We start from the raw sequence: 57,671 nt of genomic DNA on the forward strand, positions 1-57,671 counted from the left end.
CGCCTACATGGCCGCTAATAAGGTGGCAACCATGATGTCAGGCAAACCGCCCTTGCTGTTCGCTAACGTTGAGGCCGAACTTTACGGCGCTGACCTAGCACTCAATTGGCTACTGACCGAGAGCCTGCAATGGTCTTCAACACTGAGTTATGTTCGCGGCAAACGGCGCGATATCAACGACAATCTTTATCGGGTTGCACCACCAAACTGGCGCCAGCAGCTCAGTTATCAGTGGCAACAATGGCAACTGAGCGCCGATTGGCTGCTGGTTGCCGAGCAAGACAAGGTGTCGACGACCAATAGCGAGCAACAAACCGGTGGCTATGGTTTGCTGGGCTTGACCCTCAATCGGCAACTGGAGTTTGATGGCGACCGCTCGGGCTCGTTGCATCTGGGCGTCGATAACTTATTGGACAAGCACTACGCCGATCATCTTGGCGGCTACAACCGAGTGATGGCAGCAGAACAAGCCAGCGGCGAACGACTCGATGCGCCGGGCCGGTCAATCTGGGCCAAGCTTGAGCTTACACTTTAACCCCTTTGAATCTCACTCTGGCCCCACGTTTAGGGTAAGCGCCCTGTTATTGTTTAACAGGGCGTTTTTGTAACTTACGTTGCAACGTCCGACGATGCATATTCATCGCCCGAGCCGCAGCTGAGACATTACCGTCGTGCAACGCCAGAACCCGTTGAATGTGTTCCCATTCTGCTCGCTCCGGCGACATCGTTTCATCAACCACCGCTGGCTCAACAGCATTTTGACCTGTTAAAGCCGCTAGTAACGCCGCGGAATCAACCGGCTTTGACAGATAATCGTCGGCACCCAGCTTCATTGCCTGAACGGCAGTAGTCACGCTGGCATAGCCAGTGAGTAGTACGACTCTGGCATGCGGCACCAGTTGCCGTAAGTTGGGTAGCAGCTGCAAACCACTATCGTCGCCGAGCTTCATATCCAGCAATATATGCGACGGCTTTAACTGCTGTGCTTTGCCCAGTGCAGTAGCAGCATCGAACGCCACATCGGTAACAAAACCATGGCGCCTCAGCCGACGTTGCAAGAGCTCAGCAAAAGTCTGGTCATCATCGATGATTAACAGTGAATCAGTTGCCGGTGCTGTCATTGATGCTCCTCATTGAGCGGTAACCAGATAATCACCGTGATCTGTTGCTTATCATCGGTCTGATGCAGCTGTAAGCGAGCGCCGAAACGCTCGACCACACTGCGGCTGAGCAACATCGCCATACCAAACCCCGACTCGGAGAACACCAACTGCTCGCCGGTCAGTTGGGCGACATCAAAATCGTCAGGACAAGGGTTGGTTATCGCCAGCCGACAACAGCGAGCGTGTTGTTCCGCTCGCTCCACTTCAAGCCGCACGGTGACTTCAGCAAGCCCGCTTGATTCGCTCGCTTGGGCGGCATTCTGCATCAGGTTAGTGAGCGCCGGTAATAGACTCGAATCGGCAACGATCACGCCATGCTCATCGCTAGCGCTTTGGTCGATATGCAATTGCCAACTGATTTGCGGCCACAACAGCCGGCTGCGCTCAACAACAACAGTCGCCAACTGCGCCGGTTGCCAGTGTTGCGAGCGCTGCTCGCGGATATCAACGGCCAGCTGGCGCAGCTCCGACAAACTTTGCTGGCAGCGCATTAACGGCGCTTGCAGCGCTTCGATATCAGCGTTGCTGGGATATTGTTCGGCGAGTTCTTCATGCAATAAGCTTAACGTTGCGATGGGCGTGGCCATGTCGTGAGCGGTTTGGGCCGCCGCCGTGCCCATCGCTAACAATTGCTGTTGTCGCATCGCGGTCATTTGCTGCTGTGCTAACAATGCATCTCGCTGGCGCAACCCTCGGGCGATTGCTGCGACAACAAAGGCGACCACCAAAGCAGACAACAAGAAGTTAATCCACATGCCAACAAAATGCCCTTGCATGTCATGTATATGATGCATTTGTTGTGGCAGCCAAAACACCATACTGGAATATGAAGCAATCGCCGCAGATAGCACCAACACCGCGCCCCACATCGGCAACATCACCCCAGCAAGCGCCACCGGCAATAACAAACCCGACACATAGGCATTGGTGGCACCGCCAGTGGCATATAACAAACAACTGAGCCATAACACATCGAGCAACAACTGGCCGCACAGCGCTATGGGCTTAATCGGGCGGCGAGCACGATACATCAGTAGTGCACTGGCTTGCTGGCCGAGTTGGCCCGCCAACGCCAACCAGATCAAGCTACTCCAAGCCTTCAACACAGCACCAGACCAAACCAACAGCAGCACCACTTCCACCAACAGTAATAGCCAGCGCAGCTGAGTCAGCCGCGACCAATGATTGGTTGCTGGATTGTGTTGCTCGATCATCCTTTATCTGCCTTTTTGTTCGATTTGCTTTAGCAGCAAACTAGCCAATTTCTGGTTTGTTCCGCCGATCACCAATAACGCTCGCCGGTTGGCCGCCAACAATGCCATAGTCGGGCACATCTCGGGTTACCACGCTGCCCATCCCGATCACGGCATGATCACCAATGGTGACACCATCCACAATGCCAACACCGGCACCTATCCAAACATCTTTGCCGATGATGACGCCATTGGAACTGACCGGTTGTTGCCAGACTTCGCGATCTGGCGCCATGCCATGGTTAAACGCAAAGATTTTTACCGCGTTGGCAATTCGCGTGTCATCGCCAATAGTGATCCCCGCGCGACCACCATCGAGGCTGCAGCCATGATTAATACTGATTCGGTTTCCAGCTTGAATTGGGCCATGTATGAAGCTATCTGCTGCGATCATGCAGCGATCACCAAAAATAACATCGCGCCCTGGTTCAGCAAAGATACGCGCGCTTTCGGCAATAAAGCAATCCGTGCCGAGCGACACCGTTTCTAATTTTTGTAGGCGCTGCTGAATGCTTGTTTGCCAAGGTTTGGCCCACTGCAACTGTTTTGGTTTGAGCGAGTAATACAGCCACGGCATCCAGTTCAGTCGCTGTTTGTGCTGGTCAATGTAATCGTGGCTGGTCGGCTGAAATTCAGCGGGCTGATCATGCATGGCGGAGAATTTGGTTGTGGTGTCGCTGCGCTGATGATATCAGCTTGGGTTTAGAAATCATTGTTCCTCGCGACTCTTGCTGTCGTGCATCATCAGCAGCAAAGTGATCACCAATTTGGATGGGATCAGCAACAACAAGCCTGCGCCAATGGTTAGTGCGATTACTCGTACGCCACCGACGCCGTCAGTGCGCAAGTCGGTGAATGCGATGAGACCAACACCAACGACAATCAAGGCGATACCAAACCACATCGCCACCATCAGTAGTCGTTTCCATTGGTTAAAGCTCATTGCGCTTTCCTGTCATAGGACGATCAAATTTCTAGCCGCGCTGCTAAGCCAATTCTCGGTTATTTTTCGAAACGCCGCATTCGTTGCCACCAGAGGTAGGAGGATAGCTAGTTGTTCGAGCATCTGCTGCATGGATGCAGCAGCTGAGCCATCAGGGATGATTTTACGGCGTCTCGCGCAAATAGCTATCGTCCTACCTTCGTGCAGAGATTCATCTTACTCGGTTCTAAGCCAATACCTCTGACATGTATCAAAAACAAAAAAGGGCGCCTGTAACAGACGCCCAAAGGAATACACAACTAAGGTCAACAGACCATTTAGGGGGGTGGATCAGTTAATCGTTTAGCAAAGCCTTTGGCAGCACTAAATCGATTTGCTTGATGGCGTTATCGCGAGAGAACAGATGTTCACTGATCTCAGCGTTAAGCACCAAGCCTGCAATTGTTTCAGTGCGTCCGTCAGCCCACTCAATGGTGATTGCTGCATCTTCACTGTCAATTGCTTGGAAGCGCACCGGAACCTGACAGAAAGTGAAGGCCAAAGCAGCAGCAGGAACTGCCAACTCTTGCCAATCTCCGGCCAAATCCAGATAGCGCAAACTAGTGGCTTCGCTGGTAAATTCTTGCGCACGCAGCAGGCTTGGTTCGAAACGAATTTCGCCGTCCCAAATGCGCAAGCCCAACTCACCCCAACGGGTCAGCACTTCTTCTTTCACCTGGCCGGTCATACCGGGTTGCTGAGCACCCAAGTGTGACGGCGTATGCGAATACGGGTCATAAGGGAATGAACCATATTCTTCAGGTGTTTTATTGAAGCCAATGCCTTCACGTACGCGATAGTAGTAGTCTGCCAGTGCCGCAATCGTTGCCTTGTCGGCACCTTGAGCAACCGCACTGAAGTAGTTTTCTTGCACCGCCAACAACAACTTAGACACCATGTGCCAATAGATGCTGCCGAGGCCTTCAAAGCCAAACATGGTGCCCGAACGACCAGTGAACGCTTTGTGGTTAAAGATAGACTCGTATAAATCCAATACCGCTTGCTTGTCCTGCTCAACCGCAGTGCCAAATTGGCCGTTCAGCTTTTCCAACGCCACGATCAAATCGCCAGCATTGTGGAAGTTGGCGTTAAAGCGATATGCACCCGCAACGTCCTGCTCGATGATACGGTGGTCGTTCTCTGCCAGCATCATGCTCAGTACCGGAATCGCGTTGACTTGCTCAGCGGACACTTGGTTTTTGGTCAGGAAGCTCGGTAAATCGCGGTCTGGATAGAGCATAAAGGTGCTTTGATCAGCACGCCACATATCGCTGGCAAACAATGCATCCAGTACTTTGACTGTGTTGTCTGGCGAGATGACACCAGCGCTTAGGGCGGCCACTTGGCCTTCCAGCATTGGGTACAAGTAATCAACACTGGCTTGCTCTGGCGCCACTTCCAACAAGTTGTATGCTTCGTACAAACCGTCTTGACGGACATTGTGAGCGATCGAGTGGTCAACAAAGACCAATGCATCATCGAGCATCGCTACGACGGCATCAACTGATTGCTGCTGCGCACCGCTAAAGCCGCTGGTGTAAACCTGTTGACGGTACTTGCCTGCCGCTTCGCCAAGATCACGCAGAACCTGCCAGCGGAACTCGTCCGTAACTTTGTCATCGCCAAGCTGCGGTGCATATTGCGCCAATACTTTCGCAGTATCGGCCAGCCATTCGACAACCTCTGCCGACATGCTGTAAGCAGTTTCACCTTGCTCGGTCAGCAAGCGCTGCATAAAGGTGATGTAACGGCGCACATAGTACATAGTGACCATCGACAAGCCCTGACCAACCAAAGCATTGTTCGCATCGTTCCACTCAGGGCGTTGGGTGTTCAACCAAATACCACCATCAACCACCAAGTTGCTCAATTTGCTCAGCAGTGGCACCAATAGCTTTTCAAACAGGTTAACCTGATAGACTTCATCCGCACCAGTAAGTACCAACTTACCGTCAGAACCAATCTTTTCAACGCGCTGATCAATAAGCTTCGCTTTGTCATGATCAAAGTCGACGGTGTTTTTGAAGTCGGCAACCAAGGCATCAAACGGCTTAATCACGTATGGTACGTTGGCATAACAGAACAACGGCTGTTGCAACAATGACTGCAATTGCTGAGGGTGGAACTGCTTCGACGCCTCAAGCAACTTCAGCAAATAGATAATCTGGTGGTCACCCCAGTAGCCAATGTTGCTCCACGGATCATCCGGCTCATCCAATTCCCAATCGATACCGTCTTTGGTAATGCGGTATGGGTTGTAGCCATCAATGGTTGACGCATTGACGAACTTGGCAATCACATTCTCAATGAAGTCTGGGTAACTAACAGCCAGTGCTTCCCAGTTTTGGAAGATATCGCGCCAGTTACCTTGATAAGACAACAGGCGGTTACCGGCATCATCACGCAATTTGATAACAAAGTGGTTCCAAGGGCGGCTTGGGTCGCCATGGCGACGACCAAAAGTGATCGGCAGGTATTCGTAGCACAAACGCTCTAGTTGCGGATCGTTTTGCGCGATGACTGCTTTGTGCAGTTCTTGATACGACAGTACTTCTGGCAGATCACGAATAAATTTCTGATGACGTTGCCATACCGCTTTGTTCAATACCGACAGGGTGGCGTTGAAGTCTTCACGCGGCACTTGGTATTGATCGTTAAAAATACCACCGCGCATCACGTTGAACAGTACATTGGCATAGTGGTGGGTACTAACGTGCTCTTCGGCAGTCGCTTGGAAGCCGTCAGCGGCAGCCATCAAACGAGCCAGTTCATCGGAATTGGCTTCGATCGAAGCGGCGATTTCATCGGCTAATTGAGGGTTTTCAGCAATTTGTTTACGCGTCGCGACAACGTCTGATTGTGACTGGCTAACATCAGCAATCAGCTGCCAACTTTGCTCTGTGTTGCCTGCCAATTTCAGCTTAGTCACCAACAGGTAAGCACCAGGCTCAGCGCGCATCAATTGTTCACTATGGACTTCACGGCCCATACGGAACGCTTCGAGCTGACGAGTCGACAACAATACATTGGCTTGTGGCAAACCTAGGCTAAACACACCAGAGGCTTTGAGCGACTCACTTGGCTCAGCGCGATCAGAAATAGCGGCATAAAGCGCAAATACAGCATGATTCGTGGAGGCATCAAGCTCATTCCACTTATAAGCATCAACCAAACAACTCGCTTCAGTTTGCGTTTTGCGCGGTACAGCCCAAGGCAACAAGTTAGTCACGCCATCTAGCAATTGAACATCAACGGTATCGCTGTTGAGGTTTTCTAAATAGCTTTGGCGAACAAAGCCAAACTCATCACTGGAGCTCCAGCTGTAGCTGAACTTCAAGCCCAGTTCATGGTTGGTCTCAGTGAACACCAACTTGCTGCCAAGCAGGTTCTTATATAGTGTGCGAGTGACTTTCGGGCTGGTTGGGCCTTGCTCAACAAATGGCTGCCACAACACAGGGCCGTTTTCAGTGGCCACCCAGAATAGCGATTTGGAGCCAGTCTTATGCGCATTACTGTGAATCTTATCGACCGACTCATAAGGGAATAGGGCATTTTCTGGCTGGGTACGACCAGCGGTTAACGCTCCTGTTGAAGAGATAAACAACCAATGATCACTACTTGATACCAAGCTGATGAAGAATGGCGGCATTTGGTCATAGTCTTTGATCGCGTAAAAGCGTTCTCCGTTGAGCGTTACGAATCCGCTCGAGCCGACATCGGCCGCAAAGTGAGTATTTGTCATTTTTTTATCCCAAGAAGCGTAAATACATTTGCTTGTTGAACACCATCGCCAGAGAATGATGAATGTTCATGTAAGCGCTTACAGGGAATTTTCATTACATTTCGTCAACAATGCAAGGGGCATTTGAATGCGGATCGACAAAAATGAGAACTTAGATCAAAAAATCAGCTTGAATAACGCCAACAGCCATGAAACCAAATGAATATAACTGCTTGGTTTAGATGGAGTTTAAATGAAAACACAATGTTACCGATAACAAAAATATCCAAAAACAGGTTAATTGGCGATTTTGTGAACTGGCTGGAATAAATGACGACAGCGCTGTCATTTCAAAATTACTGCATCATATAATCGCGAAAAGAAAACGCTTACATAAAAATTGAACGAATACGTTGTTTTGAGGTTTAGAGCAATGAGACTCAACAAACTAATTGCTTTGCTGTTATTCCCCATTTTACTGGTTTCACTGACAAGTAAAGCTGCGATCCAAGTGAGCTACTATAAGCCAAGCAACGAGAATGATCGTTACCCGGTAGATTTAGTGGCCTTTCTACTCGACAAGTCTGGTCAAGATTACCAATTAACCCCGATCCCTTCTGAAAACTTAACCGAACAACGTTTGATCAGTGATGTTCAAAGTGGCCAAGTATCTTTTATTTCCATGGCCACCAATGAAAATCTCAACAAAGAACTACATGCTATTCAATACCCAATGTACCGAGGCTTGCTTGGGCATCGAGTATTTATCATTCGGCAGGGCGACCAGCACAAGTTCGATGGCGTCAAATCATTATCAGACCTAAATCGGCTAACCGGTGGCCAGGGTCGATTCTGGGCCGATACCGCGGTACTGAAAAGCGCAGGCTTAGACGTTGAAACCCCGGTCAAGTATCACAGCCTGTTTTACATGCTCGAAGGTGATCGTTTCGACTACTTCCCTCGAGCCATTCATGAGCCACTCAATGAGATAGCAGCTCGTCCAGAGCTTAACCTAGCGATCGAAGAAAACTTATTATTGGTTTATCCAATGCCGATGTTGCTCTACACCTCCAAGACCAACGAGCAACTCTACAATGCGCTGGAGACCGGCTTTGAAACCGCCATTCAAGATGGCAGTTTTGCCGATTGGTTTGTATCACACCCAGCCATTGAACAAGTGCTATCAAAGATCCAATTACATCACCGTACGGTGTTGCGCCTCGAAAACCCGCATTTGCCAGCAGGCACACCGGTGCACCGCAAAGAGCTTTGGCTCGACATTGATCAGCTTAAAAAGCGCTCCTAACTCTATGGGTTGAGCACGGACGCTTGCCCACCCCTGGCTCCCTTCTCTCTATCGTTCAAGCTGCCATCAATTCATCTATTTGTGATCAGTAAACCTACTGACGCGACAATGAAAACGTTATCATCAGCATTATCTTTAATTATAAAATGGATGCGGCATAGGCAGTTAGAGCGCGAATAAAAAAAGTGTGACATCAGAATCTGGGATCGAAAGGAAAAATCAAGTAACCTAAAAGTCAAATTGACAATAAGATAAAAAACGCCACCAATTTACTCGATGAGAAGTAAAACAACATGAAAAATATAATAACAACGCTAATTATGCTGAGCACAGTGCTGCTGTGGCCGATGTTGGCACATGCCGAGCTGAACGTGCGCTACTATGAACCTCGAAACAAGAAAGACAAATACCCCATTGATTTGGTCGAGTTCCTGCTAACCAAAGCTGGCGCTCGCTATACCCTAGACCCGGTCACGGCATCAGATTCGACAGAAATGCGTCAGATTGCGGACCTCAATGCCGGCTACATCAGCATTTCAACGCTAGCAGCTAATGACAACCTCAACAAAGAACTTCATGCCATCCAGTACCCGATTTTTCGTGGTTTACTGGGCCATCGAGTATTTATCATTCGCAAAGGCGATCAAACTCGTTTCAACGACATCGAAAATATCCAGCAGTTGAGCAAACTCATTGGGGGCCAAGGCCGTTTCTGGGCCGACACTGCGGTGTTAAAGAGTGCCGGTTTGCAACTTGAAACCCCAGTCAAATACGACAGCCTGTTCTACATGCTCGACGGCAACCGATTCGATTATTTTCCACGGGCCATTCACGAGCCACTTACTGAAATCGCCGCCCGCCCCCATTTAGATCTAACAATCGAAAACAATATTTTGTTGGTCTACCCACAACCTATGCTGTTTTACACCGCCAAATCCAATACCGAGTTATCTAGAGCCCTCGAACAAGGCTTTGAGTTGGCCGTTAAAGATGGCAGCTTTGCCAGCTGGTTTATCAATCACCCAATGATTGAAGAGGTGATGTCGAAGATAGATCTCGACAGCCGTACCGTGATTCGCATTCCAAATCCACATTTGCCAGCAGAAACACCGGTCGATCGCGCCGAGCTGTGGCTCGATGTGACACAACTAAAACAAGCCAGCTAAATAGTCGTTCCCTGTTCTCCCCCTCTCAAAGCATCGGCAAGGACGCTGTGCTTTGATTCATTTTTGTGAATCCAAATCAAGTTTTAAGCTACCAGCACCGGTCAATCCTTGATCTTGTCTTTACATCTGCATAACCTTTCCATGTAAGCGCTTTCTTGTGGTGTTCATCATCAACTTAGTAGCGTGAAATCGCACGGAATAGGGCACTTCCAGCAACCTGAGCGGCAAGTGCACTGAAGCTGATTGGATAACCGACACTGCCTCTTCCAACCAGATAGGAGCAGTCGTGCAAACCATACATAATTCATAAACGGGGCAAGCTTAATGCTGAAAACCAAAGAAAAAGTTGCCTATGGGCTAGGTGACACGGCCAGTAACTTTATTTTCGCCATCGTGATGTCATTCATCACCTACTTCTATACCGATGTCTTTGGCATTTCAGCTGCTGTAGTCGGCACCATGTTCTTGGTGGTACGCATCATTGATGCGGTTACCGATCCGCTAATGGGCGCCTTCGCCGACAAAACCGAAACCCGTTGGGGCCGCTATCGCCCTTACTTGGTGTGGCTGGCGGTACCATTTGCCTTAATTAGTGTACTGGCCTTCACCACTCCAGATTTATCGCCTACCAACAAAGTGCTGTACGCCTACGTCACCTACATCTTGTTGATGCTGGCCTACACGGCGATCAATATTCCTTATTCAGCACTCGGTGGCGTTCTTACTGAAGATCCGAAAGAGCGAGTATCGGTGCAAAGCTACCGCTTTGTCTTTGGCATGATCGGTGGCTTTATTGTCACCTCACTGACCCTGCCACTAGTGGAATTTTTCGGTAACGGCGACGAAGCCAAAGGTTTCCAATACACCATGGCCGTCATGAGTGCCGTTGGTATTGTTTTGTTCTTGCTGTGCTTTGCTGGCACCAAAGAGCGAGTGTCACCCCCTAAAGATCAACAAATCAACTTCCACACCGCAATGCGCTCGCTATGGCAAAACGACCAATGGCGAATTCTTTGCGTTGCCGCCATTCTGTTACTAACAGGTATGGTGATCCGCGGCACCCTAGCGATTTACTACGTCAAAAACTATCTAGATGTCAGCTCAGTGATGCACTATCTCGACTATGGCTTTATCAAGTTGTTTGTTGGCGATAGCTATGTTGGCTTATCAGAAGCAGAAGCGTTGGAAAAAATGGTGCCGATGCTCATTACTGTGTTCCTGACTATCGGCATGGTTGGCAATATCATCGGTAGTTTCATCGCGCAGCATGTCACCAAACGAATTGATAAGGTAAAAGCCTATGTTGGCTTGCAGTTCATTGCTGCCATTATTTGTGGCGTCAGCTTCTTTGTTGCTCCAGAGCAAGTAGAAACAGCGATCTTCATGAACTTCATCTACTGCTTCTTCTTACAAATGGCAACGCCAATGCTTTGGGCCAAGATGGCTGACACCATTGACTACGGCCACCTGAAAACCGGTATGCGGGTGACCGGCTTGGTTTACTCAACCGTCGTATTCTTCATCAAACTCGGGGTTGCCTTAGGCGGCGCGATAGCGGCTTGGTTACTGGCTTACTATGGCTACAACGCCGACCTAACCACGCAGGCAACTGAAACGGTTGATGGCATCTTGTTCACCTTCACTGTATGGCCGGCAATTTCTTGTTTGATTGTTGCCTTCGTCATGCGCTGGTACAAATTGAATGACAAGAAAGTTGAAGAAGTCCATCAGCAACTACAAGCAGGTACGTGTTAATTCTCTGCCGCTCATCGTGTAAGATGAGCGGCGTTTTCAAGAATTTAACCAAACCAACGGATTGATCATGGCTACGATATACGAAGTATCTAAACTCGCTGGCGTATCACTGGCAACAGTGTCCCGAGTGATGAACCAGAATGCTTACGTAACGGATGCAACCAAGCAAAAAGTATTGGACGCGATGAAGGAGCTCGATTATCGCCCCAATTCAGCAGCGCAATCCTTGGCACTAAATCGCAGCGACAGCGTCGGTGTTTTGGTTGCCGAGCTTGACGGTCCGTTCTACGGCCCGGTGATGGCCGGCGTTGAATCAGAACTGCGCAAAGCCGGTAAGCACGTAATTATCGCTGCCGGTCACGATGATGAAGATACCGAAAAAGATGGGGTTGAATTTCTCATCGGTCGTGGCTGCGATGCACTCATTCTGTTGGCCGAAACGCTTACCGATGAATACTTGGTTGAGCTCTCCAAGCGAGACACCCCGTTTGTCATGCTCAACCGCTCGACCAAAACCCTAGAGTCACAATGTATCACCCTTGATAACCAACTCGGTGGTTACCTCGCCACCAAGTTGTTAATCGATCAAGGTCACCGCGATATCGCATATATTTCTGGGCCGTTGTGGAAACACGACGCCGAAGATCGCTTCGCCGGCCACAAACAAGCGCTCGAAGAAGCGGGTATTGACCTCGATCCTGGGCTGATATTTGAATCCGATTACCGCGAAGCGGGTGGTAGCAGTGGCCTATTGCAACTACTCAATAGCGGCCGCAAGTTCACTGCGTTGGCATGCGCCAATGATGAAATGGCTTCTGGTGCCATGATTAGTGCCATGCAAAAGGGCATTCGCATTCCAGATGAGCTATCGATTGTCGGTTTCGATAACGTTCACTATGCCCGGCTGCTGAGTCCATCGCTCACAACTGTCGAATTCCCAATTAACGAAATGGGTAAAATGGCAGCACGCTGGGTGTTGAAAAATGCCTATGGCAAAACCAAGTTGACCTATAACAACTACTTTTCGCCCAAGTTGATTCAACGTCACTCTAGTAAGCCCCCAGCAACCCAATAACTGATTTGAAAAGGCAGCTCAGGCTGCCTTTTTCATGCGCCACATGAAACCCATGTAAGCGCTTACGTGAGCTAGATCTCAATTCTGTAACTTCCACTGCGATCCAGATCGAACAAACCGTGAACGGCCCGTGATCAAAGGCGGGGTAGCAGAATATGCTCTACGTAAGCGCTTACATAAATGCAGCATAACAGCAAATAGTCGATTACATGACAGCAGCGCGAAACACACCCAATTTCGAGCAACGATTGAAAAGAATCACACGGAGATACGGATGAAAACCATTCATTTATTACCGCTAGCAGTAGCGGTATCCGTCGGTTTATCAGGCTGTGGTGGCAGTGATAATGTCACCAAAAAAGTTGACGAACCCCCAATGATAGAGCCGGGCGGATGGACACTAGCTTGGGCAGACGAATTTGATGGCAATGCCATCGACATGAATAACTGGGAGCACGAAGTCAACTGTAGCGGTGGCGGCAACCAAGAGCGTCAGTGCTACACCGATGACGCAGCAAACTCCTACATCGAGAACGGCGTACTGAAAATCGTTGCGCTACCAGCAGAAGGCTTAGACGGCGGCAAAGAATATACCTCCGCTCGTTTACGCACCATCAACAAAGTTGACTTCACTTACGGTCGCGTTGAAATTCGCGCCAAAGTACCGACTGGTCAAGGCTCTTGGCCTGCGGCGTGGATGCTACCAACCGACTATGTCTACGGTGGCTGGCCAACGTCTGGCGAAATCGACATTATGGAAACCGTCAACATTGGCGTGCCATTAGCTGACGGCGGTGTTGAATCAACCATTCACGGCACCTTGCACTACGGTAAGCCATGGCCAGGTAACGAAAACAGCGGTAAATCTTACCTATTGCCTGATGGCAGCACCCCTGCTGATGACTTCCACACCTACGCAATTGAGTGGGAAGAAGGCGAAATTCGTTGGTACGTTGATGGCGTTCACTATGTCACTCAGCGCCAATCAGAAGTGGAGTACAACACCTCTGGCGACGCAGTTGGCCTTATCCACAAAGGCTGGTTCACTGAAATCGATGGCGAAATCGTTTGGGATTCACGTCCATTCGATCAGGACTTCCACATCCTGTTGAACTTTGCCGTTGGCGGCAGCTGGCCTGAAAATGTCAACCAAGGCGGTGTCGACCCAACAGCATTCCATGCTGATAACGCCTATGAAATTGACTATGTTCGTGTCTACAAGTGTGAAACCGCTTCCTTAGACGGTACCGGCTGTGGCACCTTGGACTTTGGCTACCACTTCCCTGTTGAAGAGGGCGGCACCCTAATTGAAGGCGCAGCGCCTGCTCCAGTGCCACCATCATCTGGTATTCCTGAAGACCTAACTATCTTCGACGAAGAAGCAAATCCAAACTGGCCAGCGTGGGCTGATGCTCAGTCTGATCCAGCGATCGTGGATGATGAAGATGGCGACTACGGTAAAGCGGTTGAATTCAACATTGTCGGCAACCAAGTGGCAGGCTTCAACACCCGCATTGCTGATGAAAGCAAACCATTTGATGCCTCGCCAATCAAAGATGTTGGTGCCCTTGAGTTTGACCTCAAGATTGTTCGCCAACCACTAGCAGGCCCAACCAACTGGTACGTTAAAGTTGAACAAAACGGCGGTAGCCAAGGCGGCGGTACCGATGGCGAAGTTACCATCACGCCACCGGCAGAGCTGGATACCTGGGTCCACTACAGCATTCCATTGAACAGCTTGAGTGGTCTCGACCACAACGGTATTGATGTGGTGATGTTGTTCCCAACTTGGGGCCAAGGTCAAGGCGCAATCTATCGCATGGATAACGTTGAATTCACCGGTGCTGACAAAGTAGGCGACGGTAACGATCCAGGTGGTGAGTTCGTCATGCTAGACGCCAATGGTCCAGCTGAAGGTCTGACTCTCAACGGCTATGACGGTGCTGACAACCCAGACAACAACGCGATTGTTGATGGCGTACTGCAAGTTCGTATCAATGGTGCCGGTAATGCTTACCTAGAATCGGCTGATGCGCTGGACTACACCGAGTACCTGACTTGGGATCTGGTCTTCGACCTGAAAGTGAACAGCTTAGGCACCAACGAAGATGTTTATGTTAAGTTCGACAGTGGCTGGCCTGCAGTAAGTGATATCAAACTGGCGGAAACGTCAACTGGCCTGCAAGACGATGGCGAGTGGCACACATACACTATCAGCGTCAGCGAGTTGCTCGACGGCACCAACCGAGTCAACGGCAGCGGCCAAGCAATCCCGACATCAATCCTCAACCCAATCGTGTTTGAAGGTGTTGGCGGTGCTGATTTGTCAATCGATGTTCGTGACATCCGCTTGTTCAAAGAAGGTTCAAACGGCGGTGACAACGGTGGCTCAGGCGGCGAACCTATGGTTTGGCTGGGCGCAACGCTGGCCGATGGCTTCGACCTAAATGGCTTTAATGCCGACGCTGAAGACTCTTGGGTGATCACTGCAGAAGGCATTCTGGACGTTGACTTCGCAGGTGGCGGTAACGTCTACTTCGTCGCTCCAGAAGCTTTGGATCTGTCAGCTCAAACCAGCTGGTACCTGACCTTTGATGTCAAGATCAACAACCTTGGTGGCGCATCAGACCTGCTGGTTAAAATCGACAGCGGCTGGCCAAACGTGAGTGATATGCCGCTATCTGAAACATCAACTGGCTTGATCGACGATGGCGAATGGCACAGCTATTCAATCTTGCTGAGCGACTTGCTTGAGCGCCGCAACAGCATCGACCCATCAGGTATTGGTAATGCAGCAAGTGTCATCAACCCATTCGTGATGGAAGGTGTTGGTGAAGATGCTTCATTCGATGTTCGCAACGTGGTTCTGACGCCGACGCCATAGTCGTCCGCAGCAAAATAGTTAGTCAACACGTTCGTTGAAACGGCTCCCTCGGGAGCCGTTTTTTGTTGGCTGATTGCCAGCGTAATTAACCCATTAGCAACAAGGTGATCAAACACCAACTTATGTAAGGCCTTTCTTGAAAGCTGACATAAGCATGAAAAAATAGCGACAACGAGCACCTGTTGGAGCCCTCATGCTAAACACATCACCAGTCGCCTTGCTCAGCCTTGGCGCACTTGCGCTGAGCTATATCATTCCTTCTCCCGTGCTAGCGCAACCCGAGCACCAGCAGAAGCTAGCCGTTGCCGAATATCAGGACAAAGTCTACGCCGCTTGGCTCGGCCAGATCATTGGCAATATCTACGGTCTCTCTTATGAGTTTCGTTTTATTGACCAACCCGGCCCTAACCAGTTTCCATATGGTTTTGGACCGTCGCTTGAGCGAGTGGAGCAAGTCAATGGCGCATTTTCTGATGACGACACCGACATCGAATACATGTACCTACTGCAAATGGAACAACATGGAATTGAGCCGAGTTACGCGCAGCTCGCCGAAGCTTGGAAGCATCACGTGCGCGACAAGGTTTGGGTAGCCAACCGCAACGCACTAACACTAATGCATGCCGGTTATAGTCCGCCGCTAACAGGCAACAAGCGCTACAACCCCAACTGGTTTCAAATCGACCCGCAGTTGGTCAACGAGATATGGGCAGTGACAGCGCCCGGTATGCTGGACTACGCCACTGCCAAGTCAGCGTGGGCGGCACGCATTACCAATGACGACTTTGGTATTGAGCCAACAGTGCACTATGCCGCCATGTATGCCGCGGCGTTTTTTGAAAGTGACATCAACAAACTGATTGATATTGGCACTGCTGCGCTGCCCCCAAATGGCCGCTTTGCCGCCATCGTCGAACACATGAAGCAGCTATATCAGCAGCACCCGAACGACTGGCAAGCCGCACGCCAACAAATGGCCAGCCATTACTTCAAAGAGTTCGATTACAACCGTGGCGCTTGGACCGTAGTTGATGCCAATCTCAATGGCGCCTGTGCCATTCTGGCGCTGTTGTATGGCCAAGGCGATTTCCAACTGACCCTAGATATTGCCAGCGGCTTGGGCTTTGATGCCGACAACCAAGCCGCCACCATGAGTGGCTTGCTGGGAATAATTGGCGGCACTAAAGCCTTGCCAAAGGATCTGCTATTCCCACTCGAAGACGCCGACTGGCAATTACCGTTCAATGACCGTTATATCAATGTCAGCCGTTATGATTTGCCCGATGCTTCCTTGCGCGATATCGCCAACCGCACCGCTACTCAAGGCGAGAAAATTATTCTGGCAACAGGGGGCGAGCGCAAATCAGACGCCAATGGCGATTATTACCTGATCAACACCAAGGGCGCCTTTAATGCGCCACTTGAGTTGCCAACCGCACCGACGCTCAACGCCGAGCTGGGCCAACCCTTTGAGTTCGATATTCAGCCACAGCTGGGCCATGACGCTCAGCTATCACTGATCTTTGGCCAGCTACCCAACGGACTGTCACTGAACGGCACTAAGGTCGTCGGTAAAGCCAAAGTCACTGGTAACTATCAATTTACTGTCGCCCTTCGCCGAGCAGGGCAACAGGTCAAGCAGAACTACCAACTTACCATCATGCCTGCGGACTTAGCGCTGCAAGCCGATGAGGTGATCGTCAGCGGCTCGGTCAGTGCCGAACAAGCTGAGCTGCTGCGTCAACCAGATCACCGACAGACCATTTACAATAAAAGCACTGATTCCACGCCCAAAGTCGATTACTACGGTTATCGTTGGTCACAACCACAGCGGATTAACACCCTACTGGTTAACCCTGGCAACCCAAACGAGTTCGGCGGTTGGTTGTTGTCGCTTGATGTGCAATACCTTAACTCGCAAGGCCAGTGGCAAACGGTACCGAACATAGCAATATCGCCAGCAATGAACTTTGCCAACAGTCAGTGGTTGAAAGGTAGTTTTATCGACCATACGATCACCTTCGCCACGGTAGAAACCAACGCCATTCGGATTATTGGCTACGCTGGCGGAATTGAGCCTGACGCCTTTAACGATACCCCGAAGCAGTATTTCAGCGCCCTCAACAGGCTCAAGGTCTACCACCAATCAGAGCCACAATAAGTTTTAAAAAGGAGTCACTTAATATCACACCGAGTTAGCTCTATACTCCAGCTAACTCCCAGGGATAAGGTGATCGAAGTGACTCCAAAACAAACCTTTAGTGTGCTCCACAATTCACTCGCAACAGTGGTCATTGCAGCGCTTTTGCTAATGCTCATGGCGGCAATCAATACGGCTGTTGCTGAAGAAGCGGAAGCACAACCAGCCAGCGATAAAGTCTACCGAATTGCCACCCGCCACGCGCCGCCATTTAGTATTCAAACGGAGCAAGGCTGGCAGGGCATCACCATCGAATTGGTCAAACGAGTAGCGGATGCCAAGCAGCACCGTATTGAATTCGTTGATATGAGCATTGATGAAATGCTCGACGCCACTGAAACCAACAGTGTCGATGCCGCTGCCGCAGCGCTGACCATCACCGCCGATCGCGAAAGACGGCTCGATTTTACCCATCCCTACCTGACGTCAGGCCTAGGTATTGCGGTAGCTCAAAGTGAGCAAGTCAGCATCATGGCGGCAGTTAAGCGTTTTGTCTCTGGCGACTTTTTACAAGCTGTTGGCGCCTTGTTATTGGTCCTTTCGGTGATTGGTATTTTGGTCTGGCTAGCAGAGCGCCGCCACAACAGTCAGTTTTCAGATAATCCAATGCGCGGCATCGGCGCTGGCCTTTGGTGGTCGGCGGTCACCATGACCACGGTGGGCTACGGCGACAAAGCGCCACAAACCACCAGCGGCCGCATTATTGCGTTGATTTGGATGTTCGCCAGTATCATCATTATTTCTGGTTTCACCGCCGCAATTGCCACATCGCTCACCGTCACCCAGTTGGGCCAGTCGATTACCAGCCTCGATGATCTGTACAACAAGCGCGTGATTACCGTCGCCGAAAGTACCAGTGACCAGTTGCTAAAAGAAAAGCTCATTCGCCACCAAACAGTCGCGACTATCGAAGATGCGTTAGCGGCCTTGGCCGATGGCAAAGCCGCTGCGGTGGTCTATGATTTGCCAATCTTGCAATACATGGTGACCAATGAGTTCAACGAAGAGCTGCGTGTATTACCGAACATTCTGGTACGCCAAGACTACGGTATTGCCCTACCACCGGGAGCGCCGGAGCGCGAAACCATTAATCAAGAGATTCTGACCGTGATCACCGCTTCGGAATGGAACAACGTGTTAGAAGGCTACTTAGGTCGTAATTGATGAAAATTGAGCACATTGCTATTTGGACCGAACCGGCGATGGCTACTACGAGAGTTGTGTCCTCGACCCTGATGGCAATCGCTTGGAGATCACCGAGTAATGGCTAAACGTCGGGTGCTCAGTGCCGAGCAATACCATCAAACCGATGCGCCCACTTATGCAGGTACAACCGATGGTAGCTTTAAGCAAAGCGCCAACATGGCCACGGTTCGCTATCAGCCTGCGCACCACAATCCGCAAGCGCCATTGGCACAGCAAGGGCAGGGCGAAACCCTTGGCACTTGGGTGTTTAATGAAGAAAAAGGCAAAGCCGAAGGGCTACTTGCCAGCAGCATCGAATTGATGATGGACAGCAAGCTCGCTCCCCACGCCACCATCGGCTTGCATCAGCACCAACAAACAGAAGAAATCTATTATTTGCTGGAAGGTCAGCTCAACATTGAATTGCATCGCGCCGATGAGCAACTGCAGCTGCAGCTTAACCCAGGCGATGCCCATTTGATTCGTCCCGGCGAATCGCACTTTGTTCAAGCTGGGCCTGACGGCGCTCGCATCATAGTGATCGCAGCCCGTACCTTATGAGCAGCATTGAAACTGCAGCCATCATCGGCACCCATTGGGGCTTGGTTCATCTCCCCACCTTGCAATCCCAAGGGATTACTATCACCGCCTTGGTCAGCAAAGATTTGCCACGAGCCAAGCAAGTCGCAACCGATCATCAAATTGCGATGGTCACCGATCAGCTAGAGCAAATCGGCCAGCCCGATTTGGTCATCGTGGCAACGCCCGCAGTAACCCATGCAGCGGTCATCCAAGCGTTCCCCAACAGCCATATCTTTTGCGAGAAACCCGTCGTTGGTCCCTATGGCAACCCAGCAGATTTGCCTGCTTGGGCCGATCGCGTGTTGATTAACTACGCCTTTAACCAGCTTGATTCGGCACGCTGTGTCATGGCGCAACATCTGATCCCAACACATATCCAATTGCAATCCAGCGTCAATCTCTCAGGCTTCAACTTTGATGCCGTGCAATGGTTTTTTGAGGTCACCAGTCACCCCCTGTCTTGGCTGATTCACTGGCTCGGACCACCGACACTCGAACAGCGACGCATCGACCGCGATCAGATTGAACTACGACTGCGTTGTGGCGACACCAGCATCGATATCGATTTTAAAGTCGGCGGTAAACCCGGCATTCATCACCAGTTTGATATGGCAACGGCAAGCGGCTCCTTAACGCTCAATGGTTATTACCAGCCAGGCCACCCGTGGCGTTTTGAGCCTGTGGTGTTGGCTCAGAAACCACTAAACCAAGGCGAATTCATCGATAACGATTGCTGGCTCAGAGCCAACCAACGTTCGTTGTTGCTGGCGCTCGATTGCTTTAACGGCCGTTTAAGCCGAGCAGAAGCAATCTGTCAAGGGGCTTTTTCTTTAAGCAAAGCGCTCACCATTGAATCATTGTTCGAAAAAAAGCCCGGCGCTTAGGCCGGGCAAAAGATTGAACGATAAGGGGGGAGAGTGTGCGTTACAGCTGCACTCTTACCGTTTGTACAGCGTTGGCATCAATGGTGATATTGGCGGTTTGCTCACCAATTTTTAGTGCGTAATCAATCGGCTTCTTGGTGGTATTCAACAACTGCACACTCAACAAGTTGTCGGCCGACAAGGTGGCGCTGGTATGCAAGTCATCATCACCCAACTGGCCACGGTCAATGCTGGTTTGAACCGCTACGTCACCTGGGCGAATGGTACGGCTGAATTGGCTCAACACATGGAACACTGGGGTGTAGTAAATCTCACCTGTATTGGTGTCGATCATAATCGGCGCACCGCAGAAGTTACCGACATGGTTCGGGCCACCGTTGTGGTCAAGCACAATGTTCCAGTCAACCCAGCCTTCCATCCAATGATCAAGGCTGACAATGATGTTGCGGGCATAGCGGTGAACCGGGGTATAAATCGGATGATCTTCGGCATTGGGAGCCCACTCAGCAGAGTAAGCCCAGTCCGTTGCCGTGTCGTTCCACCAGAACGAGTCATTGGCAAACCAATCGCTTTCCTGGAAGTTTTCCGGGTCGGTCACGCCACCCGGTGCAGGCTTGCCTAAGTCATCGATGGTCGCTTCGGTGTTGATGATGCCGTAGCCCGGGAATTTGGTGGCAACGCGTTCAAGGGCTTCTTCATACACTTTGTAAGTGCTGCTGTACCAATGCACGGCAGTACCATAAACATATTGCGCGGTGTCTGGATCCCCCAAAATGGTATCGGTCCAATCTTCGAGGTGATCGCGGTTTTGATCGTAAATCAGCACATTGACGTCTTTGTGGCTACTTGCCGCCAATGTCGGGCCCAAGTGGTCTTTAATAAAGTCGCGCTGGGTTTCTGGGGTAAAGTGCATGCTTTCCCACTGACCACTATTGCCCGCAGGCTCATTGACCGGTGTGATGGCCCAAATATCAATCCCTTCGGCTTGGTATGCATCGAGGTATTTCAGCAGGTAATCGGTGTAGGTGCTCACGTACTCAGGCTTCAACTCGCCACCAGTGCCTTCATAACCGTTTTCTGGCGTTGGCCGAATGTACCAAGTATCGATGTCTTTCATCCATGATGGCGCGGTCCAAGCCGATGAAATAATGCGCAGATCCGAATCATCCTGCTTGGCTTTAATGGCCAAGGCTTCCTGAATCATTGGCAACACATCAAAGCTCTCATCTTTGATGTTTGGATACTTCGCTTTGCTAAAGCCGTTTTTGTCTTCCTCAATCGAGAAGTGTTTGAGGCTGACATCCCCTTCAACATCGGCATAAGACCACTGGCCCTCAACCGAGAAGTCGGTGGCGCCAATGGGTGAGCGAGTCAAACTGAAGTTGGCACCCTCTTCGCCGTAAACATTTTGCATCACCTCGGCGCGCTGTTGCGGCTCTAAATGCGCGAGTACAAATGCTGACGATTCAGTAAATGAAGAGCCAATACCAACAATGGTTTGCTTCTTAATCTCAGGGCTAATGGTGATCACCGCTTGCGCTGATTGCGCCTGATCAGCAAACACCACATTGGGTTTCAATGCCTGCACGTCACCCGCTTCACTGGTAACAATGATTTCACTGGTTTTTGATAGTTCATAGTGATTGCTGGTGGTTTGGCTACAAGCGCTCAATACACCAACGGCCAGAGCGGCAGAAATGGCTGCGACAAGCTTTTTGGGGGCAACTGTTTTCACAATTCGTCCTCTGCATTCGAGTATGTCATTGGGTTAGTTGCAGCTGATGCTGCCAGTGACTCTAGAAACTGTAGTCTGACTCCAAGTCGGGCAGCCAAATTTACCGTTCGATTGCTTGTCGCTCAGTCGAACAACCCTTATCTAGCAAGGGTTTGATGGCTATTTAGCAATGTTCGAGTTCGTGATCTTGATCGCTAGCAGCGCACCACAAAATGACGCAAGGCAGGTGAGGTTGAAGTCAAAAAAGGCGCCAGAATCAACTTCCAGCGCCTTGAGGTAAGGTCTAAATGAAATGGTATTGGCTAGTTTTTCGGTTTCAGCGGCTCAATTTTCGGACACAGTAACCAAATCGCTAACAGCGCGGTGATCGCCAAGCCAGCTCCAAAGACAAAAGCTGGGGCAAAGTTACCGCCAGCGGTAATGGCCGGAATAATGAAGGTCACGCCAGCTGCAGCAAACTTAGCTGCCATGCCAGCAAAGCCAGCTAAGGTACCGACTGTCTTGCCGCCAAACATATCGGCAGGCAAGGTTTGCACGCTGCTAATAGCAATCTGAAAACCAAACAGTACGCCTGCCATGATCAGCACAGCAATGAGCGGTGATGCTGGTTTCGCTAGTGCCAGCAAACAAACCAGCATGATCACGCCACCAAAGGTGATCACCAACTTACGCACGGCATTGACGCTCCATTCGCGCTTCATCAAGCTTTGCGACACAAAGCCTCCGAACAGGGCACCAACCATAGCCCCCACAAATGGCACCCAGCCAAAGCGAGCAATTTCACCAACGTCCATACCAAAACTGGTGCTGAGGTAAATCGGAATCCAAACCACAAACAGCCACCAAATCGGATCAATCGCCGCGGAGGCAATAATCACCCCCCAGCTTTGCTTGCGACTGAGCAGCTCCGCGGTGGACGGGTTGTAGGCATCCACTGGTTTATCGGCAGACTCGCTGCTCGATAACTGCCCTGAGAGAATAAACTCTCGCTCTTCTTTGGTGATCCACGGGTGCTTTTCCGGCGGCGCTTTGACCAAAACCAGCCATGGCACCAACCACAAGAAGCCAATCAAGCCGACCACAATAAAGATCATTTGCCAGCTCATGACCAAGGCCAAATAGCCGATAATGGGAATAGACACTAAGCCACCAAACGAGGCACCAGCGTTAAATATGCCCTGTGCCAACGCCCGCTGCTTGGCAGGAAACCACTCCGCATTGCCCTTGGCAGCTCCGGGCCAGTTACCAGCCTCAGCCACGCCGAGTACAACTCGGAGAATACTGAATGATGTAACACCCTTGGCAAAGGCATGCAGAACGGTCGCAAACGACCAAAAGCCAATGGATAAAGCAAATCCGATGCGAGTTCCGACCCAATCGAGGATTTTGCCGAAAATCGCCTGACCAAAGGCATAGGCTAGGATGAAGATAGTACTGATCAGACCATAGATTTCATTACGCTCATCAATGGTTTTATCAGGATACAGATCGGCAGCAATGGTTGGCCACAGTACTGCCAACGTTTGTCTGTCGATATAGTTGATGACAGCGGCAACGGCAATAAGACCGACCACCCACCAACGTAATCCTCTCATTTTCATTTGTTTTCTCGCTTTTATGTTTTATGTCACACCAGCCCAACAGCACATGGGTCTGGCACTCTCCAGTTTTATAATTTGCGAGTGATTTGGTTGTGGGGGGACTTGGCATGTTCTCCGCCATACTCAAGCCCTCAGCCATAAAATATACAAACAGAGCCGTTTACAACAGTTTTTTCTGCGGCGGATCGCGATTGCTTTTGAATTCTTGGATTCGCCAACAAACATCAAGTACCATCTCCAGCCGATGGATAAAGTCCTTTTCAACCTGCACGATCTGACCCTAGCAATGACGGCATTACTATGTGCCGTACTGGCGGGTTTGTTTTATCTAGCGCAACGCCAAAAGCATCCCAGCACACCTTTTTTGGTGGGCTTTTTGTTGGCACACACGCTGATCGCATGGCACGAGTTAAGCTACTACGGGCTGCAATTCCGCTACACCATTCTTGACGCCTCAAGCAATCTGTTTTTTATCGGCAGTTTTGGCTATTTAGTCGACGGCGTGTTGCTGTTCTTATTTGCCAAAACCTTGCTCTATCGCGATTTCAAAGTTGGCAGGGCGCAGCTCATTCACGCCTTACCGGTGATCGGTTATCTCATCTACATGGTGACGGTTTACTACAGCCACAGCAGCGCTACCAAGCACAGCATGATTAACGACTTTAGCCTGACCATTTCGTGGCATTACGTAACCACCGATTTGCTGATTAAGCTTGGTCGTGTCGCTTACGCCGTTGGCTGTTTGCTGCTGATTGCCCGCTACCGCGAGCAACAAAAAGAAACCAAGGCCGACTTAACTGCGGTCAACCTCACTTGGCTTCATACTCTGGTGGTTGGCTTTGTGGTGGTGTTTGCCGGCGATTCACTGTTAGCGGCGGTGAAGATTATCAACTTGTTTGAGCCTATCGAAATCAGTGTTCTTAGCGACATTGGCGTGTCGATTTACCACCTGACGTTTATTCTGCTGTTGGCGCTACTGACCTATACCATTGCCCGCGGCCCTTGGGTCGAGCAAATCCAGCTGCCTGAGGCTGGGGAAGCCAGCAGCAATCAGGCCGACTTCAGCAGTGACAAGGGCGGCGAGGTTGAGCGTATCGAACACTACATGCGCTCCGAACAACCCTACCTTGATTCAGAGATCACCATCGACAGCCTTGCCACGGCATTGGCCATTAGCCCGAAAGTGCTATCAGTGACCCTTAACCATCACTTCCAAATGAACTTCTATGAGTTCATCAATCACTATCGAATAGAAGATGCTAAGCGCACTTTGGTAGAACAACCCAACAAGGCCATCACCGACATCTTTTATGACGTTGGCTTTAACAGCAAATCAGTGTTCTACAGTTTCTTTCGTAAAAGCGAGGGCATGACTCCGTCGGCTTACCGGAAAAAGCAACTATCGGCCGATCGTTAAAATCGGCCAGATCAGCAGACCTAGCTCACAGTTTTCCTCAAGTTCGGCTTAAAAACCTGTAAACAGACGCCGAGAAACCGGCGAAAACCTAGTATTTGCGCAACTTTTCCCGGTAACAACGAAATCAACATCCTGGAGTTTGTATGAAGCAACTACTTTCTTTGGCGCTCATTCCCACCGCCATGTTTGCCGCCAATGTGTTGGCTGCTGAGGCTAATCCAGCCACAGCCGATGACCAGCAAGTCGAATGGAAAGTGGATTTTTTTGATGACTTTGACACCTTTGATCCCGCCAATTGGCAGGACCAAATCCTGTGGGTTAACAATGAAGATCAGTGCTATGTCAGAGACGGCGCCCACAACACTCGCGAAGTTAGCAACGGTACCTTGAAGCTGCGAGTCGTCGATTTAGGCGTCAAAAAGCCATGTGACAACATAGCCAAAGATGGCAAACAACACCCAGACACTCAGTATGTTGCTGGCCGAATCGCCTCTAAAAACCTGAAGGAATTTGTTGGCGGCAAGTGGACGGCGCGTTTGCGGGTGCCAAACAGCGGCCAGAACGGTATGTTCCCAGCTTGGTGGTTACTTGGCGCGCAAAACAATGAGCCGCCGGTACAAGAAGCAGATGAAACAGTGTGCTGGCCAATGGTTGGCTCAGGTGAACTGGACATTTTTGAGCACCACAGCGACGGTGGCCCAAACCATTACGCTGCGCGCACAATTAAGAGCCTAGGCCATTGCGATGGCGGCGACTGGCAAGCGCAAATGCTGGTACAAGAGGCCAACTTGGATGAGTTCCACGATTATTCAGTGGAGTGGCTTGGTGGCGATATTATCTTCCGCCTTGATGATGTTGAAGTTTACCGCCTCAAAGGTGAAGCCAGCGCCTTGCCAGAACCTTTCTTCGCGATTCTCAACTTTGCCAAAATCAACGACGGCAAGATGCACGTACCGTACTGGGAAATGGAAGTCGACTGGGTCAAGCACGAATACTTGCCATAAGCTCAGACGATGAACTCGATCTAGATTGGTGAAGTACTCAGTTTGAACGAAGACCTTCGTAACTTCACCAATCAACACTTCTTCGTTGCAACTTGCTGCCGATGGCCGCCAGCGCATAGAACGTAGGGATACAAGAGGAACAATAATTCCTTTCACAAGATGCCGTAAAATCTTTGCTGCCGGGCTCCTGCCCTCGGCAAAGTCCCGCTTCGGCTTCCTGCCTTCGCGACAAATTAGTTAATTTGTCCCATGATGGCTCTACTGCCGCATCCCTGCGGCAGAAGCTTGCTGCAGGAACAATCGCTCCTCTTCAATAAGTTCTGCGGATGCTCCATACCTAGATTGGTGAAGATCTCGGTTTGAACGAAGACCTTCCGCAGCAGGGAAGCTGCGGTAGAGTCTACATGGAAGTATTCACGACGTGTCTGAGTTTGAACTGAGTACTTTGCCAATCGGCATTACACCGCATTGGCGTACGGCTAATGCATTGAACGGCGGAACCAAGTTTCACCTCAAACCGTTGTTTCATGTGAAACATCAGTCTTGGTGCAGCCAGTCCATCGCCTCTTGGGGATTGCTGAAGTAGCGTCGCTGAACCTGAGGGACGTGCTACAACTACTTCTGCCCACTATTGATTTCCGCCAATTTAAATACCTTCTGGTATTATGAACGCCCTTTATCCGACAACCGGTAACGAGTCCGTCTGAATGTTCCGTTTTTTTGAGCGCCTGATTGAGCCATTTCCCGATCAGCTCGACACCCCGCCACCAACTGGATTGTGGCAATTCTGCCGCTACTACACCCGAGGTGCAGGGCGCTTTTTACTGTTGATGTCGCTGTTCACCGCCATTATTGCCATCATCGAAGCGAGCTTGTTTGGCCTGGTTGGTGTGCTGGTCGACTGGCTCACCACTGTTGAGCCAAGCGCCATCATTGACCAGCATGGCTGGAAACTGATTGTCATTGGCGTGCTGGTCGCCATCGGCATCCCGCTACTGGAATTACTCGGCTCCACCATCAAGCACCAAACCCTGCTGGGTAACTACCCCATGCGGATCCGTTGGCTGGCACACAACTTTTTGCTCCAGCAAAGTATGGAGTTCTACCAGAATGACTTAGCAGGCCGGCTATCGACCAAAGTCATGCAAACCGCACTGGCGGTGCGCGAAACCGTGATGAAAGTGCTCGACGTCATGCTTTACGTCAGCGTGTACTTTTTCTCTATGGTGGGCTTGGTGGCTGCTGCTGACTTACGCCTTGCGGCGCCCTTATTGCTGTGGTTGCTGGCCTACGTTTTGGTGCTGCGGCACTTTTTGCCCAAGCTCAAACGAGTATCAGAGCAACAAGCCGATGCCCGCGCCACCATGACCGGCGCGGTGGTCGACAGTTACACCAACATCAACACCGTTAAGCTGTTTTCCCATGCTCGGCGTGAATCCGATTACGCCAAAGGCACCATGAAAACCTTCCTTGGCACTGTTTACCCGCAAATGCGTTTGGTCACCAAGTTGGATTTTGCCGTTGCTCTGATCAACTACAGCTTGTTGGTCATTATTGCCGCGGTGGCGATTTACCTGTGGTCCATGGGCGACATTACCACCGGCGCCATTGCCGTAGCGCTGGCACTGTCGCTGCGTTTGCAAGGCATGTCGGTATGGATCATGTGGGAGGTGGCGTCACTGTTCGAGAATATCGGCACCGTCCAAGACGGCATGAATACCTTATCGCAGCCGGTAACGATTAAAGACAGCGCCGACGCCAAACCACTGGCGGTGCCGCAAGGTAAAATTGAGTTTCGCGATATCAACTTTAGCTATGGCGACAAAACCATTTTCAACGACTTGAACCTGACCATTCAACCGGGTGAGAAAATTGGTTTAGTCGGCCGTTCTGGCGCTGGTAAGTCAACCTTGGTGAACTTGCTGCTGCGCTTTTACGATCCAAACTCAGGCCAAATTCTGATAGACGATCAGGCCATTCAGCGGGTGGAGCAAGATAGCCTGCGCGGCCATATTGGCATGGTGACGCAAGATACCTCGTTGCTGCACCGCTCAGTTCGGGAAAACATCTTGTTCGGCCGCCCTGATGCCAGCGACGCGCAACTCAAAGAGGCGGCTTGTCGCGCTGAAGCTGAAGAATTCATTCTGACTCTGGAAGATAACAAAGGTCGCCATGGCTACGATGCCATGGTGGGTGAGCGTGGGGTGAAGTTATCTGGCGGTCAGCGTCAACGCATCGCCATTGCCCGAGTGCTGCTCAAAGACGCGCCAATTCTGGTGCTCGATGAGGCCACGTCGGCATTGGACTCGGAAGTGGAAATGGCAATTCAGCGGAGTCTCAATGAATTGATGGCAGGTAAGACGGTAATAGCTATTGCTCACCGATTATCAACCATCGCCGCGCTTGATCGCTTAATTGTGCTTGATGAAGGGCGCATCATAGAGCAGGGCAGCCACCAGCAACTGCTGGCCCAAAATGGCACCTACGCCCGCCTATGGCAGCACCAATCCGGCGGCTTCTTGGGATTGGAGTAACCGAGCAGCCCACAGTACTTCAAAGAGGTAGCGAGTTGCTGCCGATTACACACCGAGTAAAGAAAGCTAGGAATCAACTTCCAACTCAGACACGTCGTAAATACTTCCCTGTAGACTCTGCCGCAGCTTCCCTGCTGCGGAAGGTCTTCGTCAGAAGTTCATACCTAACTTTGCCAACGATGCAACTCAGACGAACTGTTTGTACTGCCAGCCCAGCCACAGTAGGATATTTGGCAGCCAAACGCCGAGTAGCAGGACAAGGAAGCAACACCATGGCCCAGCCAAAAACCATCAAACTGCCGATCACCAATGTGTATGCCTTTGGTGACTACACCGCCACGTTGCACATTGGCAGCGAGCAAAGCCCAGTCAACTTGATTCTTGATAGCGGCAGCTCAACCTTAGTCATGAACCAAGCTTGCTACCATGCCACCGGCGATACCCTGCTAGAGCCAACCACCTTAGCACAGGAAATCACCTACGGTATCGGCGGCTGGGACGGCCCGGTCATCAATACTCAAGTCACGGTTGAACATGCCCATGACGCCATTACCATGGACAATTGCCCCGTCGCGCTCATCTCCAATGAAAACCAAAACAAAACCTTTGGCAAAGCCAACGGCATTTTGGGTTTGGCTTATCGCCACCTCAATAAGAGCTATGATCTAGCCCACTATCTCGATCATCATAATGTTGAGCCGCCACATACCTATCCATGGCCATTTGGCACACCCAACTGTGTTGAAATGGGCAATGCGCATTTTAATAGTGACGATCTCAAGCAGTTCAAAAAATTCCTTTGGCAGCAGCCAGAAAAAGACTTGTTGCCTTATTTCACCCAAATGGAAGAACTAGGGCTAACTGCCAACAAGTGGTCGTTTTACAGCAAACGATCCAGCGTTCATGTCACCGACGCCAAAGCCGATGACGAATCATTAAAATCCGACCCGCTCAACCAAGGCTATTTAATCCTTGGCGGCGGCGAAGAGCATACCGAGCTGTATCAGGGTGAGTTTCAAACCATTGATGTGAAACACGATTGTTACTACAACGTGGTACTCAATAAATTTCAGGTGGGTAGCGGCGCGCCGGTGGCAGCAGCGCCAATCGATCAAGCCCATGAACACAATTACTTTACCAATGCCATTGTCGACACTGGTTGCTCAGTGCTCGCCCTGACCCATGATTTGTTTGAGCACATGAAACAAGGCTTCGCTGCGGTATCAGAAGAATTCAACGCCTTAATTGAGCCATTTAAAGACACCAACTATATGGCAACCGGTATTGATGCCAACAAAATTAATCTTAGCGACTGGCCTGATTTACACTTCCATTTTGACAGTGACGGCGGCGAACAAGTATTGACCTGCAAGCCCAGTGATTACTGGCAATTGAATAGCCCAGAGCCGGGTAAAGCAGTGTTTAAGATTATGAGTCAGTTACCCAATTGGCCCAACCAAAGTCTAATAGGTCTGCCGCTACTCAATGACTACTATGTAGTTTTCGACCGAGCAGAACATGAGCTGGGTGTGATTCGATTTGCTCCCGCCAGTTAGCACTTACTTTGAGTCAACGCAATAAAAAGTGCCGATTTAGGCTTGATCATTTTTTGTTAACGACTATCATGGGCCGCTCATTTTTTGACCACCACTAACACGATTTAGTAAGTAGTAAGGGAAGTATTATGTCTAGTTGGGTAGCCACTCTTGAACAACTCGGTGCTAACGCATCAAACCAAAACGCAGATACGCTGGCAGCAATGAAAGAACAATTCATGGCCACTTGTCAGAACCTTGTGAAGCCAATGAATATGATTGTGCTCACTCCAGATGAAGATGGCACCGGCGAGGGTGGCTGGGCAGTATAAGCCCTAACAAATGATCGCAAGTGCTCTGCTCGAAACATCCTGTCTCAGCACTCATCGTTTAACGCTGCGTAGATTATCCAAGGTAGATCAACGTCTTTACGTTGGTCTCCATACAAACCCTAACGTAATGCGCTACAACGACAAAGTCTGGGCAGCTGATAAAGCACTGCGATCATTTCATTTTGCCCTCAACCAACAACAACAGAGCCCCCCAAAAACGCTTATGTGGGGCGTTCACCACAATCAATCAAATACAGCCATTGGGCTTTTAGCCTTTTATCAATTGGACTGGCCAAACAAACGAACGTGTTTGGGAGTATTGCTAAAGCCTGATGCTTGGGGCTGCGGCTACGCAACAGAAGCATTGACTGCAGCGTCGGTTGTTACTTCCAAAACCTTGGGATTAGAACACCTAGTGGGCTTTTGCCACCCCGATAATCGCGCAATGCAACATTGCTTCGGTAAAGCCGGGTACCAATTGCAAAGTGCAAATGACAACGCGCAACGATGGGAAATTGAAACACAAGGTCAATAAAGCAACAAATACCCCATCTTTCGTAACGAAACAGTTTTAACATTGCTCAAAAATTGTTAGTTTTGTGTCTTTGCTACAGGGAGTGGAAAAAATGTCAGGGAGTCTTGTTTGCGTTGGCACAGGCATGATGCTGGGCGCGCATATTTGCCCGCTTAGCCGCAGCTATATTGAGCAAGCTGACAAAGTCTTTGTCTTGGTGTCAAACAGCCTTGTCGAAGCTTGGATTGGTGAAATGAATGCCAATTGCCAAAGTCTCCAGTCCTTCTATTCTGAAGGTAAGAACCGAAATAAAACCTACAATGAAATGGCCGAGGCCATGTTGGCAGAAGTTCGTGCTGGCAAAAAAGTAGTCGGCGCCTTTTATGGCCACCCCGGCGTTTTTGCTTTGGTACCCCATAAAGCCATTGAATGGGTTAGAAAAGAAGGTTTTGACGCCCGTATGCTACCGGGCATTTCTGCCGAAGATTGTTTAGTCGCTGATTTAGGCTTAGACCCAGGCAAAACCGGCTGCATTCAATATGAAACCAGCCAGTTTATGTTTTACCAGCGCCAGCTAGACCCCGCCGCCTTGCTGATTTTATGGCAGGTAGGCATAACTGGTGATCGCAGCCTAAGTAAGTTTTCCACCGATAGCGCCAAACTTCAGATTCTGGTCGATATGCTTGCCGAGTATTACCCACTCGATCATAAAGTCATTCTTTATGAAGCGCCCGTACTGCCCATTGATGATACCCGCATTGACCGTATTCCATTGCGCGAATTGCCGCAGGCAGAGTTGTCACAACATACCACTATGGTGGTACCGGCTTGCCAGCCAATGCAGCGCAACGAACCGATTTTGGCCAAACTGGCCAAATTAGAAGAAGAAACTCAATTAAACCCAGCATAAGAAGGATTGAATTTATGTCGACCATTATCGATATGTTAGAAAAATTGGGCCAAGACGCTAATTTACAAACTCCAGAAGCTCTAAAAGCAGCGAAAGCTGACTTAGCAGAGCAAATTCGTACTCATAATCAGCCTATGAACTTTATTGTCGTTGTGGCCGATGAAGATACCGACACTCAGCAAACAGGTGTTGCTAATGAACTAACCCAAGAGGTTCTCGAAGAAACTTTAAATCTCGATAGTTCAAAGTGTATTTTGGTATTACCTGCTGATGATGATGATGAGTCTGAAGGCGATAATACAGAAGAAAAGAACCTTAAAGCAGCCTAGCATCATTGTGACTAGTCTCTACTTCTTAGCAAAGTTAGTTCTAATACAATTAGCACTAACTTTGTTTTTTCCCTTACCAACTTTTGCTTCAAATGCAATTAATGCACAAGAAGTAATTGAGGAGCTTTATACTTTAAAAAGTGCCGACACAAACAAGTTTAATAAAAAGCTAGGCTATTTAAAAACAATAGAAAATCAATTAACTAAAGAGCAACGGTTGGAGCTGTTATATTTCCACGCTTATAGCGTTTTCTTTAATGGGAATATAGAGAAAACAATTGAAATAGGCAGAAATATAATTTCAAAAAGTAAAAATATAGACCTACTTATTAGTACGCATTTGCTGTTAGGTACCGCATCTCTTTATGCCAGATCGTGGGAAACTGGCTTAGAAAGCCTGCTATTTATCTCTACTAATATCGACAACATTGACAAGAAAGATCTACATGATACTGCAAATTTGTTTATTCCTTTTTTCTACGTGCAGTCAGGTAAATACGAGGCAGCTCTTGAACATCTTAAAACTGTAGATACAAAAACTCTAAACGGCAGAAACAAGTGCAGCTGGCATCAGCTGGCACTTGAAAGCAATCTAAGATTAGGAATTAGTGCACCACAACTTTTCGAAGCTGGTGTTGAAATATGCCATCGTTCAGGCGAACAGTATATTGCAAATCTCATAAAGTCGAATTACTACCATTCTGAGTCGAAGAAAAAGCCGCAATATGTAATTTCAGAAGCACACTTTTTACTCGACAACCTTGACAGCTTTGGTGCAGATTTACTCGAGCCAGATTTATACGCAACAATTGCCGAAGCATACATTGCAACTGGCGATTTTGATAGTGCTGAAGTGTACGCAAAAAAATCTATTGAGTATAAATTAGAGCGCACGACATTATTACCAATGATATCTGCCTACTATAGCCTTTATGAGATAAACACCCACAGATTAAACTTTAGAGAAGCTCTCGAATACTATAAAAAGTACACCGACATAAACAATAAATACCTCAACGAAATAGAAGTCAGAAACTATTCTCTGCGCTTAGCAGAACACAAAGTTAACGAAATAGCTAGAGAAAATAAGTCACTTGCAGACCAAAACAGTCTACTAAAATTAGAGCAACAACTAACAGAGTCAGAAAAAGAAAATCAGCAATTATTTATCATGTTGCTGGGCACCTGCTTAATTCTTTTAATAGCTTATTTATACAAAGCGCGGCAAAACCAATTACGTTTGAAACAATTGGCCGAATTTGATTCGTTAACTGGTGTTTATAACCGTGGTCATTTTACTCAATTAGCTAAAAGTGCTTTAGGCTTTGCCAAAGACAGCAAGCAATCCGCCAGTATTGTGCTGTTTGACTTGGATTTGTTTAAGAAGATTAATGACACTTATGGCCATGCCTGTGGTGACTGGGTGTTAAAACAAGTAGCCACCGTTTGTCAGGAGCTAACACGTAAAAATGACGTGTTTGCTCGCGTTGGTGGTGAAGAGTTTTGTTTCTTACTGCTCGGCTGTGACAGCCATACCGCACTGGATGTTGCCGAAAAGTGTCGCCGAGCGATCAATGCCATTGTCACCAAAGAGTCCGGCTTTGATTTTAAAGTGAGTGGCAGCTTTGGTGTTAGTGACAATGTGTTATCTGGCTATGAACTCGACCGCATCCTAGCTGATGCTGATGAAGCCCTGTACTGCTCTAAATCGAGTGGCCGCAACACTGTGTCGCTTTACAATCCTGCCGCTGAGCAAACTTCCCTGCTAAAACCTGACGGTTCTCCAGCCACCTTAGGCTAACTTCTAGCCTGTTCAGTCAACTCGATACGACTTTGATCATAAGTTGTATACAATCTATTTCATTCGTCGTTTTTTGTTGCTAGTTTGATCCGCCGACAAAGAATCGCTCAAAGTAAGCGATTACGATGGGCTAGGCCCGTCAAAAAGGCATGCATTTGATTAGTAAATTTGCAAAAAGCTGGTACTTGTTAGTGCTGTTACTCAGCAGTTCGGCTATCGCAAAGGCAGAGCAACAAGACTTCAGTACCATTTCGACTCCTGAGCTGATTGATTCAGCGGTCGCTTTGCGCTCGTCAAACATAGAGCACTTGGCAGCCATGATTGCTGAGTTGGAATCTCGGCCATTGGTCGGCGCTCAAGCCAGCTACCTTGCATATTTACAAGGCTATTACCTCACACTCCATGGTCGCTTTGCCGAGGCTGAACCAAGTTTGGCATCTCTTGCAACCCAAACTCGCTCAATTGACGTTGCAATCTTAGTTAATATTTCCTTGGTCAACGTCTACACCGCAACAGCAGACTGGCCCAATGGGCTTGCCGCTGCGAATAGATTAACTAAACTGGTCAGCCGGGTATCAGAATCCAACAACCTGAACCACTATGCACTTGCTGTTATCGCTCAATTTTTCAACCACATTGAACAATACGAACTGGGCTATCAATACGCTAAGAAGCTTGTTGAACTAAATCTCAGCGGCCGCCTCGGTTGTGCTGCCGGTATGTTTTTGATCAACGCATCAAACCACCTCGACTTGCCAAGGGGCGATAGCGCTCTTTTAGAGACTACTTTAAAAGTTTGCTCTGAGATGGCGCTATTATCTCTTCCAGCCAAACTTATTGCTTCAGAGCGATACTTGCTCGATCAACAACCTAAAGCAATTGTCGAGCTATTGGAGCCTCACCTCGCAGAGTTTGAGCAGTCAGATACGTTACTCAACTTTATTGAAATACATTACCTGCTAGCGAGCGCCTATTTGCAACTCAACCAAGTTGGTCAGGCTGAAGCCATGCTTGAGCGTTTAACAACGCTAACCGAAGCAGATGTAAACTTGGCAAAGTTAGCCGACGGCTATTTGTTATTGGCCGATATTCGCCAACAACAAGGGAATGCAGAGCAAGCATTGGCATTAATGCGCCAGCATTTGCAGTTGCGCGAGCGCCACCTGAGTAATGCCACCTCAAAGCGTTTGGCTTATCAACTGGCTCAGCAGCAAATCGCCGAAAAAGAGAGTGAAATTCAAGCACTCAATGACAAAAACGAACTACTAAAGACCCAAGAACAATTGTTTGAGGCGCAGCGGGCGAATGATCGTCAATTTATCGCCGCGCTTTGTGTCGCGCTGTTACTGCTGGGAATGTTTTTGTATCGCAGCCGGGCAACTCAGAACAAACTCAAACAACTGGCAGCCTTTGACTCATTAACCTCAATTCATAACCGTGGTCACTTCACCCGCTTGGCCGAGCGCGCGCTGAGTTATGCCGAAGACAACAAACAAGCGGTCAGCATGGTGCTGTTTGACCTTGACCACTTTAAGAACATTAATGATACCTACGGCCATGCTCGCGGTGACTGGGTATTGCAGCAAGTCGCCAAAAGCTGCCAGAAACTGACCCGTCGCAACGATCTGTTTGCTCGCATTGGTGGCGAAGAGTTTTGTTTGCTGTTGTTAGGCTGTGATCACAAGCGGGCGCAAGAAGTGGCAGAGAAGTACCGGCAGACCATCAATGCCATTGATGCTGGCTCGCCGGGCTTTGAAGCAATCATTAGTGCCAGCTTTGGTATCAGTGACAATCGTCTGTCTGGCTACGGTTTGGATCGGATGTTGGCTGATGCCGATGAAGCCATGTATCGGGCTAAATCGGCCGGGCGTAACCGCCTGACTGTGTTTGAACTGCCATCTCGACGCAAATCGCAAATCAAGACACCGCCGAACCCGGCCTCATCATAGCGGTCTAAGATAATTAATATTGCATCCTAGCGGCGATGCATTACCATTTTCACCACACACGGTTTCGGCGTTTATCACGCTAATTTACAAGGATTTCCCATGGCTCTGAGTGTTGTCATTCTGGCTGCCGGCAAAGGCACCCGCATGCGTTCCCGTCTTCCTAAAGTGCTACATACCCTGGCTCACCAATCATTAGTTGAACATGTGATTGATGCTGCCAGCGAAGTCGGAGCCAGCAATATCCATCTGGTTTATGGTCATGGCGGTGACTTGGTCAAACAAGCGCTCGCCGAGCGCGATTTGCAGTGGGCCGAGCAAGCGCAACAGTTGGGTACCGGCCATGCCGTTGATCAAGCCCTACCGGCTATTGATGACAATGATAAAGTGTTGGTGCTTTACGGCGATGTGCCGTTAACCAGCACCGCCACTCTCAACGCGTTGGTCGACTCTCAGCCCGAAGGAGGCATTGGCTTGCTCACGGTGAAGCTGGCCAATCCAACGGGGTATGGTCGAATTATTCGTGATGATAACGATCAGGTCGTTGGCATTATCGAACAAAAAGATGCCGCACCAGAGCAATTGCTGATCAATGAGTGTAATACCGGCATTTTGTGCGCTGATGCCGGCAACCTCAAACGCTGGCTGAGCAACCTCGACAACAATAACGCCCAAGGCGAATACTACCTCACAGACATTATTGCCATGGCGGCATCAGAAGGGCGCAGTATTGTCGCTGCTCACCCAGCTACTGAGGCCGAGGTGGAAGGGGTCAATGATAAGGTGCAGTTAGCCAATCTGGAGCGCGAATACCAGCGCTTACAGGCCGAACAGCTGATGCGCGCCGGTGCGCTGCTGCGCGATCCGGCCCGTATTGATGTCCGTGGCGAGCTAACCGTTGGCCAAGACGTTGAAATTGACGTCAATGTGGTGTTTGAAGGCAAGGTGACGCTGGCCGACGGCGTCAAAGTAGGGGCCAACTGTGTGCTAACCGATTGCAGCATTGGTGAAAATACCCTGATCCGCCCCAACTCCATTGTTGAATCCGCTACCGTCGGCGCCAAATGCACCTTGGGGCCATTTGCTCGATTGCGCCCTGGTGCGGTACTGGCTGACGACGCTCATGTCGGCAACTTTGTTGAAATGAAAAATGCTCGTCTGGGCAATGGCTCAAAAGCCAACCATCTGACTTACTTGGGCGATAGCGAAATTGGCAATGGCGTGAACATTGGCGCAGGCACCATCACTTGTAACTATGATGGCGCCAATAAACACAAAACCATTATTGAAGATGACGTATTTGTTGGCTCTGATTCGCAATTAGTTGCCCCAGTGACCATTGGTAAGGGTGCGACTATCGGCGCAGGCACAACCCTGACATCAAACGTCTCAGAAGGTGAGTTAGTAATCACTAGGGCAAAGTCTCGGACCGTAGCCAACTGGCAACGACCAGTCAAAAACAAGTAACGTTCAACGCCGTGGCAACAGTGCTGGTTAGAGCATCAATTCTTCATATTGAACTTGATTTCGACCAGCGCTCTTAGCTTTGTAGAGCGCCAAGTCAGCTTGTTTGAGTACCGTTTCAATACGCTCTTTGGCTGGTAGCGCAGCCATTGAGTTGAGCTGGTTAGCACTGACAAATGTCGAGCCGATGCTAATGGTGACGTTCGGTAACTGCTCAGAGATCCCCGTTTCAATATTCTGCCGATAGCGCTCAGCAATGGGCGCAATATGGTGAATTTTCGAATTCGGTAGTGCCACGACAAATTCTTCGCCACCCAAGCGCGCCACCATATCCAAACCACGGGTGTTGAGTTTGAGCATGTCGGCAACTTCCATCAATACCTTATCGCCGGTGTCATGGCCATGGGTGTCATTAATCTGTTTAAAGTGGTCAATGTCGATCATCAGCAGGCCTAAGCCGCCATCGAGCATTTTTAATGAATCCAGCAATTGTTCCATTTCGGCAAAGAACGCCCGCCGGTTGGCAATACCAGTAAGATTGTCGGTATTGGCTTGATGCTCGAGCTGAATGGTGGTTTGCATTAGGGTGCGATTGCGATGCTCCAGCTGTTGCTGAATCATTTTGTATTCGGTGACGTCTTGGAATACGCCAAACAACGCCACCACATCGCCTTCAGAATTCACTTCGACGTCGCCTTTACTGCGCACGTAACGAACTTGACTGCTTTTGTTGAGCAATCGCAATTCAAATTCAAAGCTACTTTTTTGGGCAATGGCTTGGGCCATGAACTCGTTCACTTTGTCGCGATCGTCTGGGTGATAGAAGTTAATCGCGTCGGCAATATTGGGTTGGTAAAGACTAGGGTCAACGCCATGAATACGGTAAACCTGATCGGACCAAGACAGTTGATTGCTGAGCAGGTCAACACTCCAATAGCCAATGCCAGCCATTTGCTCGGCCATGGTGAGCATATGAAGCCGCTCGCGGGCCGTTGTTTCAGCCTGTACCCGCAACGACATATCCCGAACCACCCCAACATAAGCGGGTGCGCCAGCAATGGTTTGCTTAGCAATAGCGATTTCAATGGGAAACAACGAGCCATCACGGCGCTTAGCCAACACCTGGCGGCTCTGACCGACATTATTAATGGTGCTGCCATGACTTTGCATCATGGTGTCGTGATGATCGGCAATGGATTTGGGCATCAGGGTTTTGACATCAAGGCCAATCAGCTCGCCAATGCCATAGCCAAACATTTTGTCGGCGGCCTGATTGGCAATTTGGATGATGCTGTTGGTGCCAATCACGATCACGCTATCGGCCAACATGTTAAATGAAGTATGAAGTGTGTGTTTGTGCTGTGCGTCTGTCATCTTGTATCCACTTCGGCGCCGTCGTTATATTTTTTGTAACAGGCTGTTTGCTATCGACTGCGCTTTTATCACGCTTACCCTTGATTCTAGCGGCAGATTGGTCGATAGCATATTGGGCCATTGGCGGCTGGCATTCGTACTGCAAGCTGACATAAATGTAGCAAGACTGTAAGATGCTGATCCGTAAATTGTATACAAAATGAGAGCGCGATTCTGAAAATCGCCGAATAACTACCCCAAAATTGTCAGGAAATCCGTTCGTGAATAAATTATGCGTAGCGCTCGCCAGCTCGCTTGTGTTGCTGGTAGCTCACTCTGTTGAGGCCAAAGAATGGCCGAAAAATCAGCCGGAAGATAAATTCCGTCAGCTGGAAGAAATTCTCCCTACTCCTAACAGTTACCGTACCGGTTCAGGTGCGCCAGGCCATGAATACTGGCAACAACAGGTCGATTACCACATTAAGGTAAAACTCGACGATGACAATCAGCGCTTGCAAGCCCATGAGCTGATCACCTACACCAACAACAGCCCAGATACCCTCAGTTACTTGTGGGTTCAGCTGGATCAAAACCGCTTTAAACCAGATTCAGACTACAACCTCAGTATGCCGGGTGTGACTCGCTATGAAGTCAAACCGCGCACCGAGGTGGGCGATAAACTGTCGCTGAAAGACTTCCGTGGCCGCGTCGCACGGCAAGTATTTGATGGTGGTTACAAAATCACTCAGGTGGCCGATGGCAGCGGCACAGAACTGCCGCACATTATCAACAAAACCATGATGCGGATTGATTTGCCAACAGCGCTGGCGCCTGGGGCGCAAACCCAGGTTCAAATCAGCTGGTCACATAACATTGTTGAAGCTAAGAAGCACGGCGGCCGCGGTGGCTATGAGTATTTCGAGCGCGACGACAACTACCTCTACGAAATTGCCCAGTGGTTCCCACGGATGGCGGTTTACGATGACGTCAACGGCTGGCAGAACAAGCAGTTTTTAGGGCGTGGTGAATTTGCCTTAGAGTTTGGTGACTACACCGTTGAGATCAACGCGCCGGCCGATCACATTGTCGCATCCACCGGCACCTTGGAAAATCCAGACCAAGTGCTGAGCCAAACCCAAAAGCAACGTTTGGCTGATGCCAAAGGGGCAAAAACGCCGGTCATGATTGTCACTGAGCAAGAAGCATTGGCGAATGAAAAGTCTCGCAGCAAAGAGCGCAAGACTTGGGTGTTCAAAGCAGAGAATGTTCGCGACTTTGCTTGGGCATCATCTCGTAAGTTCCTGTGGGATGCGATGACCGTGAAAAGCGGCGAGCAAGACGTACTGGCGATGTCTTACTACCCGGAAGAAGGTTTGCCACTATGGCCAACTTATTCAACTCAGTCCATCGTTCACACCATTGAGCAGTACAACAAGTATTCCTTTGACTACCCCTATCCGGTGGCCATTTCGGTCAATGGCCCAGTGGGCGGTATGGAATACCCAATGATCACCTTCAACGGCCCGCGACCAGAAATTGACGAAGACGATCGCAGCAAGCGGACCTATTCGCGACGCACTAAGTACGGGTTAATTTCGGTGATCATTCACGAAATTGGGCACATCTACTTCCCAATGATAGTGAACTCCGATGAACGTCAATGGACCTGGATGGACGAAGGCTTGAACACCTATCTGCAGTTCGTCGCCGAACAAGCATGGGAAGAAAATTATCCAAGCCGTCGTGGTGAGCCTCGTAACATTGTCGATTACATGGCATCGCCTAATCAGGTGCCAATCATGACCAACTCCGAGAGCATTCTGCAGTTTGGTAACAACGCCTACGGCAAACCAGCAACGGCGCTGAATATCCTCCGTGAAACCATTGTTGGTCGTGAATTGTTTGACCATGCATTCCGTGAGTACGGCAAACGCTGGAAGTTTAAGCGACCCATGCCAGCAGACTTCTTCCGTACCATTGAAGACGCTTCAGCAGTTGATTTGGATTGGTTCTGGCGCGGTTGGTTCTACAGTACCGATCATGTTGATATCAGTATTGATAGTGTGCGCGTGATGTCGCCTGATACCAAGATCCCTGAGGTTGAGCAGCCATTCAAACGGGCCCAGAAACAAGCCGAGCCAACGTCTATTACAGTGATCCGCAATGAAGGTATGGCGCGCCGCGTAGAGCAGTTCCCTGAGCTTAAAGATTTCTACAACGAAAATGATGAGTTCACGGTTACCAACACCGATAAGAACAACTACAGCTCAGCGAAAGAGAAGTTCGAAGATTGGGAACAAGATCTTCGCAATGACCATGGTTTTGCCTACGTCATCGATTTCTCCAACATCGGTGGCTTGGTCATGCCGCTAATCCTGCAACTTGACTATCAAGATGGCAGCTCAGAGCTGGTACATATCCCAGCGGAGATTTGGCGCCTTAACCCGAAGAAGACCTCGAAGTTATTGTGGCGTGATAAGCAGCTGGCGAGCGTGACTTTAGATCCGTACTGGCAAACAGCCGATGTTGATCTTAGCAACAACTATTACCCGCGCCAGATCATGCCATCACGTTTGGAGCTGTATAAGTCGAAACCTCGCAAGAATCTGATGAAAGAGGCACAGGCTGAGCTCAAGACCGACGACAAAGACAGCAAAGAAGGCAATTAATGCAGCAGCCAACAACGATGTCTAAAGCAGTAATCGCTTCGCTGTTGGTGCTATTGGTAATGAGCTGTGGCGCTGCCATGGCTCATACCTATCACGCCATTCGCACCACCATGACGTTAAATGCTGAAACCGGCTCGGTGGAAATTATTCACCGAGTGTTTGCTAATGACTTAGGCGCAGTGCTTGCGGCAGAGCAAAATCAGCGGCTTGAACTGTCTGAATCGGCAGCCCACCAGCAGTGGACCGAGCAATATTGGCAGCGCTACTTTGCCGTACTTGACCGCCATGACCAGCCAATTGAACTCACCTGGGTTGGAATGGAAATTGATGACCATTACGCTTGGGTGTATCAGGAATACCACGGTGATATTGCCGAGCTATTGGCAAGCGACATTCACAATGGCTTGTTGATGGGCAACTTTGATCACCAAATCAACACCGTTGATGTGGTGTTAGCAGAGCACAAGTCGGCCTTGGTGTTTTCTGAAGCAAAACTCCGCCAAGCCATCAAACATAGCTCCAAGGCAGGCGACCACCATCACCACCATTAAGGCCGGAGTTGCTGCACTTGCGGCTGATGACGGTCTAAATTGTCGAGCAAATATTCGGTTGCCTGATCGGGCCACATCGGTTTAGCAAACAGGTAACCCTGACCAAAATCACAGTGGTAGCCATGCAAGGTGCGCCACTGATCTTCAGTCTCAATCCCTTCTGCCACCACCTTGACCTTCAAGCTATGGGCTAATGAAATGGTGGCTTTGACGATTTCCTGAGTACCCTCGTGCTCTTCACCGCGGTCAATCAATGAATTGACGAAGCTGCGGTCAATTTTGAGTACCTGCACCGGCAGTTGATCAAGATAAGACAATGACGAGTAGCCGGTACCAAAATCATCAATCGCCAACTCAATGTGGCGTTCGCGCAATGAGCCGAGGATCTCATTGACCGCTTGGGTGTTTTCCATCAGCGCAGTTTCGGTGATCTCTAGCTTCAAATGACGGCCTTTGGTGCCGGTTCGCGCCAGAATGACATCGAGCTTGTCGATTAAATTGGGCTGATTCAGTTGTACCGCTGACAAGTTGACAGCAATGGTTGGCAAACGATGTTCGTCAACCAACTCTCGCCACTGTTGCAACTGCTGGCAGGCTTGTTCAAACACCCACAGGCCCATATCGAATATTTGTCCGGTCTCTTCAGCCAGCGGAATAAACTTGTCCGGCGGCACCATGCCTAATGTTGGGTGTTGCCAGCGCATGAGTAACTCAAAACTAACCAAGCGTTGGCTTTCGAGGCAGACAATCGGCTGATAGGCAGCCTTGAACTGGCCAAGCTCCAACGCTTGGTACAAGTCGACTTCCAATGCCGCCATGGCCACCTCTTGCTCACGCATGTGACCATCAAAGACCTGATAGGTGCCACGCCCCTTTTCTTTGGCCTTGTACATGGCAATGTCGGCATCGCGCAGCACTTCTTCGGGCTTGGCATACTGGCGCTTACAGTGGACCATACCGACGCTCACTCGGAAGAACACTTGCAGTTGATCAATGAGAAACGGCTGCTCAAACTTGCGGACAATCAGCTCGGCAATATCGATCAGTTGCTGCTCTGACTCTACTTCGCGAACCAGTACGGTAAATTCATCACCACCCAAACGCACCGCCGTGCATTCCTCAGGCAGCAGAGCTTTAAGCCGGTTGGCGGCATCGAGCAACAAGCTGTCTCCCAACAGGTGGCCATGGGTGTCATTGACCTTTTTAAAGCGGTCGCCATCGAGGAACAGTAAACCGTAGGCCGAATCACTTCGCTGGGCATGATCAATGGCATGTTCGAGCTGTTGCAACAACCATGGCCGATTTGGCAGGCCGGTCAGCGGATCATGAAATGCCATATGGAATAATTTGGCTTCTGCCGAGCGCCGCTCTTCAACTTCCACCGACAGTTCCTGCGTTCGTTGGATCACACGTTGCTCAAGCTCAGCATTGAGTTGTCGAACCGATTCGTTAGCACCGGCAAGCTCAACAGTCTTGTTGCGCACCAGCTCTTGCAGTTCAGCCTGACGCTGCTTATTTTGCCGCACTTTCCAATAAACAATGGCGTAGATGGTCAGCGCCCCAGCCACCAATTGCAGTAACCGCGCCCACCAAGTCTGCCACCACGCCGGCAATACGGTTAGCTGTAACCGCTTGGGTTGCTGGCTCCACAGGTCATCATTGTTACTGCCATAAACTTCAAAGACGTAATTGCCGGGGTTTAGGTTGGTGTAACGAACAAAACGACGACCGGAATCGACATGATTCCAATTGGATTCCAAGCCGGTTAGCCGATAGCGATACAAGTTTTTTTGCGGCGAAATGAAATTGAGCGCGGCAAATTCAAATGCCACGTCGCGCTGATGATATGGCAACACCAAGCTATCGAGCTGATTAATATCGGCGTTCAAATACTCTGAGTTGCGGGGTGTAGCGACTTGCTGCGCCAACTCCAGCCGAGTCAGCACAATATAAGGCTGAGTGGTATTAGTCGGCAGTTGCTTTGGATCGAAGATGGTCAGGCCATCGGAGCCACCAAAATACATCAGTCCAGCTCTGGTCTGCAGGTGGCTATAACGGTTTAACTGGGAGCCGGCCAAGCCATCTCGGACATCATAGGTAGTGAAGGTCTCATTGCGCGGATTAAAGCGGTTGAGGCCATTGCGGGTGCCAAGCCAGAGGTAGCCCAATTCATCCTCTTCGATGGAAGCGACAAAGTTATCAGCCAAGCCATCGCTATCCATATACACCGTGTGCGTATCTTGTTCAGGCAGATAACGGATTAGGCCTGCAGAGCTGGCAACCCATAGTTGGCCTTTATCATCCAGATGAAGGTCAAAAATTCCTTCGAAGTAGGGCAGATCCACCCGTTGAAATGTCTCTGTTTGTGGGTCAAACAGCTCCAAACCGCTGTGGCCACCAATCCAATAACGGCCATCACCGGCTGGCTCAAAGTCATTGATGGAGTAGTTAGTGATGCCTGATTCTTTGCCGATACCGCCGGGGAAATAGGATTTAAATGTCTGATTATCAGGATCATAAATCTGCAAGCCTTTGCGCCACAGGCTCAGCATCATGTGGCCGTTGGGCATAAACTCAATACGAAAGATGTTGTTGTTCTCTAACCCTTCGCCTTCAACATGATTCACTTGCCGTTTGATATGAGAGAAGCTTTCGGTTGCTGGATCGAATCGGTTAAGCCCGCCCAAGTGCCAAACCACAAATGACCTTGCTGATCTTCGCCAATGGCAATCACCGAGTCGCTGCTCAAGCTGGTGTCGTCATTATCATCAAAGCGGTAGTGTTTGAATTGACCGGTGTCCGGTGAGTAACGGTCAAGGCCGCCACCATCGGTGGCAATCCAGATGGCGCCATGCTTGTCTTCATGCAAGTCGAGAACGTTGTCAAAGCCCAGCGAGTCAGTCGAACTGGAATTGTTACGCAAGGCAATGAACTTCTCTAGATGTTCGCTAATTCGATAAATGCCAAAGTCAGAGACGCTAAACCAAATCGAGCCGGTTTCATCTTCATAAATATCTGACACCGCACCTGGCGGAAAAGAAAATTCATCATTTGGATCGGCAGGCACATGCAAAAAGCTATCGGTCTCGGGCAGGTAGCGGTGAACGCCTTGTTTGTCAGTGCCAATCCAAATCTGGCCGCGAGAATCTTCAAATATGCTCCAGATGGTATTGCTCTTTAACGCACCCTGTTGGTCTTGCTTGGCGGTGTAGCGACGAATTTGCTCGGTTTTTGGGTCCAGCACCACGATGCCGTCTTGGGTACCGACCCAAACAAAACCATTTTGGTCTTCGACCACCGCTCGAATGGTATCAATGCCGGCATCTAAATCGGCTGGGATATTAAACTTGCGAGCGCTGTGGTCATTGGTATTGAAAAGATACAAGCCATTGCTTGACGCTATCCACACTGAATCGCTGTAACGGTGTTCAACAATGGCATTGATGAATCGCTCATTTGGGTCGGTGAAATATTGGTAGGTCAGTTGTTCGGTCTTTAGATCAAAGCCCCGGAGCCCAAAGCCTTCGCCGCCAACCCAAAGAATGTCGTTGGCATCGCGGTATATTGCCCAAATCGTGGTGCCATCGGAAACAGAGAAAACGTCGAAATTATCTAGCTTGGGGTTGTATCTACTGAGCTTGTGACCACCGGCCCATAACGTGCCATCGGCCTCCATCAGCAGTGTTGGAATAGCGTTGGCACCAACACTGTTCGGATCTTCAGGCTCGTTAACATAGTTGGTATAGCGGTAGCCATCATAGCGCTTTAAGCCATTGTCACTGGCTATCCACAAGAAACCTTGCTGATCCTTAACAACGGCATAGTTGTAATCGGCCTTGCCTTCATCTTCAAGGTAGATTTGGTGAACGTTAATCTTGGCATGGCTAGCGCTGGTCAATACAACCAACAAAAAGGCCAGAGATAGATTAAGCAATAACGTTAAGAATGGGCAGCGCAACCAAGAACCCCAGAGTAAGTTTTAGATGACATCAGTAGCTATCCTAGCCCGAGCACAACAACATGCCACTGAATTCCTTTGTCGAAATATAACAGGTTCAATGAAAGCGCCAAAAATGGGAGCTGAAAAATGAGCAGTCAAGCCGGACCTAGTGCGCAAATCGATGCCGATTACTGCGGCTATAACCGGACTTGGGTCATATCGAAGATTTGATTCAACTGCTAACCTAAGCGTCGTATTAATTATTGAATGGACAAGGAAATCACTCATGAAACTGTTACGGACAACGGTGGCAGCGTTGCTATTGGCAACGCTCTCTGGCTGTTCGCTGTTTGGCGAAAAAGTCGAAGTACCTCCCGCTTATGTCGGCAAAATTCTCACCAAGAACGGTTATAAACCTGAGACTGTTACACCGTCGAAATTTCGCCTTGATTCGTGCTTCGCTTATTGTGACAGACTGGTGTTGTTGGAGGCTTCTGATAGTGGCAAAACTGAAAAATTTGCCCTGTTCATGCCAAAAGATCAGCTCAACATGTCATTTGATGTACGGATGACTATCTCGGTAGATGACAGCAAAATCGACAACGTTTTCGACCGAATCCCGCCACAAAAGGGTGTCATCGCCTCTAACATGATTTACATCACCTATGCGCAACCCGTTATTCGCGATGTGGTTCGCCAGGTGATGGCCAAGTACACCATCAATGAAGTGGCTTCGAGTCGCGAGCGAATTAGTCAGGAGTTGTTTGACTCGGTCACTCAGGCATTGCGCGGCACACCAATGAACGTCAAACGCTTTGGCTTGGCAGATGTTCAGTTTCCAGCAGTAATTACCAAAGCAAAAGAGGCTGCGGCAAAGCGCCGTGAGCAGATCGCTCGTGAGCAAGCTCAGTTCGAAATTCAAAAAATCCAGCTTGAGCGAGAGTTGGAGCAGGCCAAAATGATGCGCGCTATCGACCGTGAAAAGGCGGAGGCAACCAAAGAGGTGAATGCCATTCTGGCGAAATCAGTGACCGATAAGTACTTGGCTTATCGCTCGCTAGAAGTGCTTGATAAGATGGCCGACAGTGAAAACAAGGTATTTGTACCAGTCGAGGCCCTTGGCACCGTAGGCCTTCAGCAAGCTGTGTTTGCTGATCAGGTATCGAAAACGGCCAACAGTAAGTAGGTGACAGCAATGACGTGGCAAACAAGCAACTGGTTGGTCGGCATATTTGGCAGTTTCGCTACTTTGGTGGCAGTCATCATGGTGTTAGCGATAATCGGTTGGATAGGCTCTTACTGCTATTGGCAGTGGCCGAATCGCCACGTCAGTCTGCCGACTTTGTACTTCGGCGTGCTCTGGCGCTTGGCGCTCGGTTTGGTGCTAGTCATGGCGTTATTTACCTTTAGCAGCAACTCGCCAAAGGTGACGCTAGAGCCTGACTATGCAGCAGAGCAAGAGGCGAGCCAGCAACAATTGAGCAAGCCCACTGAGCCCATCAATGACTTATCTCCTGAGCAGCTGACCCCAGAGCAACGCAGCGCCAAACTGGAAGCGCTCAGAGAGCAGCAAAAGCAACAAACAGAAAACGAGTAGGGTAGCGCACAGAGCTTCGAAGAGGTAGCGAGTTACAGCGAAGTCGTGCTTCAACAAGCAGGGATGCTTGTTGCAGAGCGTTCCATGGATGGACTTGAGCGTCACTACTTCGTTGTAACTTGCTGCCGATTACACTCCGAGCACAGTAAGCTAGGAATCAACTTCCAACTCAGACACGTCGTGAATACTTCCCTGTAGACTCTGCCGCAGCTTCCCTGCTGCGGAAGGTCTTCGTCGAAAGTTCATACCTAACTTCCGTACCGTTCAGAGCAATCAAACAGCCCACACAACTTCAAAGAGGTAACGAGGTGCAACGAAGTCGTGCTTCAACAAGCAGGGATGCTTGTTGTAGAGCGTTCCATGGATGGACTTGAGCGTCACTACTTCGTTGTAACTTGCTGCCGATTACACTCCGACTAGCAAATTCAGGCAAAAAAAAAGCTCCCGAAGGAGCTTTTTTGGTACCTGAACTGGTATTAACCAAAACGTTGCTTGGTGTATTCCACCACGCGTAGCTGGGCAATTGCCTTAGAAAGCTCTTGCGCTGCTTTTGCGTAATCGAAGTCTGCACTGTGCTCAGCGATTTGCTGCTCTGCGCGACGTTTTGCTTCGGCCGCTTCGGCCGCATCAATGTCAGTGGCTCGAATCGCAACGTCAGCCAACACGGTGACGTTACCAGGTTGAACCTCAAGCACACCGCCCGAGAGGTAGAAAACTTCCTCATGGCCGTGCTGCTTGACAATGCGAACCATGCCAGGCTTGAGTTGAGTCAGCAGTGGTGCGTGACCGGCGTTAATACCGAGTTCACCTTCACTACCAGCAACTTGCAGGCTCTCAACGCGGCCACTGAAAATTTCGCTTTCAGCGCTTACCACATCAAGGTGTACCGTCATTGCCATAGCTTGCTCCTAATGGTCGTTGATGCTTAAACGTTTTGCGCTTTCTCAACCGCTTCGTCAATGCTACCAACCATGTAGAAGGCCTGCTCCGGCAAGTGGTCATATTCACCGGCCAAGATGCCTTTAAAGCCATGGATAGTATCTTTCAGCGATACGTACTTACCAGGAGAACCGGTGAATACTTCCGCTACGAAGAATGGCTGAGACAAGAAACGCTGAACTTTACGAGCACGGGCAACGATCAGTTTGTCTTCTTCAGACAATTCGTCCATACCCAAGATCGCAATGATGTCTTTCAGCTCTTTATAACGTTGTAGCTGAGACTGAACTTCACGCGCTACATCGTAGTGCTCTTGACCGATAACCAGAGGGTCCAACTGACGAGAAGTTGAATCCAGTGGGTCAATCGCTGGGTAAATACCCAAAGCAGCAATGTCACGGCTCAGTACCACGGTCGCATCCAAGTGGGCGAAGGTGGTTGCTGGTGACGGGTCAGTCAAGTCATCCGCAGGTACGTATACCGCCTGGATCGACGTAATCGAGCCAGTTTTAGTCGAAGTAATACGCTCCTGAAGAACACCCATCTCTTCAGCCAGAGTCGGCTGGTAACCTACCGCCGATGGCATACGACCCAACAGTGCAGATACCTCAGTACCAGCCAGGGTGTAACGATAGATGTTATCGATGAACAGCAGTACGTCACGGCCTTCATCACGGAATTTCTCTGCCATTGTCAGACCGGTCAAAGCAACGCGCAAACGGTTACCCGGTGGCTCGTTCATCTGACCATATACCATGGCTACTTTAGATTCGGTGAAGTTCTCAACGTTAACAACGCCAGCTTCCTGCATTTCGTGGTAGAAGTCGTTACCCTCACGAGTACGCTCACCTACACCAGCGAACACTGACAAACCCGAGTGTTGCAGGGCGATGTTGTTAATCAGCTCCATCATGTTTACGGTTTTACCTACACCGGCACCACCGAACAGACCAACTTTACCACCCTTGGCGAACGGACATACCAGGTCAATAACCTTAATGCCGGTTTCGAGCAGCTCAGTTGAGCTTGATTGATCTTCATAGCTTGGCGCTTCACGGTGAATTACGTAACGCTCTTCTTCACCGATTGGGCCACATTCGTCAACAGGCTCACCCAAGACGTTCATGATACGACCAAGTGTCGCAGCACCAACAGGAACCTGAATACCTTTACCTGTGTTACTTACTGGTTCGCCGCGGCGAAGACCGTCAGAAGCACCCATGGCAATGGTACGAACGACACCACCACCGAGCTGCTGCTGAACTTCCAGTACCAGACCTTTGTCGTCTACAGTCAACGCATCGTAGACCTGTGGTACGGCTTCTTGTGGGAACTCTACGTCCACTACCGCGCCGATAATCTGGACGATTTTACCGTTACTCATTGTATTTCCTCTGAATCTCGTTTGATTCCCTACCTACACAGCAGCCGCACCGGAGACGATTTCAGTCAACTCTTGGGTAATACCGGCCTGACGGGCCTTGTTGTATACCAGAGTTAAATCGTCAATCAGGTTGCCTGCGTTGTCAGTTGCGGCTTTCATCGCAACCATACGTGCAGCTTGTTCACATGCTAGGTTTTCTACCACGCCCTGATATACCTGCGATTCGGTGTAACGAATCAAAAGCTGGTCAAGCAGCTCTTTGGCATCTGGCTCGTAGATGTAATCCCAACGATGCTTCAAATCGTCGTCATCTGACTTAGGTAGAGGCAGCAACTGATCAATGGTCGGATCCTGCTTCATGGTGTTAACAAACTTGTTGCTCACCACGTAGAGGCGGTCAATTTCACCATTATCATATTTTTCCAGCATCACCTTCACAGTACCAATCAGGTCCTGTACCGATGGGCTGTCACCCAGACCGGATGCTTGCGCAACAACATTGCCACCTAAGTGAGCAAAGAATGCGGTTGCCTTGGCACCGACAAGGGCCAGATCGACTTCAACATCTTTGTCTTGCCACTGTTTCATATCTGTAATCACAGATTTGAACAGGTTGATGTTCAAGCCGCCACACAGGCCGCGGTCTGTAGAAATAATAATGTAGCCGACACGCTTGGCTTCTCGTTCTTCCAAATAGGAATGACGATACTCCAAACTACCAAGCGCAATATGACCAATCACTTTGCGCATATTCTTGGCATATGGTCGAGATGCAGCCATTTGTTCCTGCGCTTTGCGCATTTTACTGGCTGCGACCATTTCCATCGCGCTGGTGATCTTCTGAGTGTTTTTAACACTCGCGATCTTCGTTTTAATCTCTTTTGCGCCGGACATCTTCTACTCCAAACATTGAAGGCAGGCCTCGCGGCCTACCTCTTAATAGGTTTGTGTTGCGACGAACTTATCGAGTGCTTCTTTCAAAGAAGCCGCGATGTCGTCGTTGTAGTTGCCCGATTCGTTGATGGTGTTCATCAACTCAGCGTACTCACTGCCTACGAACGAGTGCAGAGCGGCTTCAAAATCATTGATTTTGGCCAATTCTACATTGTCCAAGTAGTTGTTCTCTGCAGCATACAGAGTAACCGCCATTTCAGCAGTGGACAGCGGCGCGTATTGAGCCTGTTTCATCAGCTCGGTAACACGTTGACCGTGCTCCAACTGACGACGAGTCGCGTCATCCAGATCCGATGCGAACTGAGCAAATGCTTGTACTTCGCGATACTGAGCCAGTGCAGTACGAATACCACCACCGAGCTTCTTGATGATTTTAGTCTGAGCAGCACCACCTACCCGAGATACCGAAATACCTGGGTTCACCGCAGGACGAAGGCCAGCGTTGAACATGTCAGATTCCAAGAAGATCTGACCGTCGGTAATCGAAATTACGTTGGTTGGTACGAATGCTGAAACGTCACCCGCTTGGGTTTCAATGATTGGCAACGCAGTCAAAGAACCGGTTTTGCCTTTCACTTCACCGTTGGTGAACTTCTCAACATACTCAGCGTTAACACGAGCAGCACGCTCTAGCAGACGCGAGTGGAGGTAGAATACGTCACCTGGGAATGCTTCACGGCCTGGTGGACGCTTGAGCAACAATGAGATTTGACGATAGGCAACAGCCTGCTTCGACAAATCATCATAGATGATCAGCGAGTCTTCACCGCGGTCACGGAAGTATTCACCCATGGCACAACCAGAATATGGGGCCAAGTATTGCAGCGCTGCTGCTTCAGAAGCAGATGCAACCACAACAATGGTGTTTTCCAGAGCGCCGTGTTCTTCCAGCTTACGTACCACGTTAGCGATGGTCGATGCTTTCTGACCAATTGCGACGTAGATGCTGAAGATGCCAGAGTTTTTCTGGTTAATGATGGCATCAATTGCAATCGCCGTTTTACCGGTTTGGCGGTCACCAATGATCAGCTCACGCTGACCACGACCGATTGGGATCATCGAGTCAATTGCTTTAATACCAGTCTCTACCGGCTGAGATACGGATTGACGGTCAATTACGCCCGGTGCAATCACTTCAACAGGAGAGAAGCCGTCGTTGTCGATTGGGCCTTTACCATCGATTGGCTCACCCAAGGTGTTAACAACACGACCCAACAGGCCACGACCTACTGGAACTTCCAGAATACGGCCGGTTGACTTAACTTTTACGCCTTCCGCTAGGTCAGCATAAGGACCCATTACAACCGCACCAACCGAGTCACGCTCAAGGTTCAGTGCAATTGCATAGCGGTTGCCAGGCAATTCAATCATTTCACCTTGCATTACATCAGCAAGGCCATGAATACGGATAATACCGTCGGAAACCGAAACGATCGTACCTTCGTTTCGCGCTTCACTTACTACATCGAACTTCTCAATACGTTGTTTGATCAGTTCACTGATTTCTGTGGAATTCAGTTGCATGCTCTAATTCCCCGATTAGGATTGCAGCGCTTCTGCCAGGCGCTCCAGTTTGCCACGCACTGTGTTGTCGATGACCAGGTCGTCGACCTTGATGATCATGCCGCCAACTAATTCAGTGTCGACAGTGCAGTGGAGACGAACTTCACGCGCAAGGCGTTTGGTCATAGCTTCGGTGACTTGCTTCTTCTGAGCATCGGTCAACTCATTGGCTGATGTTACGTAAACATCGGCTTGCTTTTGATGCTCGGTCACCAGTTCAGCATAAATATCCTGAACATCTGGCAAAGCTGCCAGACGACCATTTTCAGCCATTACCTTAATCAGGTTCTGACCGTGTTCATCACACTCGTCACCGCACACCTGAATGAACAGGTCGGCAATGCGCTCTGGCGCTTCACCGCTCGCCAACAGAGTGGCGACTGTTTCATTCTTGGCGACTTCCGCCGCAAAGGACAGCATGGTGGACCATTTGTCTAACGCCTTTTGCTCAACAGCAAAATCAAATGCTGCTTTCGCATATGGACGGGCGACAGTTGTCAGTTCAGACATTCGTCAACCCTCCGTTATAGCTCAGACGCCAATTTGTCCAAGATGTCGCTATGCGCAGCAGGATCGATGGAACGCTCCAAAATTTTCTCAGCACCGGCAATTGCCAGAGCAGAAACTTGGGCACGCAGCTCTTCACGAGCGCGATTGCGTTCAGACTCAATTTCAGCTTGGGCTTGAGCAAGAATTTTTTCACGCTCAGCTTGGGCTTCAACTTTGGCTTCATCAACGATCTGGTTTTTGCGCTTGTTTGCCTGTTCAACAATTTCGCTGGCTTCTGATTTAGCCTGCTTGAGTTGGTCCTTTGCTTTCACATCGGCCAATTCAAGACGCTTCTCAGCTTTTTCTGCATCCGCGAGACCGTCAGCAATTTTCTTCTGACGCTCTTCAATGGCTGCCAATAATGGCGGCCAAACAAACTTCATACAGAACCAAACGAAAATAAAAAAGGCGATGGTTTGGCCGATAAGGGTAGCATTAATACTCACGACCGCTCCTCCTTCGTTGGTTCGATTCGCTGGTTAATATTCAAGTAGAAAAACAATGTTTTTCAGATATTAAAGAGCGAACAGCATGTACAGACCGATACCTACACCGATCATGGTTACAGCATCAAGCAGACCAGCAACGATGAACATTCTAACTTGCAGTTGCGGGGCTAATTCAGGTTGACGAGCTGAGCTTTCCAGGAATTTGCCACCCAGCAAACCGAAGCCGATACCGGTACCTAGGGCACCAAAACCGATCAGAAGTGCTACGGCGATAAATTTAAGACCCAGTACAGTTTCCATTGGTGTCTCCAATCAATTGGTTGTTATGTGTTAGTAAAAAAGTAAAGTCTAATTAATGGTCTTCACTGGCCATGCTTAGATAAACAATGGTCAGCATCATGAAGATAAAGGCCTGCAACGTGATGACCAGAATGTGGAAGATAGCCCAGCCAAGCTGAAGCACACCTGCCAAGCCGCCTAGCAAAATGCCAGCGCCGTACATAATGGCAATCAAGATGAAGATCAATTCGCCCGCGTACATGTTGCCGAACAAACGCAAGGCAAGCGATACAGGCTTCGCAATCAGGGTGACACTTTCCAGCAGTAAGTTAACTGGAATGAATAACGCCTGAACGAATTTGTTTGGAGAGCTGAACGGGTGAAGCGTCAACTCTTTCACTAACCCAGAAACACCTTTGACACGAACGGTGTAGAACAAGATCAGGAAGAACACACTGATACTCAGGGCAAATGTAATGTTTAAGTCGGTTGAAGGCACCACTTTCATGTAAGGAATGCCAGCGGCCATGGCTGCTTCTGGGATCCAGTCAACAGGTACCAAATCCATCAGGTTCATCAGGAAAACCCAGACAAAAATGGTCAACGCCAACGGCGCGATCAAGCGACTACGACCGTGGAAAGTGTCTTTGACGTTTTGGTCAACGAACTCAACGATCATTTCAACAAAGCACTGGAGTTTGCCTGGAACGCCGGTGTCGGCTTTTTTGGCAACAGAGCGGAAGAGGAACAGGAAAGCAACACCAAGGATTGCAGCCCAGAACAGTGAGTCAACGTTGAGCGTCCAGAATCCTGAACAGTGACCGTCAACTACATTCTCGGCAGCACAAACCTGAAGGTTTGTAAGGTGGTGCTTGATGTACCCTGCGGAGGTCAGAGTTTCACCTGAGGCAGCCATAAATCATCCCGATTTTCTATTTAGTTTTTAAAAACAACGGCCCGAGCCAAACCGGTACCATGCATGCACCATATGCAAGCATGACCCATTCGGCATGAGGCCTGAATAGTAGCAGTGCGACAACCAGAATTATCACACTGGAAAAAATTTTTATCGCTTCGCCAAGATAGAAAGCTCGCACCGTGGCTTGCGCCATGCGTGCTCCTGAAAAAGCAAAAGCAAGATAAACGAACAAGGTATACGGAATCAAGGCTGCTGAGCACCCCAATCCTGCGGCAATCGCTTGCTGAACACCAAATCCAAGGCCTAATGCAATTATTGCAACTGCAACGACCAGTTGGGCTCGTACCAAAGTTCTAGCTAGATTCAATCCAGCCGATTGTATCCGTCGCTGAGAATGGCCCGGACCGGTATGACCATCTCGTAAAAAAACGAAACTAAACATGACCTATCTCAATTTTTGCGACAAAGCTGGCGGATTCTAAGACTTTTTGTCGTTAAAAAGCAACCAATTCCAGTCACCATTAACAATTACTACAGCAAGCCAACAATTACGCAACATTCTCAACCAGCGATAAACTGCCAATAACCTTAGTTTATTCGGCTTAAAATGCCATCCAACTCGTCGAGGCTACTGTAATTAATCACTAATTTACCTTTGCCTTTGTCATTGCAGGAAATAGCGACATTTGCCCCTAAACGCTCACCAAGAGCAGTTTGCAGTGCTTCAACGTTTGGATCGATGGTTTTAGCCTTTGCTGGCTTCGCTGGCGTTAACAATTTTTTCACCAATTTTTCAGTTTCTCGAACTGATAATGCTTTGGCGGTAACGGTGCGTCCGGCTTCGACCTGAACGTCGCCTTCCAGCGCCAATAACGCGCGTGCATGGCCCATATCGAGGTCGCCATGCTCTAGCATGGTCTTAACGGGGTCGCAGAGGCTATTCAAGCGCAATAGGTTAGTCACCGTAGTGCGTGACTTACCAACGGCCTCAGCAACCTGCTGATGGGTCAGTTCGAACTCATTCATCAGACGGTCTAGGGCAATGGCTTCTTCCATGGCATTGAGATCTTCTCGCTGAATGTTCTCAATCAAGGCAATGGCAACTGCTGCGTTATCTTCAACTTCTTTGACCAGACATGGCACCACGTCCAGACCCGACTGCTGTGCGGCACGCCAGCGGCGCTCACCGGCAATAATTTCATAATCGCCATCGCTGACCGGGCGAACCACGATAGGCTGAATAATACCTTGCGCCTGAATAGAGCTAGCGAGCTCTTCCAGCGCCTCTGCTGACATGTCTTTACGAGGTTGATATTTGCCCGGCCGAAGCAGCTCAATCGGCAACTTTTTCAATTCGTTGGTCGATTCTGGAGATGGTTGTTCACCATCTAGCTCTTGATTGTCAGCGGTTTTATCGCGAGCGGCCTGGCTATTGGAAAGCAGCGCTTCCAGCCCCATTCCTAAGCCTCGTTTTTTAGCAGACATGAATTGCAGCGTCTCCCCACCTAAGCGGCGGTCTCGTTATTATCGTCAGAAGGTTGTTCGGCTCGACGTAAAATCTCGCCAGCCAGAGACAAGTAAGCTTTCGAGCCTGTCGAGCCCTTGTCATAGTACATCACAGGCGCGCCAAAACTGGGTGCTTCAGCGAGACGGACATTGCGAGGGATCACGGTGCGATAAACCTTATCGCCAAAATGGGCCCGTAACTGATCCGACACATCATTAGCCAAACGATTTCGTGGATCAAACATGGTCCGCAGAATGCCTTCAATGTGAAGGTCTGGATTGACCACAGACACCAACTGATTAATGGTTTCAAGCAGTGCCGTTAGTCCTTCTAAGGCATAGTATTCACACTGCATCGGTACCAATATCGAATTGGCGGCCGACATTGCATTGACAGTCAGTAAGTTCAGCGACGGTGGGCAATCGATAAAAATGTAATGGTAATGGTCAAGGAAAGGCTTGAGCGCGTTACGAAGTCTCACTTCACGCGCGAATACTTCCATGAGCTTAATTTCAGCGGCAGTCACATCAGAGTTGGCAGCAACCAGATCGTAACCACCGGACGTGTTCTTTACCGCGACTTCTTCGAGCGGTTTCTCATCAACCAGCAGTTCATAGGCGGTGTGCTCGACATCGTACTTATCGACACCGCTCCCCATGGTGGCATTACCTTGCGGATCGAGGTCGATCAATAACACCTTGCGTTTGGTTGCAGCCATGGAGGCTGCCAGATTTACCGCCGTAGTGGTTTTACCTACGCCGCCTTTCTGATTGGCAATTGCAATTACCTTGCCCACGGGAACTCCGGCTTTCACTTAAGTGGATGCTTTGTCTATGACGATTAAATGCCGCTCTTCCGGGAGCTGAAAAACATCCAGCTGATGGCTCACCGAAACTGAAAAATTATCAGGTAATTCAGCAAGTTCTTCAGTAGGGTATTGACCTTTCATGGCCAAAAATTGAGTTCCCAGATGACCGCACCAGCTGAGCATATCATTGATTGAGGCAAACGCGCGACTGAGAATTGCATCGAACTGGTGTTCATCACCAAAGCTTTCCACCCGACTTTGAACTGGCTCAATATTCTCTAGTTTCAGCAAGTGTTTGACTTGAGTCATAAAGCGCACTCGCTTGCCAAGACTATCGAGCAATACAAAATTCGCTTCGGGCAATGCGATAGCGAGCGGGATCCCCGGCAAGCCAGGTCCAGTGCCGACATCAATGTAATTGCCTGTGGGGTTCAAATGAGGCACCAACGCCAGACTATCGAGAATATGACGAATCATCATATCGGCCGGCTTGCGCACTGAAGTCAGGTTGTAGGCCTTGTTCCATTTATCGAGCTGTTCGACGTAAGAAACGAGTTTGCGTTGTTGCTCAGCGGATAAATCAAGCTGCTGATGCTCGAGACCGGTAGCAAGTAGTTCGGCAAGTTGACTCATATCAAGCAGATTTCCTTAACAAACCCATTTTCTTCAAGTGAACCAGCAACACGCTGATCGCAGCCGGAGTGATGCCAGAGATCCGTGATGCCTGACCAACACTTTGCGGCTTGGCGTCGTTGAGCTTAGCAACCACCTCATTTGACAACCCAGGCACTTGAGCAAAATCGAGCTCAGTCGGCAGCAGGGTGTTTTCGTGGCGTTTTTGCTTAGCAATCTCATCAAGTTGGCGCTCAATGTAACCGGCATACTTGATTTGCACCTCAACCTGCTCGGCGGCTTCGGAGTCATCAAGGCCT

At 49.5% G+C, this 57,671-nt stretch carries 48 protein-coding genes (2 of these 48 running past the window's edge); 25 read left to right on the forward strand and 23 right to left on the reverse strand.

What is annotated here, in order from left to right; translation table 11 throughout:
• On the forward strand, positions 1-535 hold the end of the coding sequence (locus CBE68_RS01550) for a TonB-dependent receptor domain-containing protein (RefSeq protein ID WP_087504301.1). It extends 1,565 nt beyond the left edge of the window; the window shows 535 of its 2,100 coding nt (coding positions 1,566-2,100); its start codon lies off the left edge, out of view; the stop codon is at positions 533-535.
• Between the two features lie 46 nt (positions 536-581).
• On the opposite strand, the gene CBE68_RS01555 is transcribed toward CBE68_RS01550, so the two are convergent.
• From CBE68_RS01555 to CBE68_RS01575, 5 genes are all read right to left on the reverse strand, one after another.
• Complete coding sequence (locus CBE68_RS01555; protein ID WP_087504302.1) at positions 582-1,121, reverse strand: response regulator transcription factor; 540 nt, start codon at positions 1,119-1,121, stop codon at positions 582-584.
• Positions 1,118-2,377: a sensor histidine kinase gene (locus CBE68_RS01560; protein WP_087504303.1), complete on the reverse strand. Its 1,260-nt coding sequence runs from the start codon at positions 2,375-2,377 to the stop codon at positions 1,118-1,120. Before CBE68_RS01560 ends, CBE68_RS01555 begins: the two co-directional genes overlap by 4 nt.
• A gap of 40 nt (positions 2,378-2,417) precedes the next feature.
• Positions 2,418-3,068, reverse strand: coding sequence for an acyltransferase (locus CBE68_RS01565; protein WP_087504304.1), 651 nt, complete (start codon positions 3,066-3,068; stop codon positions 2,418-2,420).
• Positions 3,069-3,125: 57 nt separating this feature from the next.
• Positions 3,126-3,359, reverse strand: a complete 234-nt coding sequence (locus tag CBE68_RS01570; RefSeq protein ID WP_087504305.1) for a hypothetical protein — start codon at positions 3,357-3,359, stop codon at positions 3,126-3,128.
• 334 nt (positions 3,360-3,693) lie between these two features.
• Complete coding sequence (locus CBE68_RS01575) at positions 3,694-7,140, reverse strand: hypothetical protein (protein ID WP_087504306.1); 3,447 nt, start codon at positions 7,138-7,140, stop codon at positions 3,694-3,696.
• A gap of 412 nt (positions 7,141-7,552) precedes the next feature.
• Here CBE68_RS01575 and CBE68_RS01580 point away from each other — a divergent pair, with 412 nt between their 5' ends.
• The 9 genes from CBE68_RS01580 (at position 7,553) to CBE68_RS01625 (ending at position 20,156) form a co-directional block, all read left to right on the forward strand.
• Complete coding sequence (locus tag CBE68_RS01580) at positions 7,553-8,425, forward strand: hypothetical protein (RefSeq protein ID WP_087504307.1); 873 nt, start codon at positions 7,553-7,555, stop codon at positions 8,423-8,425.
• Between the two features lie 293 nt (positions 8,426-8,718).
• The gene (locus CBE68_RS01585; protein WP_143824451.1) at positions 8,719-9,591 is read left to right on the forward strand and encodes a diguanylate cyclase; all 873 of its coding nucleotides are present in this window, start codon (positions 8,719-8,721) and stop codon (positions 9,589-9,591) included.
• 324 nt (positions 9,592-9,915) lie between these two features.
• Positions 9,916-11,346, forward strand: coding sequence for a glycoside-pentoside-hexuronide (GPH):cation symporter (locus tag CBE68_RS01590; protein ID WP_087504309.1), 1,431 nt, complete (start codon positions 9,916-9,918; stop codon positions 11,344-11,346).
• 67 nt (positions 11,347-11,413) lie between these two features.
• Positions 11,414-12,421 carry a LacI family DNA-binding transcriptional regulator gene (locus CBE68_RS01595; protein WP_087504310.1) on the forward strand — a complete coding sequence of 336 codons (1,008 nt, stop codon included), beginning with the start codon at positions 11,414-11,416 and terminating at the stop codon, positions 12,419-12,421.
• A 274-nt stretch (positions 12,422-12,695) separates the two neighbouring features.
• Complete coding sequence (locus CBE68_RS01600) at positions 12,696-15,305, forward strand: glycoside hydrolase family 16 protein (RefSeq protein ID WP_087504311.1); 2,610 nt, start codon at positions 12,696-12,698, stop codon at positions 15,303-15,305.
• Positions 15,306-15,498: 193 nt separating this feature from the next.
• Entirely contained in the window at positions 15,499-17,466 is a 1,968-nt protein-coding gene (locus tag CBE68_RS01605; RefSeq protein WP_087504312.1) for an ADP-ribosylglycohydrolase family protein, read from the forward strand.
• A 78-nt stretch (positions 17,467-17,544) separates the two neighbouring features.
• Positions 17,545-18,669, forward strand: coding sequence for a transporter substrate-binding domain-containing protein (locus tag CBE68_RS01610; protein ID WP_143824452.1), 1,125 nt, complete (start codon positions 17,545-17,547; stop codon positions 18,667-18,669).
• 99 nt (positions 18,670-18,768) lie between these two features.
• Positions 18,769-19,251 (forward strand): cupin domain-containing protein, encoded by a 483-nt coding sequence (locus CBE68_RS01620; protein ID WP_087504314.1) that lies wholly within the window; start codon positions 18,769-18,771, stop codon positions 19,249-19,251.
• Positions 19,248-20,156: a Gfo/Idh/MocA family oxidoreductase gene (locus CBE68_RS01625; RefSeq protein ID WP_087504315.1), complete on the forward strand. Its 909-nt coding sequence runs from the start codon at positions 19,248-19,250 to the stop codon at positions 20,154-20,156. Before CBE68_RS01620 ends, CBE68_RS01625 begins: the two co-directional genes overlap by 4 nt.
• Positions 20,157-20,196: 40 nt before the next feature.
• Here the strand turns inward: CBE68_RS01625 and CBE68_RS01630 are convergent, their stop codons facing one another.
• Positions 20,197-21,891, reverse strand: a complete 1,695-nt coding sequence (locus CBE68_RS01630) for a glycoside hydrolase family 30 protein (RefSeq protein ID WP_229744602.1) — start codon at positions 21,889-21,891, stop codon at positions 20,197-20,199.
• Between the two features lie 302 nt (positions 21,892-22,193).
• The gene (locus CBE68_RS01635; protein WP_087504317.1) at positions 22,194-23,492 is read right to left on the reverse strand and encodes an MFS transporter; all 1,299 of its coding nucleotides are present in this window, start codon (positions 23,490-23,492) and stop codon (positions 22,194-22,196) included.
• Between the two features lie 244 nt (positions 23,493-23,736).
• On the opposite strand from CBE68_RS01635, the gene CBE68_RS01640 reads away from it, so the two are divergent.
• From CBE68_RS01640 to glmU, 11 genes are all read left to right on the forward strand, one after another.
• Positions 23,737-24,909, forward strand: a complete 1,173-nt coding sequence (locus tag CBE68_RS01640) for a helix-turn-helix domain-containing protein (protein ID WP_143824453.1) — start codon at positions 23,737-23,739, stop codon at positions 24,907-24,909.
• Between the two features lie 143 nt (positions 24,910-25,052).
• Positions 25,053-25,913: a glycoside hydrolase family 16 protein gene (locus tag CBE68_RS01645; protein ID WP_087504319.1), complete on the forward strand. Its 861-nt coding sequence runs from the start codon at positions 25,053-25,055 to the stop codon at positions 25,911-25,913.
• A gap of 707 nt (positions 25,914-26,620) precedes the next feature.
• On the forward strand, positions 26,621-28,447 hold the full coding sequence (locus CBE68_RS01650) for an ABC transporter ATP-binding protein (RefSeq protein ID WP_087504320.1): 1,827 nt from the start codon (positions 26,621-26,623) through the stop codon (positions 28,445-28,447).
• Between the two features lie 272 nt (positions 28,448-28,719).
• The gene (locus tag CBE68_RS01655; protein WP_158100464.1) at positions 28,720-30,003 is read left to right on the forward strand and encodes a pepsin-like aspartic protease; all 1,284 of its coding nucleotides are present in this window, start codon (positions 28,720-28,722) and stop codon (positions 30,001-30,003) included.
• A 128-nt stretch (positions 30,004-30,131) separates the two neighbouring features.
• A complete protein-coding gene (locus CBE68_RS01660) occupies positions 30,132-30,314 on the forward strand; it encodes a hypothetical protein (protein ID WP_087504322.1) in 183 nt (60 codons plus the stop codon).
• Between the two features lie 10 nt (positions 30,315-30,324).
• Positions 30,325-30,849 (forward strand): GNAT family N-acetyltransferase, encoded by a 525-nt coding sequence (locus CBE68_RS19045; RefSeq protein WP_087504323.1) that lies wholly within the window; start codon positions 30,325-30,327, stop codon positions 30,847-30,849.
• Between the two features lie 91 nt (positions 30,850-30,940).
• Positions 30,941-31,738: an SAM-dependent methyltransferase gene (locus tag CBE68_RS01670; protein WP_087504324.1), complete on the forward strand. Its 798-nt coding sequence runs from the start codon at positions 30,941-30,943 to the stop codon at positions 31,736-31,738.
• Positions 31,739-31,752: 14 nt separating this feature from the next.
• Positions 31,753-32,067 carry a hypothetical protein gene (locus tag CBE68_RS01675; protein WP_087504325.1) on the forward strand — a complete coding sequence of 105 codons (315 nt, stop codon included), beginning with the start codon at positions 31,753-31,755 and terminating at the stop codon, positions 32,065-32,067.
• 7 nt (positions 32,068-32,074) lie between these two features.
• Positions 32,075-33,868, forward strand: coding sequence for a GGDEF domain-containing protein (locus tag CBE68_RS01680; protein WP_158100465.1), 1,794 nt, complete (start codon positions 32,075-32,077; stop codon positions 33,866-33,868).
• Positions 33,869-34,023: 155 nt separating this feature from the next.
• Positions 34,024-35,817, forward strand: coding sequence for a sensor domain-containing diguanylate cyclase (locus tag CBE68_RS01685; protein ID WP_158100466.1), 1,794 nt, complete (start codon positions 34,024-34,026; stop codon positions 35,815-35,817).
• Positions 35,818-35,916: 99 nt separating this feature from the next.
• Complete coding sequence (gene glmU / locus CBE68_RS01690; RefSeq protein ID WP_087504328.1) at positions 35,917-37,281, forward strand: bifunctional UDP-N-acetylglucosamine diphosphorylase/glucosamine-1-phosphate N-acetyltransferase GlmU; 1,365 nt, start codon at positions 35,917-35,919, stop codon at positions 37,279-37,281.
• A gap of 27 nt (positions 37,282-37,308) precedes the next feature.
• On the opposite strand, the gene CBE68_RS01695 is transcribed toward glmU, so the two are convergent.
• Complete coding sequence (locus tag CBE68_RS01695; RefSeq protein WP_087504329.1) at positions 37,309-38,652, reverse strand: sensor domain-containing diguanylate cyclase; 1,344 nt, start codon at positions 38,650-38,652, stop codon at positions 37,309-37,311.
• A 260-nt stretch (positions 38,653-38,912) separates the two neighbouring features.
• On the opposite strand from CBE68_RS01695, the gene CBE68_RS01700 reads away from it, so the two are divergent.
• Both CBE68_RS01700 and CBE68_RS01705 read left to right on the forward strand, forming a co-directional pair.
• Entirely contained in the window at positions 38,913-41,300 is a 2,388-nt protein-coding gene (locus tag CBE68_RS01700) for a M1 family metallopeptidase (protein ID WP_229744603.1), read from the forward strand.
• 17 nt (positions 41,301-41,317) lie between these two features.
• Positions 41,318-41,851, forward strand: coding sequence for a DUF6702 family protein (locus CBE68_RS01705; protein WP_143824454.1), 534 nt, complete (start codon positions 41,318-41,320; stop codon positions 41,849-41,851).
• Here CBE68_RS01705 and CBE68_RS01710 read toward each other — a convergent pair.
• Positions 41,848-44,550, reverse strand: a complete 2,703-nt coding sequence (locus CBE68_RS01710; RefSeq protein WP_143824455.1) for an EAL domain-containing protein — start codon at positions 44,548-44,550, stop codon at positions 41,848-41,850. The genes CBE68_RS01705 and CBE68_RS01710 overlap by 4 nt on opposite strands.
• A complete protein-coding gene (locus tag CBE68_RS01715; RefSeq protein ID WP_087504332.1) occupies positions 44,475-45,809 on the reverse strand; it encodes a ligand-binding sensor domain-containing protein in 1,335 nt (444 codons plus the stop codon). The genes CBE68_RS01710 and CBE68_RS01715 overlap by 76 nt, the downstream gene beginning before the upstream one ends.
• Before the next feature lie 268 nt (positions 45,810-46,077).
• Between CBE68_RS01715 and CBE68_RS01720 the strand changes: the two genes are divergently transcribed.
• Complete coding sequence (locus tag CBE68_RS01720; protein ID WP_087504333.1) at positions 46,078-46,977, forward strand: SPFH domain-containing protein; 900 nt, start codon at positions 46,078-46,080, stop codon at positions 46,975-46,977.
• Between the two features lie 9 nt (positions 46,978-46,986).
• Complete coding sequence (locus tag CBE68_RS01725) at positions 46,987-47,388, forward strand: hypothetical protein (RefSeq protein ID WP_143824456.1); 402 nt, start codon at positions 46,987-46,989, stop codon at positions 47,386-47,388.
• 476 nt (positions 47,389-47,864) lie between these two features.
• Here CBE68_RS01725 and CBE68_RS01730 read toward each other — a convergent pair whose 3' ends face one another.
• The 13 genes from CBE68_RS01730 to mnmG form a co-directional block, all read right to left on the reverse strand.
• Positions 47,865-48,287, reverse strand: a complete 423-nt coding sequence (locus CBE68_RS01730) for a F0F1 ATP synthase subunit epsilon (protein WP_087504335.1) — start codon at positions 48,285-48,287, stop codon at positions 47,865-47,867.
• 26 nt (positions 48,288-48,313) lie between these two features.
• Positions 48,314-49,711 (reverse strand): F0F1 ATP synthase subunit beta, encoded by a 1,398-nt coding sequence (atpD, locus tag CBE68_RS01735; RefSeq protein WP_087504336.1) that lies wholly within the window; start codon positions 49,709-49,711, stop codon positions 48,314-48,316.
• A 33-nt stretch (positions 49,712-49,744) separates the two neighbouring features.
• On the reverse strand, positions 49,745-50,605 hold the full coding sequence (gene atpG, locus CBE68_RS01740) for a F0F1 ATP synthase subunit gamma (RefSeq protein WP_087504337.1): 861 nt from the start codon (positions 50,603-50,605) through the stop codon (positions 49,745-49,747).
• Positions 50,606-50,647: 42 nt separating this feature from the next.
• Complete coding sequence (gene atpA / locus CBE68_RS01745; protein ID WP_087504338.1) at positions 50,648-52,189, reverse strand: F0F1 ATP synthase subunit alpha; 1,542 nt, start codon at positions 52,187-52,189, stop codon at positions 50,648-50,650.
• 15 nt (positions 52,190-52,204) lie between these two features.
• Complete coding sequence (atpH, locus tag CBE68_RS01750) at positions 52,205-52,738, reverse strand: F0F1 ATP synthase subunit delta (protein WP_087504339.1); 534 nt, start codon at positions 52,736-52,738, stop codon at positions 52,205-52,207.
• 14 nt (positions 52,739-52,752) lie between these two features.
• Complete coding sequence (gene atpF / locus CBE68_RS01755; protein ID WP_087504340.1) at positions 52,753-53,223, reverse strand: F0F1 ATP synthase subunit B; 471 nt, start codon at positions 53,221-53,223, stop codon at positions 52,753-52,755.
• 69 nt (positions 53,224-53,292) lie between these two features.
• A complete protein-coding gene (gene atpE, locus CBE68_RS01760) occupies positions 53,293-53,526 on the reverse strand; it encodes a F0F1 ATP synthase subunit C (RefSeq protein ID WP_087504341.1) in 234 nt (77 codons plus the stop codon).
• 52 nt (positions 53,527-53,578) lie between these two features.
• Complete coding sequence (atpB, locus tag CBE68_RS01765; RefSeq protein ID WP_087504342.1) at positions 53,579-54,421, reverse strand: F0F1 ATP synthase subunit A; 843 nt, start codon at positions 54,419-54,421, stop codon at positions 53,579-53,581.
• A 16-nt stretch (positions 54,422-54,437) separates the two neighbouring features.
• Positions 54,438-54,866: an ATP synthase subunit I gene (locus CBE68_RS01770; RefSeq protein ID WP_087504343.1), complete on the reverse strand. Its 429-nt coding sequence runs from the start codon at positions 54,864-54,866 to the stop codon at positions 54,438-54,440.
• A gap of 146 nt (positions 54,867-55,012) precedes the next feature.
• On the reverse strand, positions 55,013-55,909 hold the full coding sequence (locus tag CBE68_RS01775; protein ID WP_087504344.1) for a ParB/RepB/Spo0J family partition protein: 897 nt from the start codon (positions 55,907-55,909) through the stop codon (positions 55,013-55,015).
• Between the two features lie 20 nt (positions 55,910-55,929).
• Positions 55,930-56,727: a ParA family protein gene (locus tag CBE68_RS01780; RefSeq protein ID WP_087504386.1), complete on the reverse strand. Its 798-nt coding sequence runs from the start codon at positions 56,725-56,727 to the stop codon at positions 55,930-55,932.
• A gap of 18 nt (positions 56,728-56,745) precedes the next feature.
• The gene (gene rsmG / locus CBE68_RS01785; RefSeq protein ID WP_087504345.1) at positions 56,746-57,372 is read right to left on the reverse strand and encodes a 16S rRNA (guanine(527)-N(7))-methyltransferase RsmG; all 627 of its coding nucleotides are present in this window, start codon (positions 57,370-57,372) and stop codon (positions 56,746-56,748) included.
• 1 nt (position 57,373) lies between these two features.
• A protein-coding gene (gene mnmG / locus CBE68_RS01790; RefSeq protein ID WP_087504346.1) for a tRNA uridine-5-carboxymethylaminomethyl(34) synthesis enzyme MnmG crosses the window boundary here: on the reverse strand, positions 57,374-57,671 show its end. Its footprint extends 1,592 nt past the window's final position; the window shows 298 of its 1,890 coding nt (coding positions 1,593-1,890); its start codon lies off the right edge, out of view; it ends in the stop codon at positions 57,374-57,376.

The sequence above is a fragment of the Neiella marina genome, from assembly GCF_002165625.1.
In the GTDB taxonomy this organism is placed as follows: domain Bacteria; phylum Pseudomonadota; class Gammaproteobacteria; order Enterobacterales; family Neiellaceae; genus Neiella; species Neiella marina.

Excerpts from the sequence above, each read along its gene's own strand:
- CBE68_RS01555 (WP_087504302.1), bottom strand. The coding sequence starts at position 1,121 with ATGACAGCACCGGCAACTGATTCACTGTTAATCATCGATGATGACCAG.
- CBE68_RS01560 (WP_087504303.1), bottom strand. The coding sequence starts at position 2,377 with ATGATCGAGCAACACAATCCAGCAACCAATCATTGGTCGCGGCTGACT.
- CBE68_RS01565 (WP_087504304.1), bottom strand. The coding sequence starts at position 3,068 with ATGCATGATCAGCCCGCTGAATTTCAGCCGACCAGCCACGATTACATT.
- CBE68_RS01570 (WP_087504305.1), bottom strand. The coding sequence starts at position 3,359 with ATGAGCTTTAACCAATGGAAACGACTACTGATGGTGGCGATGTGGTTT.
- CBE68_RS01575 (WP_087504306.1), bottom strand. The coding sequence starts at position 7,140 with ATGACAAATACTCACTTTGCGGCCGATGTCGGCTCGAGCGGATTCGTA.
- CBE68_RS01580 (WP_087504307.1), top strand. The coding sequence starts at position 7,553 with ATGAGACTCAACAAACTAATTGCTTTGCTGTTATTCCCCATTTTACTG.
- CBE68_RS01585 (WP_143824451.1), top strand. The coding sequence starts at position 8,719 with ATGAAAAATATAATAACAACGCTAATTATGCTGAGCACAGTGCTGCTG.
- CBE68_RS01590 (WP_087504309.1), top strand. The coding sequence starts at position 9,916 with ATGCTGAAAACCAAAGAAAAAGTTGCCTATGGGCTAGGTGACACGGCC.
- CBE68_RS01595 (WP_087504310.1), top strand. The coding sequence starts at position 11,414 with ATGGCTACGATATACGAAGTATCTAAACTCGCTGGCGTATCACTGGCA.
- CBE68_RS01600 (WP_087504311.1), top strand. The coding sequence starts at position 12,696 with ATGAAAACCATTCATTTATTACCGCTAGCAGTAGCGGTATCCGTCGGT.
- CBE68_RS01605 (WP_087504312.1), top strand. The coding sequence starts at position 15,499 with ATGCTAAACACATCACCAGTCGCCTTGCTCAGCCTTGGCGCACTTGCG.
- CBE68_RS01620 (WP_087504314.1), top strand. The coding sequence starts at position 18,769 with ATGGCTAAACGTCGGGTGCTCAGTGCCGAGCAATACCATCAAACCGAT.
- CBE68_RS01625 (WP_087504315.1), top strand. The coding sequence starts at position 19,248 with ATGAGCAGCATTGAAACTGCAGCCATCATCGGCACCCATTGGGGCTTG.
- CBE68_RS01635 (WP_087504317.1), bottom strand. The coding sequence starts at position 23,492 with ATGAAAATGAGAGGATTACGTTGGTGGGTGGTCGGTCTTATTGCCGTT.
- CBE68_RS01640 (WP_143824453.1), top strand. The coding sequence starts at position 23,737 with ATGGATAAAGTCCTTTTCAACCTGCACGATCTGACCCTAGCAATGACG.
- CBE68_RS01645 (WP_087504319.1), top strand. The coding sequence starts at position 25,053 with ATGAAGCAACTACTTTCTTTGGCGCTCATTCCCACCGCCATGTTTGCC.
- CBE68_RS01650 (WP_087504320.1), top strand. The coding sequence starts at position 26,621 with ATGTTCCGTTTTTTTGAGCGCCTGATTGAGCCATTTCCCGATCAGCTC.
- CBE68_RS01655 (WP_158100464.1), top strand. The coding sequence starts at position 28,720 with ATGGCCCAGCCAAAAACCATCAAACTGCCGATCACCAATGTGTATGCC.
- CBE68_RS01660 (WP_087504322.1), top strand. The coding sequence starts at position 30,132 with ATGTCTAGTTGGGTAGCCACTCTTGAACAACTCGGTGCTAACGCATCA.
- CBE68_RS19045 (WP_087504323.1), top strand. The coding sequence starts at position 30,325 with ATGATCGCAAGTGCTCTGCTCGAAACATCCTGTCTCAGCACTCATCGT.
- CBE68_RS01670 (WP_087504324.1), top strand. The coding sequence starts at position 30,941 with ATGTCAGGGAGTCTTGTTTGCGTTGGCACAGGCATGATGCTGGGCGCG.
- CBE68_RS01675 (WP_087504325.1), top strand. The coding sequence starts at position 31,753 with ATGTCGACCATTATCGATATGTTAGAAAAATTGGGCCAAGACGCTAAT.
- glmU (WP_087504328.1), top strand. The coding sequence starts at position 35,917 with ATGGCTCTGAGTGTTGTCATTCTGGCTGCCGGCAAAGGCACCCGCATG.
- CBE68_RS01695 (WP_087504329.1), bottom strand. The coding sequence starts at position 38,652 with ATGACAGACGCACAGCACAAACACACACTTCATACTTCATTTAACATG.
- CBE68_RS01705 (WP_143824454.1), top strand. The coding sequence starts at position 41,318 with ATGTCTAAAGCAGTAATCGCTTCGCTGTTGGTGCTATTGGTAATGAGC.
- CBE68_RS01720 (WP_087504333.1), top strand. The coding sequence starts at position 46,078 with ATGAAACTGTTACGGACAACGGTGGCAGCGTTGCTATTGGCAACGCTC.
- CBE68_RS01725 (WP_143824456.1), top strand. The coding sequence starts at position 46,987 with ATGACGTGGCAAACAAGCAACTGGTTGGTCGGCATATTTGGCAGTTTC.
- CBE68_RS01730 (WP_087504335.1), bottom strand. The coding sequence starts at position 48,287 with ATGGCAATGACGGTACACCTTGATGTGGTAAGCGCTGAAAGCGAAATT.
- atpD (WP_087504336.1), bottom strand. The coding sequence starts at position 49,711 with ATGAGTAACGGTAAAATCGTCCAGATTATCGGCGCGGTAGTGGACGTA.
- atpG (WP_087504337.1), bottom strand. The coding sequence starts at position 50,605 with ATGTCCGGCGCAAAAGAGATTAAAACGAAGATCGCGAGTGTTAAAAAC.
- atpA (WP_087504338.1), bottom strand. The coding sequence starts at position 52,189 with ATGCAACTGAATTCCACAGAAATCAGTGAACTGATCAAACAACGTATT.
- atpH (WP_087504339.1), bottom strand. The coding sequence starts at position 52,738 with ATGTCTGAACTGACAACTGTCGCCCGTCCATATGCGAAAGCAGCATTT.
- atpE (WP_087504341.1), bottom strand. The coding sequence starts at position 53,526 with ATGGAAACTGTACTGGGTCTTAAATTTATCGCCGTAGCACTTCTGATC.
- atpB (WP_087504342.1), bottom strand. The coding sequence starts at position 54,421 with ATGGCTGCCTCAGGTGAAACTCTGACCTCCGCAGGGTACATCAAGCAC.
- CBE68_RS01770 (WP_087504343.1), bottom strand. The coding sequence starts at position 54,866 with ATGTTTAGTTTCGTTTTTTTACGAGATGGTCATACCGGTCCGGGCCAT.
- CBE68_RS01775 (WP_087504344.1), bottom strand. The coding sequence starts at position 55,909 with ATGTCTGCTAAAAAACGAGGCTTAGGAATGGGGCTGGAAGCGCTGCTT.
- rsmG (WP_087504345.1), bottom strand. The coding sequence starts at position 57,372 with ATGAGTCAACTTGCCGAACTACTTGCTACCGGTCTCGAGCATCAGCAG.